The sequence below is a fragment of the Candidatus Blastococcus massiliensis AP3 genome (assembly GCF_000582785.1).
GTDB classification, from domain to species: domain Bacteria; phylum Actinomycetota; class Actinomycetes; order Mycobacteriales; family Geodermatophilaceae; genus Blastococcus; species Blastococcus massiliensis.
Window position 1 is genome coordinate 1359747 of sequence record NZ_HG931173.1, and the last position, 55497, is coordinate 1415243.

Consider the following 55497-nt stretch of genomic DNA (forward strand, 5'->3'; position numbering starts at 1 on the left):
TCCGAGGATCGCGCGGAGGCACCATGGGAGAGACTAGGCGCGTGCAGTTCGACGTGACGGTAGAAATCCCGAAGGGCCAGCGGAACAAGTACGAGCTGGACCATGCCACCGGACGCATCCGATTGGACCGGATGCTGTTCACCTCAACCCGCTATCCGGCGGACTACGGCTACATCGAGAACACCCTGGGCCAGGACGGCGACCCGCTCGACGCCCTGGTGCTGCTCGAGGAGCCGACCTTCCCCGGGTGCCTGATCACCTGCCGGGCCATCGGCATGTTCCGCATGACCGACGAGGCGGGCGGGGACGACAAGGTCCTCACCGTGCCGGCGACCGACCCGCGGATGTCGCACCTCATGGACATCACCGACGTGTCGGAGTTCGACCGCCTGGAGATCCAGCACTTCTTCGAGACCTACAAGGACCTCGAGCCCGGCAAGTCCGTCGAGGGCGCCGAGTGGGTCGGCCGCGAAGCGGCCGAGGAGGAGATCCGGGCGTCGCTCGAGCGCGCCAAGAATCAGGCGCCGCACCACTGACCAGACGTCCCCGGCCCTTCGGGTCCCCGAGCGCACCGACGGCGGCTCACCTCTCGCGAGGTGGGTCGCCGTCAGCGTTCTCGGGCCCTGGTCCGGGTGCCGGGAACGACGCAGCGGGCCCGTCCTGGAGGACGGACCCGCTGCGGTGAGGAGAGCCGCCTGTCGGAATCGAACCGACGACCTTCTCATTACGAGTGAGATGCTCTACCGACTGAGCTAAGGCGGCGGACGTGCCCGCACAGACTACGGCACCCCCGACGCCGTCCGGCGCCGGGGCGGGGCACTGCGCGGGGCGTCAGGCGGGCAGTCGCAGCGCCACCGTGAGCGCCTCCAGGGCGAACTGCGGCTTGACGTTCTGCTCCAGCGCGGTGCGGCAGTCGAGGATCGCGTCGATCCGCCGCAGCGCCCCTTCGGCGCCGATCCGGCGGGCCAGCTCGAGGGCGTCGGCACGGCGGTCGGGGTGGTTGAGCGGCAGGTCCGCGGTCGGGGATCCACCGCTGCTCATGGCGGCGAGGACCATCGCGTCGCGGTACAGACCCGCGAGGTCGACCAGCGCGCGGTCCAGGGCGTCGCGTCCGATGCGGGTGGCGCGCGACTTCTGCCGCCGCTCCAGCTCCTTGAGCTGACCCGCGCTCCCCCGCGCTGCCGCGACGACGCCCGGCCCGCGGGCGCCCACGCCCAGGCTGTTCTTCAGCGCCTCGGTCTCGGCCCCGTCGAGGACCTCGGTCGCGGCCTCCGTCTCCTCCTTCGCGGAGCCGACGAGGTCGTCGGCGGCCTCCATGCAGGCGCCGAGGGACACCAGCCGCAGGGGGACGTCGAGGACGGCCTTGCGGGCCAGCCGGGCCTCCTCGTCCCGGGCCAGCCGGCGGGCGCGACCCACGTGGCCGCCCGAGGCGGCGGCCGACCACGCGGCCAGGGCCGGGTCGACGCCGTCACCGACCAGCACCTCGGCGATCGCCGCCGCCGGTGGGGTGCGCAGCGCGACCACCCGGCACCGGGACCGGATGGTCACCGGGACGTCGTCGGGGTGCAGGCTCGGCGCGCAGAGCATGACCACCGTCCGGGGCGGCGGCTCCTCGATCATCTTGAGCACGGCGTTGGCGGCCGACTCGCTCATGCGGTCGGCGTCCTCCACGATGATCATCTGCCAGCGCCCCTGGGAGGGCGACCGGCCGGCGACGCGCACCAGCTCGCGGGCCTCGGCGACGCCGATGGAGAGCCCGTCCGGGACGATCACGGTGACGTCGGCGTGGGTGCCGGCCAGCACCGTCCGGCACGCGTGGCACGTGCCGTCGCCGCCGTCCGGGCACTGCAGGGCAGCGGCGAAGGCGCGGGCGGCGACCGACCGGCCGGAGCCCGGGGGCCCGGTGAACAGCCAGGCGTGGGTCATCGCCGTCGGGTCGGTGATGGCGGTCCGGAGCTCCTCGACCACCGCCCGCTGGCCGATGACCCGTGTCCAGACGCCCTCGGTGGCCGCGACCGCGGTGCTCACGGGTGCAGCTGGGGGGTCGCGCCGGTCTGGGCGTGCGGATGCCGCGCCATCGGCGCCGGCGTCTCGGGCTGCCCCTCGACGACCCGGCCGTCCTGCGGGAGCGTCTGCAGCGGCAGGCCGGACAGCAGCTCGGCCACGCGGACGCGGATCGCGGCGGCCAGGTCCTCCGGGCTGCCCGTCGCGTCCAGCACCAGGTAGCGGTCGGGATCGGCCTCCGCGAGCGCCCGGAACGTCTGCCGTACCCGCTGGTGGAAGTCCAGGGACTCCGACTCCATCCGGTCGGCCACCGCGCGGCCGCGGGCGCGGGCGAGCCCGAGCTCGGGCGGCAGGTCGAGCAGCACCGTCAGGTCCGGCTGCAGCCCGCCGGTGGCCCACCGGGACAGCATCCGCACGTCGTCGAGCGGGATCGTCCGGCCCGCGCCCTGGTAGGCCAGGGAGCTGTCCACGAAGCGGTCGGTGATGACGACCGCGCCCGCCTCGAGCGCGGGCCGGAGGACGTCCTCCACGTGCTGGGCGCGGTCGGCGGCGTACAGCAGCGCCTCCGAGCGCGGGGCGATCCCCGTCTGCGAGCGGTCGAGCAGGATCGAGCGGATGCTGGCGCCCGAGGGCGTCGCGCCGGGCTCGAAGGTGGCCTGGGCGACGAGGCCCTCTCTGGTGAGCCACTCCTGCAGCCTCTTGACCTGGGTGGACTTGCCGGCACCCTCGCCGCCCTCGAAGGCGATGAGCACCCCGCCCCCGGCCAGGCGACGCCGGGCCGTGGTGTCCCGGCGCAGCGCGGTGACGACGTCGGCCAGCAGGGGCACGGGCCGGCCGTCGTCCATCTGCCGGTAGGCCAGCACGCCGACGCCGACGGCGATCAGCCCGGCGGCGAACAGGGCCAGCCGCTCACCGGTGACCGACACGTCGAACAGCCCCAGGTCCACCGTCCGCCGCTCGAAGAGACCGACGGCGAAGGGCGTGAAGGCGAGGCTGAGGATGAGCGCCGCCCGGACCAGCGAGTTCACCAGCGCGAACGTGCGTCCGCGGACCGCGTCCTCGACCTCGGTGCCCAGCAGCGTGAACCCGGCGAGGTAGGCGATCCCGGCGAAGAAGCCCATGGCGACGACGAGCGCCAGCGCCATCCACAGCGCGACGCTCCAGACCAGCAGCAGCACCATGGCCCCGGCGCCGACGATGGCGATGCCGAACAGCCGCTGGCGGGACAGGTCGCGCGCCACGCTGGGGCCCACGGCGATGCCGATGCCGAGACCGACGAAGACCGCGCCGAACAGCAGTCCGTACGCGGCCGAGCCGGCATCGAGCGAGCGGGCGAAGGCCTGGCCGGTGGCGATGACCACGCCCGCGGCCATGAACGCGCCGCTGATGCCGACGACCAGTCCCCGGACCAGCGGCGTGTGGCCGGCGAAGGTGAAGCCGCTGCGCAGCGAGCCCAGGAAGCTCTCGCCGCCCTCGACGGCCGGACTCGCGCTGCGGCGCCCGCTGATCGAGGGGAGGTTCCAGATGATCACCGCGGCGACCAGGTACGTCAGCGCGTTGAGGTAGAGGGCGAGGTCGATCTCGTCGACCTCGGGGACGGCCTCGCTCAGCGGGGCGCCGATGACGGCGAGCAGCGAGAAGGCCAGCGCCGCCAGCACGGGGGTGAACCCGTAGGTGGTCACCAGGGACAGCTGGTTGGCCGGCTCCAGTTGGTCGCGACGCACCATGTTGGGGACGGCGGCGTCCTTGGCCGGGATGAAGAACAGGCTGACGGCCTCGATGACGAACTGGGCGATGAACAGCCAGACGATCTCGTTGACCAGCGGGATCGAGGCGAACAGCAGGAAGCGCACGACGTGGGTGGCCACCATCGTCTTGCGGCGGTCGAAGCGGTCGGCGAAGGCACCGGCGACCGGGCCCAGCACGATCGCGGGCAGCAGCCGGAACAGCAGCACCGCACCGAGGGCGAAGTTCTGGGCGGCGAACTCGTCGAACTGCGCGGTGGCGGTCGCGGTGATGGCCAGCAGGCCGAGCCAGTCGCCGAAGCTCGACAGGCTCGTGCTGTACCAGAGCCGGCGGAAGTCCCGGATCCGCAGGACCGAGCGCAGCTTGGCGACGAGTCCGACCCCGTCGACCTGGGCGGGCTCGTCCGGCTCGACCGGTGGCGCCACGGCCTCGGGCGGCACGGGCGTCCCGGCCGGCGGCAGCCCGTCACCCTGCGCGCCCCCGCCCGGCACCGTGGCAGCGCCCTCCGCCGCACGGGGCGGAGGTGCGGTCCGCTCGTCCGGCGCCGCCGGCTCCTCGCGCGGCGACCCCGGAGGCGTCGGGTCGGAAGGAATCACGGCTCCCGTGGTCGGAGTGCCCGGGGACGCCAGCCGGCCCCGGCGGGCTCACGGTACCGGCGCACCCCGACGATCCCGAGACCTTTCCGCCCGTACGGGTGGGTCGCCGGGCTCCCGGCCCCCGCCTCGACGGCGGGGACCGGGGCCCGATCAGCTGGTCGCGACCGGCTCGGCGGCCGTCGTGGCGGTCGCCTTCTTCGCGGCGGCCTTCTTGGCCGGAGCCTTCTTGGCCGCGGTCTTCTTGGCGGCGGGCTTCTTCGCCGCCTTCTTCTTCTTCGCCGGACCGGCAGCGCGGCGGTCGGCGAGCAGCTCGGCGGCGCGCTCGATGGTGATCGTCTCGACGTCGTCGCCCTTGCGGAGGCTGGCGTTCGTCTCGCCGTCGGTCACGTAGGGCCCGAACCGGCCCTCGCGCACGGTGACCTGCCCCTCGGTCACCGGGTCGGGACCCAGCTCCCGGAGCGGGGCCTTCGCGGCGGCGCGACCGCGCTGCTTGGGCTGGGCGAAGATGGCCAGCGCCTCGTCCAGCGTGACCGAGAAGAGCTTCTCCTCGCTGTCGATCGACCGGGAGTCGGTGCCCTTCTTGAGGTACGGCCCGTAGCGGCCGTTGAGCGCCTGGATCTCCTCACCGTCCGGCGCGGCCCCCACGGTCCTGGGCAGCGTCAGCAGCTTCAGCGCGTCGTCGATGGTCACCGTCTCCGGTGACATGGACGCGAACAGGCTCGCCGTCCGCGGGGACTCCTTGCTGCCCTCGGGGACGACGGTGGTGACGTAGGGGCCGTACCGCCCGGCCTTCACGACCACCGGGAGGCCCGACTCCGGGTCGGTGCCGAGCTCCCGGTCGCCCGACGGCGCCTCGAGCAGCTCGCGCACCTTCTCCTCGGTGAGCTCGTCCGGCGCGATGTCCTCGGGGATGCTGACCCGCGCGCCGTCCTCCCCGCCTGCCTGCAGGTAGGGGCCGTAGCGACCGACCCGCGCGACCACCGGCTGCCCGTCGGGGCTGGTGGCCCGCAGCGGGATGGAGTTCACGCCGCGGGCGTCGATCTCCTCGAGCCGCTGCCCGACGATCTGCTTGAGCCCGCCGGACTCGGCGATCCCGCCGTCGTCCCGCCGCTCGCCACCGAAGTAGAACTCGGTCAGCCAGTCCACCCGCTGCAGGGTGCCGCCGGCGATCTCGTCGAGCTCCTGCTCGAGCGACGCGGTGAAGTCGTAGTCCACCAGCTGGGCGAAGTGCTGCTCCAGCAGGTTCACCACCGCGAAGGCGATGAACGAGGGGACCAGCGCGTTGCCCTTCTTCCACACGTACCCGCGGTCCTGGATCGTCTGCATGATCGACGCGAAGGTCGACGGCCGCCCGATGCCCAGCTCCTCGAGCCGGGCGACCAGGCTCGGCTCGGTGTAGCGGGACGGCGGCTGGGTGGTGTGCCCCTTGGCGTCGAGCGTCCGGGTGTCCAGCTGCTGGCCGCGCTCGAGGCGGGGCAGCCGGCGTTCGGCGTCGTCGGCGCCGGGCTCGTCGTCGCCGTCCTTGTTCGCCCCCTCGTCGCGGGACTCGACGTAGGCGCGCAGGAAGCCGGGGAAGGTGATCGTGCGCCCCGACGCGGTGAACTCGACCGCCTCGTCGGTGGCGCTGCGGCCGGCCAGGCGGATGCTCACCGTCTGCCCCACCGCGTCGGCCATCTGCGAGGCGACGGTGCGCTGCCAGATGAGCTCGTAGAGGCGGAACTCGTCGCGGCCCAGCTCGGAGGCGAGCTGGCCGGGCGTGCGGAAGCTGTCACCCGCGGGGCGGATGGCCTCGTGCGCCTCCTGGGCGCCCTTGGTCTTCTTGCTGTACCGCCGGGCCTCGGCCGGGACGTAGGCGTCGCCGTACAGCTCGCGCGCCTGCTGCCGGGCGGCGTTGATCGCCTCCTCGGACAGGTTCGTCGAGTCGGTACGCATGTAGGTGATGTGACCGTTCTCGTACAGCCGCTGGGCCACCCGCATCGACTGCGCCGAGGACCAGCCGAGCTTGCGCCCGGCTTCCATCTGCAGCGTGGAGGTGGTGAACGGCGCGTACGGACGACGGCGGTAGGGCTTTTCGTCGACGCGGCCCACCGACACCTGGCGGCCCTCGAGCCGCGCGGCCAGCCCGCGGGCCCCTGCCTCGTCCAGGTGGACGACGTCGCCGGTGACCCGGCCGGTCGCGGCGTCGAAGTCCTTGCCGGTGGCGACCCGGCTGTCGTCGACGCTGACCAGCTTGGCCCGCACGGTGGTGGGCTCGCCCGCGTCGGCTCCGGTGGCACCCCCGGAGACACTGCCGGGGACGGCGAAGGTGCCCTCCAGCGACCAGTAGTCGGCGGCGTGGAAGCTCATCCGTTCCCGCTCGCGCTCGACGACGATGCGGGTGGCGACCGACTGGACGCGGCCGGCCGAGAGCTTGGGCAGCACCTTCTTCCAGAGGACCGGGCTGACCTCGTAGCCGTAGAGCCGGTCGAGGATGCGGCGGGTCTCCTGGGCGTCGACGAGGGCGGTGTCGAGCTCGCGCGGGTTGGCCACGGCGCGGGCGATCGCCTCGGGGGTGATCTCGTGGAAGACCATCCGGCGGACGGGCACCTTCGGCTTGAGCGTGTCGATCAGGTGCCAGGCGATGGCCTCGCCCTCGCGGTCCTCATCTGTGGCGAGGTAGATCTCGCTGGCGTTCTTGACCAGCTGCTTGAGCCGGCTCACCTGCTGCTTGCGGTCGGGGCTGACCACGTAGAGCGGCTCGAAGGAGTTGTCGACGTCGACCCCGAGGCGGGCCCAGGCCGCGCCCTTGTGCTCGGCGGGCACGTCGGCGGCGTTGCGCGGCAGGTCGCGGATGTGCCCGACGCTGGCCTCGACGACGTAGCCGCTGCCGAGGTAGCCGGCGATCTTGTTCGCCTTGGTCGGCGACTCCACGATGACCAGCGGCTTGCCGCCGGGCGCAGCCGTTCCCCGACGCGGGGCCTTGGGGGCGCCGGCGGCCGGTTCGGTGCTCTCGCTTCCGGTGTGCGTGGTCTTCGTGGGCACGGTGCTCCTGTCGGTGGTGCCAGGTAATGCTGGGGTAATGCTGGGGTGATGCTGGCTGGGGCGATGCTGGGTGCGGCCCGCAGGGTCGGTGCTCGGCTCCGCGCCGGGGGCCGGCGCCTGGCGCACCGCCGCGAATGGCCCCCTCGGCGGGCCACGGTAAGCCACCCGACCGACACGGGGTCGGGGACGACCCTCCCTGGGCGCGCCGTCACCCTGTTCGAACGTGCATGCTCCGTGACTGTTCCCGGAGGCGCCAGGGCCGTCCCGCCATGGGGTCAGTCAGATCGGCGGGGCGACGCACGGTCCACCCGGGAACGCCACCGCGCCGCGACCCTCCCGCCGGGTGATCCGACGGGAGGGTCGCGGCGCGGACGGGTCAGGGAGCGGTCGTCGTCAGCGTTCCGGAGCTCTGCTGCCCGGACGCCTCGCCGCCGACCACGACCGAGCGCCGCTTGGAGATCACGACGGCGGCCACGATGACCGCCGTCGCCCCCAGGGCGATGGCGACCCGCACCAGGTCGTTGGCGTCCTCGCCCACCGAGAGGCTGACGACCGCCGGGGCGATGATCAGGGCGACGAGGTTCATCACCTTGATCAGCGGGTTGATGGCCGGGCCGGCGGTGTCCTTGAACGGGTCGCCGACCGTGTCGCCGATGACGGTGGCCGCGTGCGCCTCGCTGCCCTTCCCGCCGTAGCTGCCGTCCTCGACCATCTTCTTGGCGTTGTCCCACGCGCCGCCGGAGTTGGAGAGGAAGACAGCCATCAGCGTGCCCGCGGCGATCGCGCCGACGAGGTAGGCCGCGAGCGGGCCGAAGCCCAGGCCGAAGCCCACCGCGACCGGCGCCAGGACGGCGAGCAGACCCGGGGTGGCCAGCTCGCGCAGCGAATCCTTGGTGCAGATGTCGACGACGGCGCCGTAGTCGGGCTTCTCGCTGTAGTCCATGATCCCCGGCTTGGTGCGGAACTGCTCCCGCACCTCGAAGACCACCCGTCCGGCGGCGCGGGAGACGGCGCTGATCGCCAGCCCGGAGAAGAAGAACACGACCGCGGCACCGATGATCGCGCCGACGATGTTGTTCGGGTTCACCAGGCTGAACGCGTCGCCGAGCGTGTCGCCGGCGTCCTCGAGCGCCACGTCGATCTGCGCGTTGTACGAGCCGAAGAGCGCCGTCGCCGCCAGGACCGCGGTGGCGATGGCGATGCCCTTGGTGATGGCCTTGGTGGTGTTGCCCACGGCGTCGAGGTCGGTGAGCACCCGCGCGGCGTCGTCGTCGATGTCACCCGACATCTCGGCGATGCCCTGCGCGTTGTCGCTGACCGGACCGAAGGTGTCCATGGCGACGATGACGCCCGCGGTCGTGAGCAGACCGCAGCCGGCGAGCGCGACGGCGTAGAGCGCCGCACCGCCGCCGATGAGGAAGGCCCCGTAGACGGCACCGCCGATGAGCAGCGCTGCGTAGACCGCCGACTCCAGCCCCAGCGAGATGCCGGAGAGGATGACCGTGGCCGGACCGGTCAGCGAGCTGCGGCCGATGTCCTTGACGGGCTTGCGGCTGGTCTCGGTGAAGTAGCCGGTCAGCTGCTGGATGAGCGCGGCGAGCGCCACACCGATGAGGACCGAGACGAAGCCGAGGACCTGGGGGCTGACCTCCATGTCCACGCCGTCGGAGATCTCCGGCAGGTAGGTGAAGGACGCCGCGGCGACCAGCACGAGGGAGACGGCGGCGGAGGCGAAGAAGCCCCGGTTGATCGGCACCATCCCGCTGGAGTCGCCGGCGGCGGGCCGCGTGGCCAGCACCCCGACGACCGAGGCGATGATGCCGATGGCGGCGACGATCAGCGGGAAGACCATGCCGACGTTGCCGAAGAAGACCTGCCCGAGGATCAGCGCCGCGACCAGGGTGACGGCGTAGGACTCGAAGAGGTCAGCGGCCATGCCCGCGCAGTCGCCGACGTTGTCGCCCACGTTGTCGGCGATGGTCGCCGCGTTGCGGGGGTCGTCCTCGGGGATGCCCGCCTCCACCTTGCCGACCAGGTCGGCGCCGACGTCGGCGGCCTTGGTGAAGATGCCGCCACCCACGCGCATGAACATCGCCAGCAGGGCGCCACCGAAGCCGAAGCCCTCGAGGACGACCGGGGCCGTGTCCTGGAAGAGGAGCAGGACCAGCGCCGCACCGAACAGGCCGAGGCCGACGGTGATCATGCCGACGACCCCGCCGGTCCGGTACGCGAGGCGGAAGGCCGGCTGGTAGCCGCCGCCGGTGCGGGACGCGGCGGCCACACGGACGTTGCCGCGGGTCGCCAGGGTCATGCCGATGAAACCGACGGCGGCCGAGAAGAGCGCGCCGACCAGGAAGAACACCGCGCGCCCGGTGCGGGTCTCCCATCCGCCCTCCGCGACCGGCAGCACGAGCAGCAGGAGGAAGACGATGACGGCGAAGACGCCGAGCGTGCGGAACTGCCTGCGCAGATAAGCCGCCGCGCCTTCCTGGACCGCCTGCGCGATCTCGCGCATCTTCACCGTGCCCTGGTCAGCGGCCATCACGGCCTTGATCAGGTAGGCGGCGAAGCCGAGGGCGGCCAGGGAGATGACGAGGATGACGGCCACCAGTGCCGTATCCCCGCCGGACAGCGAATCCTCGTGCATGCGTTTCCTCCCAGCGTCGATTGCCGCCGGGGAGCGCCGGTGCTCCCCGGTCGGCGGAGGTACCGCTGCGGTGCGGACGGTGGCGCACCGTAACGCGCGGAAGTGTAAGGGAGATCACAGCTCGTGCATCCGTCTGGCACGATCTGTTACCTGCATCACACAGCTGCCATTCCGCAGGCCGCCCTGTCGCAGGAAGGTGTGACAGTGGAGGCGTGACCACGCTCCACCCCCCGCCCTCGGCTCCCGCCTCTGACAGGGCGTCGCGGAGCGCGGCCGGGGATGGCCCGCCGCCGGGCGCCGAGCTGCTCGCCTCGCTGCTCGCCGCCACCCCGGAGGAGGAGCGGCCGGTCACCCACGTGCACGCGGTCCCCGTCCGCGAGCGCCGCACCCTTCCGTGGCCGGAGTGGGTCGGGGACGAGCTCCGGGGCCGGCTGGAGGAACGCGGCGTGGCCGCCCCCTACCGCCACCAGGTCGAGGCCGCCGAGCTCGCGCACGCCGGCCGGCACGTCGTCGTCGCCACGGGCACGGCGTCGGGCAAGTCGCTGGCCTACCAGCTGCCCGCGCTGAGCCGGCTGGCCGAGGACCCCCGCGCCTGCGTGCTGTACCTGGCCCCGACGAAGGCCCTCGCCCGCGACCAGCTGGGCTCGGTGGCGGCGCTGGCCGACCCGTCGGTGCGCCCCGCCGCCTACGACGGCGACACCCCGGGTGAGGAGCGCGACTGGGTGCGCCGGCACTCGCGGTGGATCGTCACGAACCCGGACATGCTGCACCGCGGGATCCTGCCGGCCCACCAGAAGTGGTCGAGCACCCTGCGACGGGTGGCCTACGTGGTCATCGACGAGTGCCACGCCTACCGCGGCGTCTTCGGCTCCCACGTGGGGCACGTCCTGCGCAGGCTGCGTCGGATCTGCCGCCGCTACGGCGCGGACCCGGTGTTCGTGCTGGCCTCGGCCACGGTCGCCGACCCGGCGGGGGCCGCCTCGCGGCTGGTGGGCGAGCCGGTCGTCGCGGTGACCGAGGACGGTTCTCCCCGGCCGGGCGCCACGTTCGCCCTGTGGGAGCCGCCGCTCACCGAGCACACCGGCGAGCACGGCGCTCCGCTGCGGCGGTCCGCCGCGGCCGACGCCGCCGGGTTGCTGGCCGACCTCGTGGAGCGGGGAGCCCGCACGCTGGCGTTCGTGCGCTCGCGGCGGAGCGCGGAGTCCGTCGCCGACCAGGCCCGCCGGTTGCTGCGCGACCGCGGCCGGGACGACCTCGTCGGCCGCGTCGACTCCTACCGCGGCGGTTACCTGCCCGAGGAGCGGCGGGAGCTGGAGCGGGCGCTCTCGGCCGGCGACCTGCTGGGTGTGGCCACCACCAACGCCCTGGAACTCGGCATCGACATCGCCGGCCTCGACGCCGTCGTGCTCGCGGGCTACCCCGGCACCCTCGCGTCGCTGTGGCAGCAGGCCGGACGGGCGGGGCGGGCGCAGAAGGAGTCCCTGGTGGTGTTCGTCGCCCGCGACGACCCGCTGGACCACTACCTCGCCCACCATCCACGGGCGGTGTTCGGCCGGCCGATCGAGGCGACCGTCACCGACCCGTCCAACCCCTACGTCCTGGCCCCGCAGCTGTGCTGCGCGGCGGCGGAGCTCCCCCTGCGACCGGAGGACCTGGCCGAGTTCGGCGGGGCGGCGGCCGAGGCCGCGGTCGAGCAACTGGTCGCCGACGGGCAGCTGCGCCGGCGACCGACCGGCTGGTACTGGGCCGGCCGAGGGCGCCCCGACGTCGACATCCGGGGCAGCGGTGCCGAACCGGTGGCCATCATCGAGGGCGCGACCGGCCGGCTGCTGGGCACCGTCGACGGTGGCGCCGCGCACGCCACCGTGCACGAGGGGGCCCTGTACGTGCACCGGGGTGACACCTTCGTCGTCGACGAGTACGACGTGGACGACGCCTGCGCGGCCGTGCACGCCGAGAGCCCGGAGTGGACCACCGTCGCCCGGGACGTGACCGACCTGGCGGTCGTCTCGGTGGAGCGCAGCCGCCCGCTGGGTGCGGTCACCGCGCACACCGGCGTCGTCGACGTGACCAACCAGGTGGTGGCCTACCAGCGCCGCCGGCTGGGGACCGGTGAGGTGCTGGCCGAGTTCCCGCTCGACCTGCCGGCCCGCCAACTGCGCACCCGCGCGGTCTGGCTGACGCTCGGCGACCGGGCGGTGGAGCGCGCCGAGGTCGGCGAGACCGAGCTGCCCGGCTCCCTGCACGCCGCCGAGCACGCGGCGATCGGCATCCTGCCGCTGCTGGCCACCTGCGACCGGTGGGATCTCGGCGGCCTGTCGACCGCCCTCCACCCGGACACCGGCACCGCGGCGATCTTCGTGTACGACGGGCACCCCGGCGGCGCCGGCTTCAGCGAGCGCGGGTTCACCGTGCTGCGCGAGTGGCTGCAGGCGACCCGGGCAACCGTGGCCAGTTGCGAGTGCGACAGCGGCTGCCCCTCGTGCGTGCAGTCCCCCAAGTGCGGGAACGGCAACGACCCGCTGGACAAGGCCGGGGCGGTGCGCGTGCTCGACGTCGTGCTCGACGAGCTCGCCGGGGCGGGCGAGCCGGTCGGGGTGGACGAGCCGGTCGGGGTGGGCGAGGACCGGGTGGACGGCCCCGCCGACGAACCCGACCTCGTCTTCTGACCCGGCCGCACCCGGGTCCGGCAGCACCGGGCCGGCGCGGGCGCGCGCGGTCGCGACCCCGGGACCGACCGGGCCGAGGTCCACGCGCACGCTGACCACCACGTCCACGACGCCGCCCTCATCCGTGGTGCAGCGCTCCAGGCGTGCCCCGTTCGCCGTGGCCACCTCGCCGGCGACGGCGCAGGCGGCCGGATCGGCCAGGACGGCTCGCCCGGCGGCGGCCAGGGCCGCGAGGTCGGCCGCGCCGCCCGCCCGGTGCCGGGCGACCGCGGCCGAGCCCACGAGCACCCCGGCCAGTCCGACCAACGCCAGGACGCCGCCCAGGGCCAGCACCCACACGGTCGCCGACCCGCGCTCCCGCTCCGCACTCACGGGAGCTCCCCCGGCGCCCCCGGCTCGCGCTGCGCCACGGCCTCCGCCGACAGGCGGGTGCGTAGCGGCAGCGGGCCCAGGGGTGCCACCTCGACGGTGACCGTGACGTGGACACGCGGCCCCGCATCCCGCACCGACGTCGCCGCTCCCTCCGGAGCGACCCGGCCGGCCAGCTCCGCCACCACCTCCGAGCTCTCGCCGCGGGCGGCGGCGCGGGCTCCCTCCCGGGCGGCGTCGACGCAGCGGAGCTGAGCACCGACCACGGTCACCACGGCGACGGCGCCCGCCAGGACGAGCAGCAGGACCGGGAGGACCACCGCGGTCTCCGCGGTGACCATCCCCGATTCGCCGTCGGCACCGGACCGGGGACCGCGCGTGCGGATGCGGGCCACGTCAGGCCAGCGTCGCGAGGGCCCGGTCGACGAGGTCGGTGAGGCCGTCGACGACCGAGTCACCGGTGACCACCCGGAAGAGGACGGCCGCGAACGCGCAGGCCGCCACCGTGCCGACTGCGTACTCGGCGGTGCTCATGCCCGCTTCCGGCTCGGCGCGCAGGCGCGCCAGCCGCCGCCGGAGTGCGCCGCGCACGGGCGCCGGGGCGGTGCCGGCCGGCGGGAGCTGCTCGTCGGGGAGGGGGTGGGGGCTGGTGGACACGGGTGCCTCCTGGCGTTCGGGGCCCGCGGTCCGGGCCGTCGTCCCGAGCCTCCGGGGCCGGAGCCATGAACCCCGGGGCGCAGCGACATCTGTGGAGGGCACCCCGCGCTGTGGACGGGCCGGTCAGCCGAAGACGTCGCCGGCGATCCCGAGCACGAGCGGCACCACGCCCAGGCACAGGAATGCGGGCAGGAAGCACAGCCCCAGTGGGGCGAGCACCCACACGCCGGCACGGTGGACGGCGGCCTGGGTCGCCGCCCGTTCGGCGGCCCGGCTCTCACCGGCGAGGGTCCGCAGTGCACCGACGACGGTGGCCCCGGACTCCCCCGCCCGCTCGAACACCCGGCCCAGTGGCGCCAGGGGTTCCGGCGCGTCGGCCCAGGCCCGCCGCGGATCGGCGCCGAGCCGCGACAGAGCGGCGACCGATCGCAGGTGATCGCCCAGGGGTCCCTGGACCGCGCCGCCCACCGCCTCGAGCGCCCCGTCCACCGGCAGCCCCGCGGTGAGGCACACCGCGAGCAGGTCGCAGGCGGCCGGCAGGTCGCGGTGCAGTGCGGTGCGGGTGGTCGCGGCCTCGTCCGGCAGACCACGTCCCAGCGCCCGCTCGGCGACGACGGCGACGACGCCCCCGGCCGCCAGCCCGACGGGCCCACCCAGCACCAGCGCGACGGCCAGTCCTGCCGCACCCGCGAGGACCCACCGGCGCCGCCGCTCGCCCGGGCCAGTCCGCTCCGGAGCCGGCGGCCGGACGCCGTCCTCCGCCCGCCGCAGCGCCGCCCACCGCCGGGCCCCGGTCCCACCAGCGGCCGGCCACAGCACCAGCGCCGCAGCCAGCACTCCCAGCGTCGCCCCGAGCCCGTGCGCGGTCACGACCGGCTGCCGGCGGCGATCACCGCAACGCCCGCTGCACCAGGTGGTGCGACCAGGCCAGACCGGTCGCCTCGAGGGCGGCTCCGGCGACGAGCAGCACCTGACCGGTGGCGGTGGTCGTGAGGACCGACCAGGGATCGGCGCCCACGCCGCTGCCCATGAGCAGGCCGAGCACCGGCAGACCGGCCAGCACCGTCGCGCTGGCGCGGGGGCCAGCGGTGGCCGCCCGGAGCTCCACGCGGTGCCGGGAACGGGCGCGCAGGTCGTCCTCGACCGCCGTGGCCACCGCGGCCAGCGAGCAGCCGGTGCGCTGACTGAGCCGGGTGGCCGCCGCGGTCCTGGCCAGGGCCGCATCGAGCTCGCCCGGCAGGTCGGGCGGAGCCACCTCCGGCGTGCGCACCGCCCGGAGCAGCGACCTCCCGACGGCCGTGTCCCCGCAGGCGCTCCCGGCGGCGGCTGCCGCCGCGTCCAGCGACCGTCCGCTGCGCAGCTCGGCCGCCAGCGCGGCGAGTCCGTCGGCCAGCCCACGCAGACCGGCGTCCACGCGGGCGGCGGCCCGCCGCGTGGCCAGGGCCCTGCCACCTGCCCAGGCGCCCGCCCCGGCCAGCACCGCGACCAGCGGCGTGCTGACGATCGCGCCGGCCGCCCCGGCGAGCACGGCCGCCATCACCGGTGGCCGGACCGGATGGAGGAGCACCGGACGGGCGCCGGATCCTGGCCGGGGTCCGAGGCGGTCCGCCGTCCGGCGTCCCGGCCACAGGAGGAGGGATGCCACGCCCAGCAGCAGTGCCCCGGTCACCCCGCCTCCCCGGCCCCGGCGAGCAGGGCGTGCAGCCGGTCCGCCGCGGGGCACGGCCCACCGTCTGCCCGCCACCCGGGTTCCACGACGACCAGGTCGCCGGCCCGGCGCAGCACGCCCAGCTCGTCGACGCGGCGGCCTCCCGGGGTGCGGCGCAGGTGCACCACGACGTGCAGAGCAGCCGCCGCGAGGCTGTGCACCGCGGAGCGGTCCAGTCCGGCGGCCACCCCCAGGGCCTCCAGCCGCGCGGGCACCTCCGCCGGGCGGTTGGCGTGCAGCGTGCCGCACCCACCGTCGTGCCCGGTGTTCAACGCGGCGAGCAGCTCGCTCACCTCGGCGCCCCGCACCTCCCCCACCACCAGGCGGTCCGGCCGCATCCGCAGGGCCTGGCGCACCAGGTCGCGGAGGGTGACCTCACCGACGCCCTCCACGTTCGGCGGTCGGGTGAGCAGGGCGACGACGTGCGGATGCGCGGGGGCGAGCTCGGCGGCGTCCTCGCAGGTGAGCACGCGCTCGGCCGGCCCGACCTCACCGAGCAACGCGGAGAGCACCGTCGTCTTCCCGGACCCCGTGCCGCCCGTGACGAGGAAGGCCAGCCGCCGGCGGACCAGTGCGCGCAGCAGTCCGGCACTCTCCCGTGGGAGCGCACCCAGCGCCTCGAGGTCGGCCAGGCTGTGCGAGCACCGCCGCAGCACGCGCAGCGAGAGGCAGGTGCTCGCCGCGACCGGGGCGAGCACGGCGTGCAGCCGGGTGCCGTCGGGCAGGCCCACGTCCACCCACGGCACGGCGTCGTCGAGCCGGCGTCCGGCGGCGGCGGCCAGCCGCACGGCGAGCCTGCGGACGGCGGCGTCGTCGGGGAAGCCGACCTCGGAGAGTTCCAGCCCCGACCCACGATCGATCCAGACGCGATCGGGCGCGGCCACGAGCACGTCGGTGACGTCGGGCAGGCGCAGCAGCGGCTCCAGCGGGCCGGCACCGGCCAGTTCGTCGACGGCGTCCCGGACGGCCCGCAGCACGTCGTCGTCCCCGAGCAGGCCGCGGCTCTCCTGGCGGACGACGGTGGCGACCTCGGCCTGCGTCGGCATGCCCGGTTCCAGCGCCAGCCGAGCACGGACGCGATCGAGCAGGCCGGTGCTCACGCCGCGACCTCCGGCAGGCTGCCGAGGACGCGCCGGGCCAGGACGCCGAGCGGGCTGCGCTGCGCGACGGCCGGCGGCTCGCCGCGCTCGCCCCTGGCGACGGCGCTGCGGTCGTGCGGCAGCTCGGCCAGCACCGGGCGACCGACGACCTCGCCCACCTCGGCGGGCGAGAGCCCTCCAGGGACGGGGCGCACCACCAGCTGCGCCGTGGACCAGGGCGAACCCGGGGCGCAGACCAGCAGCCGGGTGGCGGTGACCGCGCGCAGCCGGGCCGGCACCACGAGGAGCGCGAGGTCGGCGTCGGCCAGGACGGTGTGCGTCGTCGGGCAGATGCCGCCGGACCCGGGGCGGGGCAGGTCCACCACCACCGGGCAGCCCTCCGACCGGACCGCCTCCACGATGGCCCGGACCGCCTCCTCCGGGACCGCGGGCGCCGCGGACCGCGCCGTCGCCAGCACGTGCACCCCTGCCACCTCGGGCAGGCAGGCGCGCAGCGCCTCCCCGGAGACCCGGCCCCGGAGTCCGGTCAGCTCGGGCCAGCGCAGACCCTCCTCGCGCTCGGCGCCCAGCAGCAGGTCCAGGCCCGCACCCCAGCCGTCGGCGTCGACCAGCACCGCCCCCGGGGCCGCCGCGACCGCGAGACCGGCGGCGACCGTGCTCGCCCCCGCGCCTCCGCAGCCACCACCGACCGCCACCAGCCAGCCGCGCGGAACCGGGACGCGCACGGCCGCGGCGGCCCGGGAGAGGAGCCAGCCCTCGTCGTCCGGGAGCAGCGCGACGCGCTCGGCGCCCACCTCGACCGCCGCCGCCCACTCCGGCGCCGGGAGCTCCTCGCGGGCGACCACGACGACTCCGGGTCGCCGCGGCAGAGCGCGCACCGCCGCGGCGCCGAGCACGTCCGCTCCCAGCAGGACCAGCGCCGCGTCCCGGTGCGCCCGGCGCAGCGGCGGGCCGCCGACGGCGATCTCCGGCTCGGTGCCCGCGGCGGCCAGCACGCGGAGCAGGTCGTCGAGCAACTCCTCGTCCCGGCTCACCACGAGCGGGCGGCCGGACGTGGTGGAGGGCAGCGAGGAAGGGGCGGACACGCGCCCAGCCCACCCGGGAGTGGGCAGACAGTGCCAGACCGGCAGACGAACTGTGGATGACTCGTTCGGGTGTGGACGGCGCGCGGGTCCTGTCACCCCCGTCCGGCCCTACTAACCTCATGCCTCGTGACCCGCGCAGCGGCGTTCTTCGACCTGGACAAGACGATCATCGCCAAATCCAGCACCCTGGCCTTCGGCCGCCCGTTCTTCCAGGGCGGGCTGATCAACCGACGCACCGTGCTGAAGACGGCCTACGCGCAGTTCGTCTTCTCCCTCGCCGGCGCCGACGCCCAGCAGATGGAGCGGCTGCGCGCCCAGATCACCGCCATGTGCACCGGCTGGGACGTCGCGACGGTTCACGAGATCGTCCGCGAGACGCTGCACGAGATCGTCGACCCGCTGGTCTACGCCGAGGCCGCCGACCTCATCGAGGAACACCGTGCGGCGGGCCGGGAGATCGTCATCGTCTCCAGCAGCGGCGCGGAGATGGTCGAGCCGATCGGCGAGATGCTGGGGGCCGACCGCGTCGTCGCCACCCGGATGGTCACCGAGGACGGCCGCTACACCGGCGAGATCGAGTACTACGCCTACGCGGAGAACAAGGCCGCCGCGATGGCCGAGGTCGCCGCCGAGGGTGGCTACGACCTCGCCGACTGCTACGCCTACAGCGACTCGGTGACCGACCTGCCCATGCTCCAGGCGGTGGGCCACCCCACCGCCGTCAACCCCGACCGGGGTCTGCGCAAGGCCGCGCTGCGGCACGGCTGGCCGGTGCTGCAGTTCGAGCGGCCCGTCAGCATGCGGTCGCGGTTCTCCGTGCCGCCCGCCCCGGTGGTCACGGGCGCGGCCGCGATGGGTGTCGGAGCGGCCGTGGTCGGCCTGGCCTGGTACGCCCGGCACCGCACCGCGCGCTCGGCCCTCCCGCCCGGTGGCGCTCCCGGTCCGCTCTCGGGACGACGGCGGCGGCGCGGCGCCTGACCCGCCCGTCCGGCGGGGCACCGGCCCCGTCGGCCCCCCGTCGGCCATCCTGCGGTCGTGTTCACCGCCGTCCTCGCCTGGCTCACGGTCCTGGCCGTGTGCGTGGCGGCGGTGCTGGTCGGCCAGTCGGTGCGCACAGCGCCGCGGCGCCGGCCGCGCGGCCCCACCGAGCGGCTGGGCCTGTTCCTCTCCTTGTCCGGCCCGTGGCTGGCCCTGCTCGGCGCCGCCGGTTACGGCGCGCACACCGGCGCCTGGCTGCCGGCCGCGGCCGCCGGTGCGATCGCCGTGACGACCGTCGCGGTCACCGGGCTGGTGCTCGGGGCACCGTCCGGGAGTTCACCCCGGACCCGCCGGGGCTGAGGGGGACGAGGTGCGTCGTCAGCCGCGCAGCAGGCTCTCGCAGATGGCCAGACCCTCCAGCGCGCCGTGCTCGGTGGCGCGGCAGCAGTGCACCAGCCAGCCGCCGACACCCTCGGGCCGGCCGGACGCGTACCCGGCCAGTGCCTCGTCGTAGGCCGGCCGGCCCAGTTCCGCGAAACCCACCTCCGGCACCGACACCGCCTTGGGGTCCAGCCCGCGGGCGATGCCGGTGAGTCGGCCGGCCGCCCGCGCGACGAGTCCGTCGGCCGTCCCGAACGGGGCGAGCGCGGCCAGCTCGCCGTGCACCAGGGCGGCGACGAGCACCGCGGGAGCCGTGGTCGCCCCGGTCACGAGGGAGAACAGGCCCGACAGCCGCGGTCCCGCGTGCGCGCCCGGCCGGCCCAGGTCGGCAGGGCCCACCCGGTCGGCCGCGGCCAGCACGTGCAGGCGGGCGAGCACCTGGCCGGGGGCCTTCTGCCACGTCTCGACCATCGCGCCCAGGCCGGCGGAGACCCGCAGCGCACCCTGCACCACCGGATCGTCGACGGCGCCGGCCCGCAGCTCGGCCAGGGGCACGTCCACTCCCTCGAGCGCGGCCGACGCCCGCGCGCCCCGCAACGCCGACTCCGTGCTCACGCCCGCCGACTCCCGGCGCAGCACCTTGTGGCTCAGCAGGCGGTCGACGGCCGCGCGAGCCGAGTCGGCCGCCTCGTGGACGCCCGGCAGCTCGAGCAGCGGCGCCAGCGGGTCGGGCGCCCCCGGACGGGCAGCGGGACGGGCGGCGCCAGGACGGACGGGAATGCTCACGACGACGACGGTACGAGGCGCGCGCCGGTGACCGACGGCCCCCTGGCTACGCTCCCTCCCACCATGGCCCGCCCGCTGACCCTCCTCCTCGTCCGGCACGGCCAGACGGTGTGGAACGCGGCGGGCCTCATGCAGGGGCAGACCCCGCACGTGCCGCTCACCCCGCTGGGGCGCTCGCAGGCGGAGGCGGCGGCGGAGATGCTGACCCGGCTCTCCCCCGGTGCGCTCGTCAGCAGCGACCTGCTGCGCGCCGTCCAGACGGCGGAGTACTGCGCCCGGGCGACCGGCCTCCCCATCGTCCGGACACCCGCGCTGCGCGAGCAGGGCTACGGGATCCTGGAGGGCCGGCCGTCACGCGAACTCTGGGACGTCGTCGACTGGGCCGATGCGCACTGGTCGGCCGAGGGCGGCGAGAGCCTCGCGGAGCTGCACGGCCGGGTCGAGGCCTACCTGCAGGACCTCTGCGCCGATCCGCCGGCCGACGTGATCGCCCTGGTCACCCACGGCGACACGATCCGCGCCATCCAGGCGGTGGTCGCCGGCCTGGGCCCCGACGCCATGCCGGCGGTCACCCCGGCCAACGGGAGCGTGACCCGGCTGGAGTACTGCCCGTGACCGTCCGGCCGGTCCGATGAGGCTCACCGGGCCGCTGGAGTCCGCGGCGCTGCTCACCGCCGTGCCCGTGCCGGCGCGCGCCGCGTCCTCCACCCGGGGCGTGCTGCCGTGGGCGCCGCTCGTCGGCCTGGTCCTCGGCGGGCTCGCCGCGGCGGCCGCCGTCGCCGGTGCGCGCGCGATCTCGCCCCTCACCGGGGCGGTGCTGGCTGTCGTGGTCCTCGCACTGCTGACCCGCGGGCTCCACCTGGACGGGCTGGCCGACACCGCCGACGGGCTCGGTCCGTTGCGCGGCCGGGAGCGGGCGCTGCAGGTCATGCACCAGAGCGACGTCGGCCCGTTCGGCGTCGTCACCCTGGTGCTGACGCTGCTCCTGCAGGTCGCCTGCCTGACCTCGCTGCTCGCCCACGACGCCGGCTGGCTGGCACTCGGGACGGCGGTCGTCACCGCCAGGCTGGTCATGTCCCGCACCGGCCTGCCGGGCGTGGCCGTGGCCGAGGGCTCGTCCCTGGGGGCGAGCGTCGCCGGCACGGTCTCGAGGAGCTGGCTGACCGGGGCCACCGTCGTGACCCTGATGCTGGCCGGCGGCGGCGCGGCGCTGCTCCGCGGGCCGGAGCACGCGGCCGCGACGGTGGGATCCGTGGTCGCCGGCTGGGTGGCGGCCGAGGTGCTGCACCGGCGAGCGGTTCAGCGGCTCGGGGGCACCACCGGGGACGTCATGGGTGCCACCGGCGAGGTCGCGACGACGACCGGTCTGCTGGTCGCCGCCGCCCTCTGGTGATCAGCGGCGCCGCAGCAGACCACCGACCAGCTGGCCGAGGCCACCGCCGGCCGCCGGCGTCCCCGCCCGGCCGCGTCCCATGCCGCGCCCGCCGACTCCGCGGCCCGTGGACCTGCCCATCCCGCGCCCGGGTCGCGCTGTCCCGCGTCCACCTCGCGCCGCTCCCCGTGCCGCGCCTTCCGCCGTTCCCATCAGTCGTCCGAGGATGCTCATGGACCAGTGGGTTCCCCGGACGGCGGAGCCGACCCTGTTCTCGGTCCGGAGGTTGCCTTCAGCCCGGCGCGGCCTGACGACCTGTCATCACCCACCGCCACCTCCGTCACCGCTGCCGCCTCCCCCGCCGTCCCCGCCCCATGCGACGGCCTCGCTCCCGGCGACCCAGACGGGCGCTGCGTAGGTGTAGCTCCCGAAGCCCACCACGTACGGGTCCGGCCGGAGGTCACGGCCCTTGGGCGGACGAGGTGGAGCGGGCGGGTGGAAGAGGACGGCCCGGAGCGACGGATCGCTCATGGCGCCCAGTCCGCACAGCGCCACCGGCAGCGCCCTGGTTCCTTCGGCGACGCGGTCGATCGGCGGTTCGGCCCGGAGGTGCCGCAGCGTGCGTCGCCCCTGGCCGGTGAGGGCCAAGCTCGTCCACGAGCGGTGCCGGGAGGCGCTGGGTACTGAGCGGCGCAGCAGGCCGTCGCGCTCCAGGCGGTGCCGGACGTCGGCGAACCGTGGGTCGCTCCGCAGCCGCCAGCGCAACGTGTTCGGCGTGCGGTGCCCCCGGTGCTTGATGCCGTCCATGGCGGCAGCTTCCAGCCAGTGACGGTGCCGCCCGTCCGCCACCGACAGCTGACCGGTGGAACGGTCGACGGCGATCCGTCCGCTCTCGGCGAGAGCGACGACCGCGGCGTCCACCGCCCTGCAGGGTCCACCGGCGAGGTACGCGATCTCGTAGACGTCGTAGTCGACGGCGAGGGTGCGGGGTCCGGTCATGACGTCGATCCCTTCTGACAGCCGGTCGATCGGTCGATGCCAGAACGGTGGCATCGGGTCTTCCCGGGCGACAGAGGCCTTGCACGATTGCACGGCCGCCGTAGCGTTCCGCCATGGCCGTGGAGTCACCCTCCGCCCGTGCGCGCCGCCTCGCGCGCGAACTGCGGCACCTGCGGGTGGCCGGCTCGCTCCACGGCAAGGACGTCGCGGCACGTCTCGGCTGGTCCCCGTCGAAGGTGTCCCGGATCGAGAGCGGCCGCAGCGGCATCTCGGCCGACGACCTCGACGGGCTGCTCGCGCTGTACGACGTCCCCGAGGAGACCGCCTCCTTCCTCCGCGCCCTGGCGCCCTCGGCCCGGTACCGGGGCTGGTGGGACGCGTACGCCGACGCGCTGTCGGCCGGCTACGCCAATCTGATCCGCCTCGAAGCCGGCTCACGGGCGCTCCGGTGCTACGCCGCCCTCGTGCCGCACGCGCTGCTGCAGAGCCCCGACTTCGTCCGGCAGGTGATCCTGTCGACCTGGGAGACCCCGTCAGAGGGCGAGGTCGACCGGCGCGTGCGGGTGTGCCGCCGCCGGCAGGGCGTCCTCGAGGAGGGCTCGCCGGGCGGGACCCTGGAGTTCCGGGCCGTGCTCGACGAGTCCGTCCTCCGGCGGACCGCCGCCGCACCCGGACAGGCCGATGGCGTCGCGATCCTGCGGGGACAGCTCGAGTGGCTGGCCGACGCCGCGAGCAGGCCCTCGGTGACGATCCAGGTGCTCCCGTTCGCCGCCGGTCTGCCCCCCGTGACGGCCGGGTCGTTCTCCGTGCTCGAGTCGCGGGCCACCGGGGCGCCGGACGTCGTCTACTTCGAGAACAAGACGCGCGTCTTCTTCCTCGACTCCGAGGCGGAGGTGCACCGCTACGGCCGGGCGTTCGACCTGCTCAGCAGCATGGCGCTGGACCCGTCGGCATCCCTCGAGCTCATCAGGAGGACGGCTGCCCGGCTCTGAGCGTCACTGCGCGCCGAGGGCGTCGGCCATCCGGTGGTGGGGAACCGCCTCGGCGTGCCGGCTCTGCCGCTCCAGCGTGCGGGCCAGGGCCCGGCGCGCCCACCCGTTGGCCGGGGCCAGCTGCACCAGCCGGGCGAGCGCCCCCTCGGCGCGGGCCAGCTGCGCCGAGCCGTAGTAGGCCCGCGCCAGCGCCTCCAGAGCGGCCTGGTTCGCGGGCTCCGCCTCGACCACGGGCTCCAGGATCCGGGCGGCCTCGACGGGCTGCCCCATCGCGAGGAACAGGTCCGCGCGCAGGAACTCCGAGTGCAGATCGATCTCGAACGGCTGGCTCACGCGGTGGACAACGCCGCGGGCCGACGACCCCTTCCCCGCCTCCAGCGTGTACCAGCGGGGAGCTGCATCCGCGACGCCCCGGGGGCGTGAAGAGAGGGCATCCCTCCCTCGACCGAGGAGCTCCCGTGCAGCTTCGACACTCCCCCTCCCGCCGGACGAACGGCGTCACCGGCGCCCGCCCTGCCCAGGCCACGGACGACCACGGACGCGCCTACGACCCACGGGTCTTCGCCGTCCAGCGGACAGGCGCCCTCGCCGTCGCCGCGGTCATCACGGTCTTCGGTCTGCTCGGCTTCGCCGGCGGCCTCGACTTCTTCTCGACCGACGGCGAACCGATCCTCGGCATGTCGTCCAACGGCCTGCTCTCGACGATCTCGCTGCTCACCGCCGCGGTGCTCGTCGTCGCTGCGCTGCGCAGCCCGCGGACCGCTTCGACCGTCATGATCGTCGTCGGCATCCTGTTCCTCGTCGCTGGTCTGGCCAGCCTGGCGGTCCTGCGGACCGAGGCGAACCTGCTGGCCTTCGAGATCGAGAACGTCGTCTTCTCCGAGCTGGCCGGGCTCGTCCTGCTGCTGCTCGGCGCCTACGGCCGGGTGAGCGGGAACCTGCCCGCCGACAGCCCCTACGCCCGGCCGCGGGCCGACGACGACAGCCCCGAATCGGTCCCGTCGACCCCGGCCGAGTTCGCCGCCGAACGAGCCATGCGGGAGGCCGAGATCGCGGTGGTCAACCACGTCGCGACCACCGACCAGCGACGCCGCGTGGAGGCGATGGCGCAGGTGCACAGCCGCGGTGACCGGCGCCGTGTGTGGATGCAGTTCGACTGAGCTCAGTCGGGCTCCGGGAACCGGGCCCCCGGGGCCAGCTCGGTCCCGGGGGCCACGGTCGCGCGCCGCCCGACCAGCGTGATGTCCCCGTCGCCCCCCACGGTGGCGCCGTCGCCCACGTCGACGCCGTCGTCGAGGACCGACCTGGTCACGGTGGCACCGGCCCGGATCCGCGCGCCGGGGAGCAGGACCGAGTCCACGACCGTCGCGCCCTTCTCGACGACGACGCCGGGAGACAGCACGGAGCCGCGCACCTCACCGCCCACGCGTGTGCCCCCGGACACGAGGCTGTTCTCGACCACCGCGCCGCGCAGGAGGCGGGCCGCGCTGTGCCGGCCGCCCCGGGTCCGGATCGCCCACGACGGGTCGTCGAGGTCCAGTGGCGGCTCTTCCTGGATGAACTCGCGATGCGCCTCCCAGTACGCGGGAACCGTCCCGACGTCGCGCCAGTAGCTCTCCAGCGGGAAGGCGCGGGCCAGGCCGTCGGCGGTCTGGGCGGGCAGCAGCTGCGTGCCCAGGTCCTCGAGCCCGTCCTCCCCCGCGTCCCGGGCCAGGGCCTCGAGCCGGTCGAGGGTCTCCGCGGGTGAGAAGACGAAGACCTCGTTCGTCGCGGTCGTCGTCGCCGGCTCGTCGGGCTTGTACTCGTAGCCGGTCACCCGGCCGCCCTCGCCGACCTCGACGATGCCGTAGCGCGAGGCGTCGTCGGCGTCCACCTCGGTGGTCACCATCGTCACCTCGACCCCCGAGCCGAGGTGGGCCTCGGCGACCTCGCGGTAGTCCAGCTTGTAGACGGCGTCCGAGCTGGCGACGACGAGCGCGTCGGGGGCGAACGCACGGATCTGGTCGGCCTGGCGCCACAGGGAGTCGGCCGTGCCGGTGTTCCAGCCGCCGCGGTCGGTGCCCTGGAACGGCGGCAGGGTGAGCAGCCCGCCGATCGTCCGGTCGAGGTCCCACGGCCGGCCGTTGGCCAGGTGCGTCGACAGCGACGTGGGGTGGAACTGGATGGAGACCCAGACGTCGGCGATCCCCGAGTACAGGCAGTTGGACAGCGGGAAGTCGATCAGCCGGTACACCCCCGCGAACGGGACGGCGGGTTTCGCCCGCTGGTCGGTCAGCAGCTCCAGGCGGCCACCGGCACCGCCGGCCAGGACGAGGACGAGGATGCGGGGCAGCGCCATGGCCCGCCTCTACCCGTCACCTCGGAGGGCCGACACGCGGGCAGCGGGAATCGCCGGCCGCGCACCGGCCTTGCTCCCGGTCGTGCCCGTCTCCCGCCGTCTGCCGCCGACCGCTGCCTTCTGGTCGGTCGCCGTGCTGCTGGTGCTGATGCTGGCCGCGTCGGGCGTCCCCTCCCCGCTCTACCGCGTGTACCAGGAGGAGTTCGGCTTCAGCTCCGGCGTCCTCACGACGATCTTCGGCATCTACGCCTTCGCCCTCCTGGCCTCGCTCCTGGTGGTGGGCGGACTCTCCGACCACGTCGGCCGGCGCCCGGTGCTCATCGGCGCCTTCCTGCTCGAGGCCGCCGCCATGGTCGCGTTCCTGGTCGCGGACGGCGTCGGCTGGCTGCTCGCGGCCCGCGTCGTCCAGGGCCTGGCCACCGGTGCGCTGACCAGCACGCTCGGGGCGTCGCTGCTGGACCTGCAGAAGCACGAGCGTCCCCTCGGCGCGTTCATCAACAGCGCCTCACCCGGGCTCGGGCTCTCGATCGGCGCGGCGGGCGCAGGGCTGCTGGTGCAGTTCGTCCCGTCCCCCACCGACTGGGTGTTCGGCGTCCTCACCGGAGTGTTCGTGCTGGCGGCCGCCGGGACGTTCCTGCTGCCGGAGAGCTCGCCACGGGTACCCGGCGCGCTGGCGTCGCTGCGCCCGCGGGTCCACGTGCCGCCGCGGCACCGCAAGGTCTTCCTCGTCGCGCTGCCCATCCTGCTGGCGTGCTGGTCGCTGGGTGGGTTCTACGCGTCCCTCGGGCCGTCGCTGGTCGCCGACGTCTTCGGCATCGACAACCACGTCGTCGGCGGGCTGCTGATCCTCGCCCTCAACGGCACGGGCATCCTCGGCTCGATCGCGCTGCGCACGTCGCCGCCCGAGCGGGCGCTGCTGGTCGGCTCGCTGGTGTTCGTCGGGGGTGTCTCGGGCACCCTGGGAGCGCTGTTCAGCGGTTCGACGGCGGTGCTGTTCGCCTCGGCGGTGGTCACCGGATTCGGGTTCGGTGCCGCGTTCCTGGGTGCCGTCGCCACGATCACGCACGGGGTGGCCGCGGGTTCCCGGGCCGGGCTGCTGGCCGCCGTCTTCGTGGTCGGCTACCTGGCGTTCAGCATCCCGGCCATCGCGGCCGGCATCGCCGCCGGCGAGGTCGGGCTGGCCCGCACGGCCGAGACCTACGGCGTCGTGGTCCTCCTGCTGGGCCTCGCGGCCGCGGTCGGGCTGCTCCGGGCGCGGCGGGCGGCCGGTTCGCTGATCCCCGACCCCCTGCCCGAGCACCCGGACCGCCTGGCTCCCGCTCAGCTCCCCGGGTAGGGGCTCGCCTTCAGGATCCTGGCCAGGTGCGCGGCGTTCTCGGCCAGGGTGGCCGTGGTCGAGGCGACCGCCTCCGGCGTCTCCTCGAGGTCCAGGTAGTCGGTGCCGCCCATCGCCTGGTCGTTCCAGTAGGTGCCGCCCTGCGACGGGATCGTGAAGCCGATGTCGTCGAGGCCCTGGAACAGGTCGGCGATGATCTTGTGTGCGCCGTCCTCGTTGCCGACGACGGCGGCCACGGCCACCTTCCCGGCGACCAGCGGGCGTCCGGTCTCGTCGGTCTCCGACAGCTCGCCGTCGAGCCGCTCGAGCACGCGCTGCGCGACGCTGCTCATGTGCCCGACCCAGGTGGGCGTGGAGACGATCAGGATGTCGGCGGCCATCATCTGCTCGCGGATGGCCGGCCACTCGTCCCGGTCGCCCATGTCCACCTCGACACCGGGCTTCACGTCGTGGTCCACGACGCGGACGACGTCGCCGGTCACGCCGTGCTTCGCGAGTTCCTCCAGCACCTGACGGGCCATGAGCTCACTGCTGGACGGGGCGGGCGAGGGCTTGAGGCTGCAGACGAGGGCGAGGGCACGGAGCGGAACGGCGTCGGTCATGCGCCCTCAGGTGCCCAGCCACCCGCCCCTCCGACACCTCGGCGGTGGCCGGCGAGGTCCTCGCTCACGCGGGCAGGTCGCCGCTGGGTCCCTCGGCCTCCGCCAGCAGCCGGTCGCGGTGCTCCTCGGGCAGGAGGTCGACGTAGACGGTGCCGTCGAGGTGGTCGACCTCGTGCTGCAGGCAGCGCGCGGCCATGCCGGTCGCCTCGATCGTCACCGGGTCGCCGTGGACGTCGACGCCGTCGACCCGCGCCCGGAAGGCGCGCGGCAGCTCGGCGTAGGGACCGGGCACCGAGAGGCAGCCCTCCTCGGTGACCTCCTCGGCCGGCTCGTCGTCGTGCGGCTCCAGCAGCGTCAGCGTCGGGTTGATCGCGTAGCCGACCACGTCCTCCCCGGCCGCGTCCGGGCAGTCGATGACGAAGATCCGCGCGTCGACGCCGATCTGGTTGGCCGCCAGCCCCACCCCGTCGGCGGCCTGCATCGAGGCGAACATGTCGAGGACCAGGTGGCGGAGGGCGCGGTCGAACTCGGTCACCGGGGCGCAGGACCGGTGCAGGACCGGGTTGCTGCCGTACGTGACGATCGGCCGGGCGACGCCGTCGTAACGGCCGGGCAGGCGCATGACGACCGATCCTAGGGACGCTCGTCCGGAGCCCGCGGCCGCTCCCGACATGACCTGCGGTGAGGAGCGCGGTGGGCACGTCCGCTCACGGCTGGTCACGACGCGGCGCCGCGGCGCCCGGCCGCCCGCGGGACCACCGGCAGTGACCCCCTCGCAACGGCTGCGGACAGCGGGTCGCGGACGTACGGTCCTGGGCATCGGCGCGGCCGGCCCCTCGCGGGCCGGTGGATCCGAGAGGTCGAGACAGCGGCTGAGCGGTCCTGCCGGCGAGCCCGGTACGCCTCCGGTCCGAGAGAGCTGCCCCATGTCCTCCCCGACGCTGTCCCGCCACCGAGTCCGCGCCCACCACGCGGGCCCGTCCCCGACCGCCTCCGCCGCGCCGCTGCCCGCCGCACCGTCCGACGCCGAACGGGCGGCCGCACTGGAGGCCGAGGTCGGGCAGCTGCGCGCGGCCATGGCCAGCCGCGCCGCCATCGAGCAGGCCAAGGGCATCCTGATGCTGCTGACGTCCTGCACCGAGCAGGTGGCCTTCGACCTGCTGGTGCACATCTCCGGCCACACCCACCGCAAGGTGCGGGCCGTGGCGGAGGCGATCACCGCCTCGGCGACGGGTACCGCGGCGCTGCCACCGGACGTCCGGGGCATCCTGCGCGACGCCTGCCCGCCGGGGGGCCGACGGTCCTGAGCTTCTTCCCCCGGGGGTCTGCCGGGGAGGGCGGCCGCCGTCCAGCAGAATGCGGGGGCCGCACGTGCCGTCGCCCTCCTGCTGACGGACGGTGGCGAGCCCGAGGAGGGAGCGCCCGCGTGTTCTACGTCATCGCCCGCCTGGTCGTCCGCCCGCTGTTGTGGATGCTCTTCCGGCCGCGGGTCACCGGACGGGAGAACGTGCCGCTCACCGGGCCGGTCATCCTGGCCAGCAACCACCTGTCGTTCATCGACAGCATCGTGATCCCCACGGTCGCGCCGCGCCGCGTCACCGTCCTGGCCAAGGCCGAGTACTTCACCAGCGGCGGCGTGTCCGGCTGGTTCACCCGCACGCTGTTCGGCGCCCTGGGGGCCCTGCCGGTCGAGCGGGAGACGCACCGCGCCGCGCAGGCCGCGCTCGACACCGCCCTCGGCGTGCTGCACGCGGGCGGGGCGTTCGGCATCTACCCGGAGGGGACGCGGTCCCGCGACGGCCGGCTCGCCCGGGGCAAGACCGGCGTCGCGTGGCTCGCGCTGACCGCTGACTGCCCCGTCGTCCCGGTGGCCGTGCACGGCACCGACCGCGTCCAGCCGATCGGGGCCCGCTGGCCCCGGCCGCGGCGGGTCTCGGTGACGTTCGGGGAGCCGCTCACCTTCCCCGACCACCGCGGTCAGGCCGGCAAGGGCCGCGCCCGCCGCGAGGTGACCGACGCCGTCATGGAGCAGATCGCCGCGCTGTCGGGGCAGGAGAAGGCCGGGTGGGGAGCGTCGCCTGACGCGGCTGCGTGAGCCGGCCGGCTGCCTGCCCGGTCAGGCGGCGAGACGGGCCCGCAGGTCGTCCGGCCACGCAGTCGGGGCGCCGTCGGTGAGACACACGTACGTCGTCCGCACCGTGCAGCACAGCCGGTCGCCGACCCGGATCTCGAAGCGCACGGTCAGGCTCGTGCGGCCCAGCTTCTCCAGGTCGGCGTCGACGGTGACGGTCTCGCCGTGCCGCGCCGACGAGCGCCACTCCAGCGTGCTGGCGACGACGACGTACTGGAAGCCCTCGGCACCGAACCGGCGCCAGTCGATCCCCTGCTCGGTCCACCACGGGGTCAGCGCCTCGTCGGCCCACACCAGGTAGTGGGCGTTGAAGACGATGCCCTGCATGTCGCACTCGACGAACCGGACCGGGGCACTCCACACCTGGGACACGAGGCGCCACGCTAACCGGGCGGGTGGTTACCGTCGTCGCGTGGACCCCCTCGCCGCCGTCCCCGTCCCGGCCGCTCCGACCGCCGACCAGGCCGTCGTCGCCGGCTACCGCACCCCCGGCGGGCTGGTGCTGGACAAGGTCATCGACCGCCTGGACCCGCACTGCCGCGAGTTCATCGCGCACTCCCCCTTCGCCACCCTGGCCACCGCCGATCCGGAGGGCTGGCCGGAGATCTCCCCCCGTGGAGGTGACAGGGGCTTCGTGCACGTGCTCGACGAGCACCGGCTGGCGCTGCCCGACCGGCCCGGCAACAACCGGGTCGACAGCCTGCGCAACCTGGCGGTCAACCCGCGGGCCGCGCTGATGTTCTTCGTCCCCGGCGTGGACCAGACGCTGCGCGTCTACGGGACGACGTCGTTGGTGCGCCCGGACGAGCTCGACGTCGACCTCACCGAGTTCGGCCGGGAACCGCTGTCGGTCCTCGTGATGCAGGTCCGCACGGCCTACTTCCAGTGCCCCAAGTCGGTGATGCGCTCGCGGCTGTGGGATCCGGCGCAGCAGGTGGACCGGACGGCGCTGACCCCGTTCGGCCGGGTCATCAAGGACCACTGCGCGCTGGACGCCGACCTGCCGGACGACGCGGTCATCTGGGCGGACCTGGCCCAGGAGCTGTGACGGGACCACGTCGAATCGTCGGTGGCCGGGCTTAACGTCCGGTCATGGCATTCGACATCCAGGTCGTCGTCGACTCCTCGGCCCCGCACGAGCTCGCCGACTGGTGGGCCGAAGCGCTGGGCTGGCAGGTGGAGCCACAGGACGAGGCGTTCATCTCGCGGATGGTGCAGGAGGGCGCGGCCACGGAGGCCGACACCATGCGGCACCGCGATGCTCTGGTCTGGCGGCTGGGTGCGGCGATCAGCTCGCCCGAGCCCGGCCGGCCGCGGGTGCTCTTCCAGCGGGTCCCGGAGTCCAAGACGGTCAAGAACCGGCTGCACCTCGACGTCCACGTGGGTCCGGAGCGCCGGGAGGCGGAGATCGCCCGGTTGCTCTCCCTCGGGGCGGCCGAGCTCTGGCGGGAGTCACAGGGGCCGATGCAGTGGGCCACCCTGGCCGACCCCGAGGGCAACGAGTTCTGCGTCGCCTGACGCGCTACCGGGCGGGCAGGTCGCGCGCGAGCCTGCGGTCGGCGATGGCCCGTTCGGCGCGCATCCTGGCGCGGACGCGGCGGGATCTCCGGTCGTGCCCCATGTAGCGCGCGTCCTCCACGAGCTGGAAGGCGGCGAGCACGCTGGCCTGTACCTCGCGCGCTCGGGGGACGGCGGGGCGCACCGGCTCGGCCGACGTCATGGCAACCCCTCCTCGACGGAACCAGGACGACCCGCGCGTCGCCCTCACACCGTCCCGGGCCAGTTCCCAAACAACTTCGGCTCTAATCCCCTTCTGTGACCGGATGGTGTCGATGTGTCACACGGAACAGGTGAGGCACGCGGGGCAGATGCGGCCGTCCGGCCCGTAGCGTGCCGCCCATGGCAGCGCAGCGCGGGCTCCGTCGAGCCGCCCGGTCGGTCGTGGAGCTCCTGCGGAGGCCGGGCTCCCGGGCGCCCGAAGGCGCCCGGGAGCCCCGACGTCGAGTACCGGCCACGAGACGACGACGCGGCCGACCCGGGCGAGATCGTCTGGGCCTGGGTTCCCTACGACGAGGGCGACGGACGCGGCAAGGACCGACCGGTTCTGGTCATCGGCCGGCGGGGCGGCGACCTGCTGGCGCTGATGCTGAGCAGCAAGGACCACGACCGCGACGCCGCCGACGAGGCGCGGCACGGCCGGGTGTGGACCGACATCGGCACCGGCGACTGGGATGCGCGGCGCCGCCCGAGCGAGGTCCGCCTGGACCGGCTGCTGGTGCTCGACCCCAGCACGGTGCGGCGCGAGGGCGCCGCCCTGGACCGGGGACGGTTCGACCGCGTCGTCGCGGACGCCGGCCGCGTCCAGGGCTGGTGACGGCCGGAGACGGCTAGGGGTCAGTCGGCGACGGACTCGTCGCGCGCGGGCTGCTGTTCGCGCGGGCGCAGGGTGTAGACGCCGGCCGAGTCGGTGAGCGTCTGCAGGTCGTAGCGGTGCACGACCTTGGGTCCGCCGTGCAGGTGGACGTGCGTGATGGTCGGCAGCGGGTCGCCGTGGCGGGCCGCGCGGATCTCCACGCGCCCGTCGAGCGGACCGCCGACGAACAGCAGCACCGCGTCGTCGGCAGCCTCGTCGGTACCGGTTCCAGCGTCCTCGGACAGTTCGGCGCTCCCTCGCTCGTTCCGCGACCAGCCAGAGTAGGCGCGCCGGGCGGTCCAGGGGAGCACTGCGTCAGCCGCCGGTGATCCGCCGCAACTCGGCGACGTGCGCGTCGAACGCCGTCCGGCCGGCGGGGGTGAGCGACAGGCTGGTGCGCAGCCGGGACGCGCGGGTTGCCTTGCGCACCTGCACGTAGCCGGCCTCCTCGAGCTGCTTGACGTGCTTGGAGAGGACCGAATCGCTCACGCCGACCTGCTCGCGGACCGCCGCGAAGTCCATCGAGTCGACGACGGCCAGCAGGCCGCACACCTGCAGGCGCGGCGGCATGTGGACGACGGCGTCGAACCGCGGCTGGACGGCGGTCACAGCTCGCCGCGGAGCTCGGCGACGTAGAGGCGCGTCCACCACCGGCTCACGATCGCGATCGCCACACCGCAGGCGGCGGACACCCCTACCAGGAGGTGGGTCAGGAACGCCGCGTCGACGATGGCGTCGCACACCGCGACGACGCCCCAGCTGACGCAGCACCAGAACCACACGCGGAAGGCGCGCTGGGTCGGCCCCGGGCGGTGCCCGCTCACCCAGAGACCGGTCAGCCGCCGGTAGACGGTGACCAGCCCCCAGAGGCCGAGACCGCAGAGCAGCCAGGCCCCGCCGATCAGCCACCAGTTGTCCGTCGCGTAGCTCCCGAAGAAGACGAAGACGAGGACGCCGAGCAGCACGTCGTACCACCAGGGCTGGACGACGCGTTCGGCCAGCGCGACACGGCCGGCCCGCAGCGCGGCGAGCTCAGCGGCGGCGGTGCCCTCCTCCACGGAACGGCTGTCGCTTTCCATGTCGGAAAGTCTGCTCCGTCACTTTCCGATCCGTCAAGTAACAGCCCGGCCGGCGCGTCTGCGATCCTGAGGGCCGTTTCCCGCGTCCGAGGAGTTCCGCTGAGCACCGACCCGAACCCGTTCGCCGGCACCCTGCTGGGCGACACCATCGCCACCGTCGTGCCGCGCGACGCGGCGGCCGAGCGGGCCGCCCGGGAACGCCTCTACCGGATGACGAAGCCGCCGGGCTCGCTCGGCGTGCTCGAGGACGTCGCCGCGCAGCTCGCGGGCATCGCCGGCCAGTGCCCCGCTCCCCTGCCGGAGCAGGCCACCGTCGCGGTCTTCGCCGGCGACCACGGTGTCCACGCCCAGGGCGTCACGCCGTGGCCGCAGGAGGTCACCGCGCAGATGGTGGCGAACTTCCTGGCCGGTGGCGCCGTGGTGAACGCCTTCGCCGCCGGGCTGGGTGCCCGGGTCGTCGTCGTGGACGTCGGTGTCGCGGCGACGCTGGACCCGGCCCCGGCACTGCTGGACCGCAAGGTGCGGCGCGGCACCGCCGACCTCGCCGTCGGGCCGGCCATGACCGTCGACGAGGCCCGCCGTGCGGTCGAGGCGGGCATCGAGGTGGCGACGACGCTGGCCGCGGACAGCGGGTGCCTGATCACCGGCGACATGGGCATCGCGAACACCACCGCCTCGGCGGCGCTCGTCTGCGCCTTCACCGGTGCGACACCCGCGACGGCGACCGGCCGGGGCACCGGCATCGACGACCCCACGCTGGCCCGCAAGGTCGAGGTCGTGAGCCGCGCGGTCTCCCGCGTGCCCACGCGGCCGACGACGCCGGATGCCGCACTCGCGGTCCTTGCCGAACTGGGCGGGCTCGAGCACGCCGGCCTGGCCGGTTTCGTGCTGGGCGCGGCGGCCGCACGCGTGCCGGTCCTGCTGGACGGTGCGATCGCCGGCTCGGCGGCGCTGGTCGCTGCGGCCCTGTGCCCGACCGCGATGGAGTACGCACTGGCCGGCCACACCTCGGTCGAGCCGGGGCACGCCGTCGCGCTGCAGTCGCTCGGTCTCCGGCCGCTGCTGGGGCTGGACCTGCGGCTCGGGGAGGGCACCGGCGCCCTCCTGGCCCTGCCGCTGGTGACGTCGGCCGCGCGGGCGCTGCGCGACGTCGCCACCTTCGACTCGGCCGGCGTCACCGAGAAGAACTGATGGCCTCCCCCGTCCACCCGGCCATGGCTGACCCGCCCCGCCCCGACGGCGTCGTTTACCCCGTCGGGCTGCGCCTGCTGGGGCGCCGGGTGGTCGTCGTGGGCGGCGGGCAGGTCGCGCACCGCCGCGTGGCCGGGCTGCTGGAGGCGCAGGCGCAGGTCACCGTGGTCAGCCCCGAGGTGACCCCGGCCCTCGAGGCGCTCGTCGCGCCCGGATCGCTCACCTGGGTGCAGCGACGGTACGAGGCCGGCGACCTCGACGGCGCCTGGTACGCGGTCGCGGCGACGGACGACCCCGACGTCAACGCGGCCGTGGCGGCCGAGGCGGAGGACGCCCGGATCTTCTGCGCCCGGGCCGACGACCGGGCCGCGTCCAGCGTCTGGACACCGGCCACCGGACGGCACGGCGACCTCGTCGTCGGCGTCCACGGGGGCGGGGACCCTCAGCGGGCGGTCGCCGTGCGCGACGCGGTCGTGGCCGGGCTGACCGACGGCACGGTCGCCGACCGCACCTCGCGGGAGGTCACGTCCGGCCGCGCCGGCGGTGTGGTGCTCGTGGGCGGCGGCCCCGGCGACCCGGCGCTCATCACGGTGCGCGGGCGGCAGGCGGTGGCGCAGGCCGACGTCGTCGTGGCCGACCACCTGGCGCCGCTGTCCCTGCTGGCCTCGCTGCCCGCGGACGTGGAGGTCATCGACGCCTCGAAGCTGCCGCGCGGGCGGTCGATGGCCCAGGAGCAGATCAACGACCTGCTGGTCTCCCGCGCCCTGGCCGGCAAGCGGGTGGTGCGGCTCAAGGGCGGGGACCCGTTCGTGTTCGGCCGCGGCATGGAGGAGGTCGAGGCGTGCGTGGCCGCCGGCGTGCCGGTGGAGGTCGTCCCCGGCGTCACCAGCGCCATCGGCGTTCCGGCGCTGGCCGGCATCCCGGTCACCCACCGCGGGATGACCCACGAGTTCGTCGTCGTCTCCGGCCATCTCCCGCCCGGCCATCCGAACTCGCTGGTCGACTGGTCGGCCATCGCGCGCCTGCGCGGCACGGTCGTGGTCCTGATGGGTGTCGACACCGCCCATGCCATCGCCGCGACCCTGGTCGAGCACGGTCGCGCCCCCTCGACGCCGGTCGCGGTGATCAGCGACGGCTCGCTCCCCACGCAGCGCACCGTGCGGACGACGCTCGCCGACCTCCCCGCCACCCTCGCGACGGCCGACATCCGCCCGCCGTCGGTCTGGGTGGTCGGCCCCGTGGTCTCGCTGGCAGCCGGGGACGATCCGCACCGCTGAGCCCGCACCATCCCCGCCGCTCAGAAGGGCGGCGGGGAGGCGTCGACCGGTGGTCGCAGGGCGCGTTCCGGCGGCTCAGCGCACGACGGTCGCGAACACCACCGTGTTGTCCGTGCTGGTGCCGGCCTCGTCGTCGAACTCGCCACCGCAGGTGACCAGTGCGACGTCGGCCTCCGCGGGGTGGCTGTTCAGCGTCTCGGCCAGCGCGGAGGTGGCCTTGTCCAGTCCGGCCACCGGGGACCCGAGCACCTTCAGCCGCAGCACCGCGCCCGAGCCGTCCCGCAGCGTGATCTCGTCACCGGGGTCGAGCGTGTGCAGGCGGTCGAAGACAGCCCCGCCGTCGGCCTGCTGGTGCCCGAGGATGACCGCCATCTGACCGGAGCCGGGCTGGGGGCCGTCGGACCACCAGGAGGTCGTCCGCATCGACTCCGGGACGCCGTACCCGTCCACCTTCTTGCCGGTGAACGGGTTCTCGTACTGCACGGTCCCGCGCTTCTCCACGGGGGCGTCCACGCCGATCGCCGGGATGCTCAGCCGGGCCGGCTGGATCGCCCCCGCGGCCACGACCTCACCGGCCGGGCCCGCAGGGGCGACCGGGTCGGACCCGGAGTCCAGCGGCGACTCCGCCGCCGGGGCCGGCCGCGGAGCGGTGTCCGCGTCCGGCCGTCCGGCGACGACGAACAGCAAGCCGATCCCGGCCGCCAGCACCAGCAGGAAGGCGCCGACGGCGCGGAGATCAATCCCGCGAAGCGACCGCACGCCGCCGCATCCCGTACCCGGCCGCTCCGGCGCCGGCCAGGAGCACCAGTCCACCGGCGAAGGCGCTCATGGGCACCGTCGCGTCAGCGGCCTCGGCCGTGGCGGCACCGGTCGGCGCGTAGCCGAGGTAGGCGACCGGCTTGGGCGCGTGCTCGGGAGCCGCAGCCGGCGGCTGGTGGGACGGGCCGGCGGCCGGCGGAGTGGGCTTCGGCTCCGCCTCGGCCGGCGGCTCCTCCTCTTCCTCCGGCAGACAGGCCGCGAAGACCGCGTCGAGCTGCGCGAGCCCCGTCTCGCCCAGGAGCTCCAGCAAGGCAGCCTCGCCCGCAGCCGGGTCCTGGTTCTCCAAGGCGGCCTGGAGGCCCGTCAGCAGACCCGTCACCAGGTCCGGCACCTCTTCGGGCGCCTCGGCGAGACCGCCGGCGATCTCCACGAGGGCGGCCTGGAAGCCGGGGATGCACTCAGGCGGAAGACCCAGCTCCTCGAAGAGCGCCAGCACCTCCGGCGGAAGCCCCGGGCCTTCCTCCTCGGTGCCGGCACCCTCCTCGCCGGTCTCGTCGAGGGCGTCCACGCCCGGGACCTCGACTCCCGCCGACGGGGTGGGCGTGTCACCTTCCGCGGCAGCAACCCCAGGGACGAGAACGAGCGCGGCGGCGAGGGACGCCGCAGCGAGGCCGCGACGCGGACGAGACGACAGGTGCAAGGACAAGGTGGGACTCCCCGTGAAGACGATCAGTGGCGTAAGGCGCCATCACTGTCCGAAGGACTTTGGTCCCACGCCACCCGTGACCTGCGCTTTTGCTGCGTCGGCTGGTGGGTCGTGACGTCACGCAAGCGGATCGAGACGGACCGTTCCCACTCGGCTCGCCTACGGGCGGACGCCTCAGATGTTGGCGCCGTCGGCGGGGGGCCCGTCCGGCAGCGGGGCCGCGAAGCCCGACCCCGACGACTCCGGCGTCTCCATGCCCACCGTGTAGGCGGTCATCGACAGCGAGCCGTAGGCGTAGCCGTCGATCAGCACGTCCGCCGGCAGGGCGTCGGCCCCGGCCACCCCCGCCAGGTAGAGCAGCGGCAGGAAGTGGTCCGGCGTCGGGACGGCGAGGTCGAAGTCGCGGTGCCCGTCGAGCCGGAGGACGTCGGTCGGGTCGGTGACCATGAACTCCTTGGCCTGCTCGTCGAACCGCTGCGCCCAGTCGAACCCGGCATCGGGCATCGCCCGGCTCACGCCGCCCAGGTTGTGGACGACGTTCCCGCTGCCGATCACCAGCACCCCGCGCTCCCGCAACGGCGCCAGGGCGGCACCGAGCTGCAGGTGGTAGTCGAAGGGCTTGAGCGCGTTGATCGACAGCTGCACCACCGGGATGTCGGCGTCGGGGAACGCGTGCATCAGCACCGACCAGGTGCCGTGGTCGATCCCCCAGCTGTCGACGTCGGCGCCGACCCAGGTCGGGTGCACGACATCGGCGATCTCGTCGTAGAGGTCCGGCAGGCCGGGCGGCTCGTAGCGGACGTCGAACAGCTCGCGCGGGAACCCGTAGAAGTCGTGGATGGTGCGCGGGCGCGGCATCGCCGTCACCGCCGTCGCCTGCACGTACCAGTGCGCGGAGACGACCAGGATCGCGCGCGGACGTGGCACCGACCGGCCGAACGCCTGCCAGGCCTCGGTGTACCGGTTCCTCTCCAGCGCGTTCATCGGGTTGCCGTGGCCGAAGAACGCCGCAGGCATGACCGCCATGGCCCCTCCCCGCTCGACTCCGGGCCCAGCATGCTCCGCACGGCCGCCGTCCGCGAGTACGGAGGTCGCGTCAGGAGCCGGCCCGGCGGAGGACGATCGCGGCGCCGAACAGCTGGATACCTCGGGACGACCGTGGATCGACGCCCGTCAGGTCGGTGATCCGCTCCAGCCGGTTGTCGACGGTGTTGGCGTGCACGCCGAGCACCTGCGCCGCGCTCCGCCGGTTGAGATCGGCGTCGAGAAACGCGACGAGAGTGGGCAGCAGGTCGGGATGCGCGGCCAGTGGGGTGAGGACGGCGGCCAGCTCCGGGGCACTGTCCGCCGGCTGCGTGAGGTGGTACTCCAGGAGCACGTCGGAGAGCTGGTGCACGCCGGGACGCCCGGCCACGACGGCGATCCGGTCGGCCCGGGCGGCCGCGGCCGGCACGTCCGCGGGCGACCCGGCCCGCGCCGCACCCACGACGGCGGTGCCGACGGCCCGCCGGGCCAGCTCCTCGACCGGGAAGGAGTCCGGCAGCAGGACGAACCCGCCGAGGTCGTCGCGCAGGCTCAGCGCCCGGGCATCGGCGCGCGTCACCGCCTGCGCCAGCACCCAGCGCACCGCGGCCCGGGCCGCCGACGCGTCGCCGTCGTCCGCGGCGCGGACCCGCAGCACGAGGTACGCGCTCTCCAGCGCGAGGCCGTACCGGGCTGCGACGTCCTCGGGTCCCTCCCCGCGCAGCAGCGCCCAGGTGAGCTCCCGGACCGCGACGTTCTGGTCGGCGGCCGCGCCGGCCAGGTACGCCTCGGTGACCTGGGTGACGGCCAGGCCCACCGCACGCAGCTGCTCGCGGGCCAGCCGCAGCACGGCCGCCTCCTCCCCCGGCACGGCCACCTCCGCGAGCGCGTCCACGACCACCTCCGCGCCCACGTGGTACGTCTGCACCAGCGCGGACAGCGGCACTCCCTCCTCCGCGCGCTGCACCGCCCGCTGACGGGTCACACCGGTGTCCCGGCCCGGCAGGCCCTGCACGTGCTGGAGGAACGCCCGGATGGCGGCACGGGCGGTGGCGGCGACCTCCACGTCCTGGACGGCGGTGGGCAGCCCGTCGAATCCGGGCACCTCGGCGCGGATGCGGTCGACGACCTGGCGGGCCAGCTGCGGCACCCGCGGCACCAGCCGGGCGGCGAGCGCCGCTGCCGCGGCACCGACCGGTGGTTGTGACATCTCACAACGATAGGCCGACAGACCTGGCCCACCGGCCTGTTGCCCGGCCCCGCCCGAGCCGCCACGGTGGACGGCATGACGCGCTCACTGATCGACTACGCCGACGACGTCTGGCGCGGCGCCGCCGACGACAACATCGCGCAGAGCAGCGGAGCCGGGACGGGCGTGCTCGACGTGACCGAGGGCGTCGGCTTCCAGCCGGGGTTCGGCAACGTCGTCACCTTCCGCGCCGGCGGCGAGCTGATCCTGTTCGACAGCGGCAACCCGCTGGGCGCCCAGGCCCTGCACGAGGCGGTGCGCGCGTGGAGCCCCGCCCCGGTCAGCACGGTGGTCTTCTCGCACGGGCACATCGACCACGTCTTCGGCGTCGGGCCGTTCGACGCCGAGGACACCCCGCGGCCGACGGTCATCGCCCAGGAACTCATCGGTGAGCGGTTCGACCGCTACATCCTCACCAACGGCTACAACGCCGTCATCAACCAGCGGCAGTTCCAGGCACCCGGCATGACCTGGCCGACCGAGTACCGCCGGCCCGACGTCACCTACCGCGACGCCATGACGCTGACCCGCGGCGGCCTGACGATGGAGCTCTTCCACGTCCAGGGCGAGACCGACGACGCGACGGTGGCGTGGCTGCCCGAGCAGCGCATCCTCTGCCCCGGGGACATGTTCATCTGGGTGACGCCGAACTGCGGGAACCCGCAGAAGGTGCAGCGCTACCCCCGCGAGTGGGCGATCGCGATGCGCCGGATGGCCGCCCTGGGCGCGGAGATCATGCTGCCCTCGCACGGCGCCCCGATCTTCGGCGCCGAGCGGATCCGGCAGGCGCTCACCGAGACCGCCGAGTGGCTGGAGAGCCTCGTCGAGCAGACCCTCGCCGGCATGAACGCCGGCGCCCGCCTGGACGAGCTGGTGCACGAGGTCTCCGCTCCGGCGCACCTGGCCGACCGGCCCTACCTGCGGGCCCGCTACGACGAGCCGGAGTTCATCGTCCGCAACCTCTGGCGGCGCTACGCCGGCTGGTACGACGGCAACCCGGCGCACCTCAAGCCGGCCCCCGACGCGCAGTTCGCCGCCGCCGTCGCCGAGCTGGCCGGAGGGGCGACGGCGCTGGCCGACGTCGCCCGCCGCTACGCCGGCAGCGGGGAGCTGCGCCTGGCCGCGCACTTCGCCGAGCTGGCCGTGCAGGCCGACGCCGACGACGCGACCGCCCACGCCGCCCGCGCCGAGGTCTACGACGCCCGCGCGCGGGCCGAGGAGTCGCTGATGGCGCGGGGCATCTTCACCTGGGCGGCGTCGGAGTCCCGCCGGGTGACCGAGGGCGCCGCTCCCCAGGCGGGCCCGTCCGCGCGCCTCCTCGCGCCGACGCAGGACTAGTGGGGCGCTGGCCGGGCCGCGTCTACCGGGAGGGTGACGAGCCCGACCCCCGGTTCACGTTCGCCAACGAACGCACGTTCCTGGCGTGGCTGCGCACCTCCCTGGCCCTCGTCGTCGCGGGTGTCGCCGTCGACGTCCTGGCCGAGTCCGGGGACGCCGACGCCGGCGGCTACCGGCCGCTGGCCGCCGCCCTGATCGTCCTGGGCATGGCCGCCAGCGCGGTCGCCTTCACCCGGTGGATGGCCAACGAGCGGGCGATGCGACGGCAGGAGCCGCTGCCCGGGCTGGGGATGGGCACGGTCCTGGCCGGGGGCATCGCGGTCATCGCCCTCGGCCTGGCGCTCCTGCTGCTGGTCTGATGAGCCGTCCCACCGGCCGTACCCGTCCCCGGCTCCTGGGCCGGCGCCCGGTCCCCACGTCCCGGCCCGCGCCGTGGGACCCGGGGCTCCAGCTCGAGCGGACGACGCTGGCCTGGCGGCGGACGGTGCTCTCCGGTTACGGGGCGGCCCTGCTCATCGGTCGCCTGCTGCTGGACCGGTCGCCGGTCGCGGCCGTCGGCCTCGCCGCCTGCGCCACGGTCCTCGTGACCGTGATCGGTGCGCGCGCCGCGCTGCGGCACCGCACGGCCGACACGCGGCTGCGCACGAACGAGGACCTCCCCGACGCCCGGCTGTACGGGGCGGTGACCGTGCTGATCCTCCTGGTCGGCGTGATGGCGCTGGCCACCGTCGTCCTGGGCCCCTGACTTCCCGTCCCGCGACCTGGTAGGACGACGGGATGAGCAGTGACGACGAGGTCCGCGAGCGGGTCCGCACCTGGCTGGCCGCGCACTGGGACCCCGCGATCGACCGGAGCGAGTGGCTGGCCGCCGTCGTGGAAGCCGGGTACGCGACGCCCCGGTGGCCCCGCGCGGCGTTCGGCTCGGAGCTGCCCGAGCCGCAGGCCAGCATCGTGGAGGCCGAGTTCGCCCGGGTGGGCGCCCCGGGCAGTGGCCAGGACCGGACGAACCTGTGGGCCAACACGCTGCTCACCTACGGCAGCGCCGAGCTGCGCGAGCGGCTGCTGCGGCCGCTGCTGGAGAACCGGGTGCGGATGTGCCTGCTCTACAGCGAGCCGGGCGCCGGGTCGGACCTGGCCGGTGTGCGCACCAGCGCCGTGCCCGACGGCGCCGACTACGTGGTGGACGGGCAGAAGGTGTGGACGTCGAACGCCGCGGGCGCGGACTTCGGGATGCTGCTGGCCCGCACCGATCCGGCCGTGGCCAAGCACCGGGGGCTCAGCTTCTTCTTCCTGCCGATGGACCAGCCCGGCGTCGAGGTCCGGCCGCTGCGCCAGATCACCGGCGAGGCGCACTTCAACGAGGTCTTCCTGACCGGGGCCCGGGTGCCGGCCGCCAACATGCTGGGCGAGCCGGGCCAGGGCTGGCGGGTGCTGCTGACCGCGCTGGCCTACGAGCGGGTCGCGCTCGGGGAGACCAACCTCGGCGCGATGACGCGGGCGAACGGGCGCGGCGCCACCGACCTGGTCGACCTGGCCCGCCGCCACGGCCGGGACGACGACGTCCTGATCCGCCGCGACCTCGCCCGGCTGACGGCGCTGCGCTCGGTCAACCGCTGGAACAACCAGCGCGCACAGGCGGAGCGCGAGCAGGGCAGCTCCTCGTCGCTGGACTCGCTCGGCAAGCTGATGATGTCGCGCATCGTGCACGAGACCGGTCGCGTGCAGTCGGCGATCGTCGGACCCGAGGCGCTGCTCGAGGGCCCGGTCCACCCGGACGGGGACGACGCCAACTTCGCCTCGATGAACGCCTACTTCACCTCGATCGGCGGCGGCACCGACCAGATCCAGCGGAACATCATCGGCGAGCGCCTGCTCGGCCTGCCCCGGGAGCCCGAGGTGGACCGGGACGTGCCCTTCCAGGACGTGCGGCACTCCCCCTGACCACCCTCCCCGGGGGCCTTTCGGCGCCGAAAGTCCCCGGGGACCGCCGGGGCTCTCACCAGCGGCGAGCCGCCTCCTCGAGCAGCGCGCGCCGCTCGGCCGGCGGACGGCGGGGGCACGAGGTGCACAGCGGTCCCGACGGCAGCCGGTAGACCAGGCAGCACGACGCCCGGCGGGTGAACCGGGCCCCGCCGACGTCCTCGTACCGGGGCACCGGCAACGGGGAGCCGATCGCCTCGGCCAGGGGTGCCGCGTGCGCCGTCGCGGCGGCGATGTCCCCCGCGGCGCGGCCCAGCGCGAGGAGCTGGTTGGCCAGCGAGTCGGTGGCGATCGCCCAGAGCGGGCGCTCCCGCACCCCACCCGCCTCGGCGACCGCCGCGACGACAGCCTCCAGCGACTCCCGCAGGTCCCCCGCCGGGTCCGGCACCGAGGCGCTACGGGCCACGGCCGCCACCGGCGCCGCACCGGGCAGCAGGGCCACCGTCAGGTCCGCCAGCCTCGCGGACAGCGGGATGCCGGTCACCAGCCCGGCCAGCGGCGGGGTCACCAGCACGGTCGAGGCCGAGTACCACCACACGGTCGCGACCACCCGGCGGTCTACCGGTCGGCCCCGCGGGGTGCGGGCGTCGAGCACCTCCGCCGTCCACGACGGGTCGGCCAGCCGGGTGGCGGGCACCCGCACCGCGGCCGGCGGGACCAGCAACCCGAGCGCCGCGGCACCGCGCAGCCGGGCGGCTGCGGCGTCCTGCTCCGGCGTTCGCACGGGGTCAGTCTGACCGGCCGCCGCACGGAACCGGCCGCCCGCCGTTCCGGGGCAGACGAGGGCACCCGACAGGCCATACGGTGATCTGAGCCACGCTGCGTCGCCGGTTCCCGTCGACGCCGGACACGGAGGTAGCGCATGAGCGGGACGACCGAGACCGGCGGCCAGACCTTCTCCCCGCCCGAGGTGATCGCCGCGGGTGCCAACGTGGGGCCCGAGGTCTACGAGGAGGCCGCGGCCGACCGGCTGGCCTTCTGGGCGAAGCAGGCCGGGCGGCTCTCCTGGGACCGGCAGTGGGACGAGGTGCTCGACTGGAGCAACCCGCCCTTCGCCAAGTGGTTCGTGGGCGGGAAGCTCAACGTCGCCTACAACTGCGTCGACCGGCACGTCGAGGCCGGTCACGGCGACCAGGTCGCCTACCACTGGGAGGGCGAGCCGGGCGACACCCGCACGATCACCTACGCCCAGCTGAAGGACGAGGTCAGCCAGGCCGCCAACGCGCTGACCGAGCTCGGCGTGAACGCCGGCGACCGGGTCGCCATCTACATGCCGATGATCCCGGAGACGGTGATCTCGATGCTGGCGTGCGCCCGCATCGGCGCCGTCCACATGGTCGTGTTCGGCGGGTTCTCCGCGGACGCCCTGGCCAGCCGGCTCGACGACGCCGGCGCCGTCCTGGTCATCACCGCCGACGGCGGCTACCGCCGGGGAGCGGCGAGCGCGCTGAAGCCCGCGGTGGACGACGCGGTGAGCCGCTCCCCCGGCGTCCGCAACGTCGTCGTCGTGAAGCGGACCGGCGAGGACGTGGAGTGGGCCGAGGGCCGCGACCTCTGGTGGGACGACGTCGTCGGGCGGCAGTCCACCGAGCACACCTGCGAGTTCTTCGACGCCGAGCACCCGCTCTACATCATGTACACGTCGGGGACCACGGCGAAGCCGAAGGGCATCCTGCACACGAGCGGCGGCTACCTGACGCAGGTCAGCTTCACGCACTGGGCGAGCTTCGACCTCAAGCCCGACACCGACGTCTTCTGGACCGCGGCCGACGTCGGCTGGGTCACCGGGCACAGCTACATCGTCTACGGCCCGCTCTCCAACCGGGCGACGTCGGTCATGTACGAGGGGACGCCGGAGACGCCGCACCGCGGGCGCTGGTGGGAGATCGTCCAGAAGTACGGCGTGACCATCCTCTACACCGCGCCCACGGTCATCCGGACGTTCATGAAGTGGGGCGAGGACGTCCCGGCCGGCTTCGACCTCTCCACCCTCCGCGTACTCGGCTCGGTCGGTGAGCCGATCAACCCCGAGGCGTGGCTCTGGTATCACCGGCACATCGGCGGTGGCCGCTGCCCGATCGTCGACACCTGGTGGCAGACCGAGACCGGCGGTCACATGATCAACCCGCTCCCGGGCGTGACGTCGCTGGTCCCGGGCTCCGCGCAGGTCCCGTTCCCGGGCATCTCCGCGAAGGTGGTCGACGACGAGGGCAACGAGCTCTCCGACGACTCCACCGGGCTGCTCGTGCTCACCGAGCCGTGGCCGTCGATGCTGCGCACCATCTGGGGCGACGACGACAGGTACGTCGACACGTACTGGTCGCGGTTCGGGAAGAACGTCTACTTCGCCGGCGACGGCGCGAAGAAGGACGCCGACGGCAACATCTGGCTGCTCGGCCGGGTGGACGACGTCATGAACGTCTCCGGCCACCGCATCTCCACGACGGAGGTCGAGTCCTCGCTCGTCGGCCACCCGACGGTCGCCGAGGCCGCCGTCGTCGGGGCCAGCGACCCGACGACCGGCCAGGGGATCGTGGCCTTCGTGATCCTGCGCGGGGACGCGGTGGACTCCGGCGACGAGCTCGTGCAGACACTGAAGACGCACGTCGCGAAGGACATCGGCCCGATCGCGAAGCCGCGGCAGATCATGGTCGTCCAGGAGCTGCCCAAGACCCGCTCCGGGAAGATCATGCGCCGGCTGCTGCGCGACATCGCGGAGAACCGCGAGCTGGGCGACGTCACGACGCTGACCGACTCGTCGGTGATGAACCTGATCAAGGAGAAGCTGCCCGCGGCACCCTCCGAGGACTGAAGAAAGGACCCCGTCCGCGGGGCCAACATGGCCATTTCGGCCCCTCGGACCGGTCTCTCTGACCCCGTCGGAGGACGTGCAGGGGCGCCGTGGAACGTCGTGCGGCACGATTCTCCTGACCAGCACCACCGTCGAAGAAGGAGCTCCCCGTGGCGCACAGCGTCTCCAGCGCATCCGGCGCGTCCCCGGCCGTCCGTCCGGCGGCGATCGAGGAGCCCTCGGTCGGCACGCTCGTCCAGAGTGCGATGGCCGACGTCTCCACCCTGATCCGCGCCGAGGTCGAGCTGGCCAAGACCGAGATCAGCGGATCGGCGAAGAAGGCCGGCATCAGCGTCGCCCTGTTCGCCGCGGCCGGCGTCCTGGTCGCCTTCGCCTCGATCTACCTGTTCATCACCGTGGCCGAGGTGCTCGACATCTGGCTCTGGCGCTGGGTGGCCTTCGGCATCGTGACCCTCTTCCTGTTCCTGGTCGCCGGAGCCGCGGCGCTGATCGGCAAGCGGATGCTCAAGAAGGTCGAGAAGCCCGAGCGCACCCTCGAGACCCTGTCCGACCTGCCCGACGTGCTGCACCGCGAGGCGCCGGGTCAGCGGCACCGCACCGTCCCCGAGGTGAGCAACGGCCAGGTCCGCCGGCCGGGGACCGGGCACTACAGCGTCTGAGCGCCCGCTCCTGGATCACGGAGCTCCCCGGTGACGCCCGCATCCCCCGGGCAGCCGGACGCCACGAGCGTCCTGCTGCCCGGACCGTGGACCCACCGGGACGTCTCCGCCAACGGCGTCCGGCTGCACGCGGCCGAGGCCGGTGAGGGCCCCCTGGTCCTGCTGCTGCACGGCTTCCCCCAGTTCTGGTGGACCTGGCGCGCGCAGCTGACCGCCCTGGCCGACGCGGGGTTCCGCGCCGTCGCCCCCGACCTGCGGGGCTACGGAGCCAGCGACAAGCCGCCCCGCGGCTACGACCTGCCCACCCTCTCGGCCGACGTGGCCGCGCTGGTCCGGGCGCTGGGCGAGCGGGACGCCGTCGTCGTCGGGCACGACTGGGGCGGCCTGCTCGGCTGGACGATGGCCGCCCTGCACCCCCGGACCGTGCGCCGCCTCGTCGTCCTGTCGATGGCCCACCCGCGTCGGCTGCGGGCCTCGATGACCGATCCGCGCCAGCGGCGCGCGTCGCGCTACGCGCTGGGGTTCCAGGTGCCGCGGGTGCCGGAGAAGCGGCTCACCCGCGCGGACGACGACCCCGTCGCCGACCTCATGCGGCGCTGGGCGGGGCCGGAGTGGGCGCGCAGCGCCGACTTCGCCCAGGCGGTGGCGCGGTACCGCGACGCGGCACGCATCCCGCAGGCGGCGTACGGGGCGATGGAGTACCACCGCTGGGCGGGCCGTTCCCAGCTGCGACCCGATGGGCTCCGCTACGCCCGGCGGATGGCGGCGCCGATCACCGCGCCGACCCTGCAGCTGCACGGCGGGGCCGACCCCTGCGTGCTGCCCGACAGCGCCCGCGGCTCGGGCCGGTACGTGGCCGGGGCCTACGAGTGGCGCGAACTCCCCGGCCTCGGCCACTTCCTCCCCGAAGAGGCCCCCGCCGACATCACCCGCGCCATCGTGGAGTGGGTTGCGTAGCGCAGCGGAGCGGCCCGCTCCGTGACGTGCTGGAACGGCCCCCTCGCAGGGGCCCGGCCTGAGCTTGCGAAGGTCGGGGGGCGAGGGGGTCCTTCTACTCGCAGGGTCCGGTGTCCACCGCGGCGCGGGCGCCCTCGCCGGCCACCGCGGCGCCGGTGACCTGCGGTCCGGTGAGCGCGTAACCGGTGTTCGGGTCGTCGATGGCCGACGCGAAGATCACCCCGAGGACGCTCCCGTCGGGAGCGAACAGCGGCCCGCCGGAGTTGCCGGCCCGCACGGTGCCGAACAGCGCGTAGACGTCGCGGACGACGGTGCGCGAGTTGCGGAAGTCCGGGCCGCTGATGTCGCCACGGTCGCGGATCCGGGCCGCCCCGACGTAGAGGTCCCCGCCGCCGGGGTAACCCATGATGATCGAGTCGTCGCCGGCCCCGGCGGGCTGAGGCGTGAACGAGAGCGGCACCTGCGGCAGGCCGGGGACGGCCAGCACGGCGACGTCGATCGCTTCGTCGACGAACACCGTCCGCGCGTCGTACTCCTCGCCCTCGGCCTCGACGGTCGGCTCGGTGACACCGGCGAGCACGTGGGCGTTGGTCATCACCCGCTCCCGCGCGTAGACGAACCCCGAACCGTCGATCTGCCGCGAGCACGACGGCGCGATGCCCCGGATCTTCACCACCGAGCCCTGGACGGACGCCACGACGCCGCTGCCCGCCAGCGCCGGGTCCGGAGGGGGCACGTCGCGCACCTGCGTCGGGGTGAGCGGGTCGAGGACGTCGGGGAGGCCGCGCCGGTCGATGGCCTGCCGGAGGTTGTCGTAGACCGACCGCACGCCGGAGGGGACGCTGTTGTCGACGGCCTGGACCAGCGCCGACTGCCGTACCTGCCCGGCCACCTCCGGGAACGGCGAGGTGGCCAGCGGCGAGGCCACCATCCACGCCACGAGCAGCACCGCGACGGCCGAGACGACGGCGCCCGCGACCGAGTCCAGCATCTTGGCCGGTTCCCAGGTGACCTTGCGGCGCACGGCCCGCCCGACGGCACCGGCCAGGATCTGCCCGAGGAGGGCCCCCGCCAGGACGACGACGAGCGCGACGAAGACCCGCGTGACGCTGGACCCCTCGATGCTGTCGGCCACCGGACCGGACAGCTGCGCACCCACGACGGCGCCCGCGAGGAAGCCGGCGATCGAGGTGGCCGAGACCAGCAGCCCCTGCCGGAAGCCGGACAGCGCGAAGACGAGCGCGAGCCCGATCAGCACCACATCGACGAGGGACACCGTCAGGGCTCCTGGCTCACGGTCATCGTGCCCACCTGGCCCTGTTGCGTGTGGAAGGTGCAGGTGAAGGGGTGGTCCCCCGGCACCGTGACCTCGAAGTCGATGGTCAGCTCCTGCCCCGGCGCGAGGAAGTCGATACCCGCGCCGATGGGCTCGGGCCCCTCGCCCTCGTCGAACTCCAGGTTGTGGGTCATCTCCCTGGCCGCGTTCACCAGCGTCAGCCGCACCTTCCCCGGGGCCACGGTGAACCGGTCGGGGGTGAAGACGAAGTCGTCCTGGGTCTGCAGGGTGACCTCCTGGACGCCGTCGTCGGCGATGGTCACCTCGCCGAGCCCGGCGGTCGGTGCCGCCGTCGGGTTCCCGCTGCTGCTCCCGCCGTCGGAGCCGCACCCGGCGAGCAGGAGGGTCGCCGCGACGGCGACCACGACGGCAACGGCCTTCGTGCGCATCATCGGGGTGGAACCGTACGCGTGACGGCACCGTCCGGGGCCGGATCGGCGAGGGTCGGCGCGGCGGCGTCGCCGGCCGGGTCGTCGTCGCCGGAGCCGGGCAGGGTGTACGGGCTCAGCCTCGGGGCGCCCATCGACCGGACGTCGCTGGTGTCCCACGGCCGCGTCAGCCCGGCCGCCTCGAGGATCGCGTCGACCAGACCGGCGGTGAAGCCCCAGATCTCCATGTCCGCGACCGCGAAGGCGGGGCCGATGTACCCGGACGGATGACGCAGCCGGTAGCGGTTCGCCGGGTCGACGAGCTCGGTCAGCGGCACCCGGGCCACCCGCGCCACCTCGTGCGGATCGCCGACGGTGACGTCGCGCGGGTCGTCCCACCAGCCCACGACCGGCACGACGAGCCGGTTGGACGGCGGCAGGTACAGCTCCTGAAGCGTGGCGAGGACGTGGACGCCCTCGGGGTCGATCCCGGCCTCCTCGTGGGCCTCCCGCAGCGCCGTGCCGATCGGGAAGTCGTCGCCGGTCTCCGCACCCCCACCGGGGAACGCCGGCTGGCCGGCGTGGCTGCGCAGGTGCGCCGACTTCTCGATGAACAGCAGGTCCGGACCGGTCGGGCCCTCCCCGAAGAGGATGAGCACGGCCGCGCGGCGGGCCGTCGCCGAAGGCTCGGGCATCCGGCGGGCCAGCGGCAGGTCGTGGGCGCCGTCGAGCAGCCGCCGCAGGTAGTCGGGCAGCCCGTCGAGGACCCCGGCCGGCGCGGTCACAGCTGTACCCCTAGGTGCTGCGCGGTCAGGGCCCGCAGTTCGTCGACCGAGGTGAACGGCTTGCGCTGGACGTGCGCGACGCCCCCGGCGGCGTCGAGGAAGTAGGTGATCGGCAGCGCGTTGAGGCCGAGCTCGATCATGAGGTCGCCCTCGCCGTCGAAGGCGTTGGGGAAGAAGACCTCCGCGTCGTGGGCGAAGGACTCGGCCTGCGGGAGCCCGTCCTGGCTGATCACGCCCACGACGCGGACGGCATCGCCGGCGCCCTGGGCGAAGTCCTGGAGGATCGGCAGCTCCTTGCGGCACGGGATGCACCAGCTGCCCCAGAGGTTGACCACGGTCGGCACCCCGGGCGCCCGGCCGAGGTCGAGGCTGCCGCCGCCCGGGCAGTCCAGGTCGAGGTCCGGGAGCAGCTCCCCGCCGGCCGCCGGCCGGTCCGGCTGGTCCGGGCAGGCGGTCAGGGTGCTCTCGGTGCGCGGTGGCTCGTCGGGGTTGCGGGCGTCGGACGTGCATGCGGTCAGGGCCAGCAGTGCCGCGGCCAGGACGGCGACCCGGCGCATCACTCGGTGTCCGAGGCGGCCGGGGTCTTCACCAGCTTCAGGGCCACCTCGGGGTCGACCGGGCCGATGCCGAACGACGGGCACCACGTCGCCAGCCCGCAGGCGCCGCACGCCGCCTTCTTGGCGTGGCAGACCCGGCGGCCGTGGAAGATCACGCGGTGGGAGAAGTCGGTCCACTCCTTCTTCGGGATGAGCTCCCCGATCTCGGCCTCGACCTTCACCGGGTCGTCCTCCTCGGTCCAGCCGAAGCGGCGGACGAGCCGGCCGAAGTGGGTGTCGACGGTCAGCCCCGGGACGCCGAACGCGTTGCCGAGGACGACGTTGGCGGTCTTGCGGCCCACGCCCGGGAGCGTCACGAGGTCGGCCATGCGGCCCGGCACCTCGCCGTCGAACCGCTCGACCAGCGCCTGCGACAGCCCCAGCACGGAGTTCGCCTTGGCGCGGAAGAACCCGGTGGGCTTGAGGATGGTCTCCAGCTCCTCCCGGTCGGCGCCGGCGAGCGCGACGGCGTCGGGGTAGCGGGCGAACAGCGTCGGGGTGACCTTGTTGACCATCTTGTCGGTGGTCTGCGCGGACAGGACCGTGGCGACCAGCAGCTCGAAGGCGTCGGTGAAGTCCAGCTCGCAGTGCGCGTCCGGATGGATCAGCGCCAGCTCGCGGGCCATCCGGCGGGCGCGCCGGGTACGCGACAGCGACGTCTCGGCGGGATCGAAGGGTGCGGCCCCCGTGCGGGCGGCCAGGGTGGGCCGGCGAGGGGGTGCCGGACGTGCGTAGGCCGGCGACGGAGCGGAGGCGGACACGCGGTCGAGGGTAGGCGGCCCTGCTGACGGTCACCGTCCGTGGGACGATGACCGGCGGACAAGGCGGTCCTGAGGACGACGGCACCAGGAGGTGGGCGGAATGGTCTCGCTGAGCGTCATCCTCTTCCCGCCGCTGGTGATCGCGTTCCTGCTGGTCATGGAGCGCGTGGAGGAGCCGCTGCGCCGTCCGCCGTCCTCCCGCGAGGTCGGCGAGTTCCTCGACACCGCGAACCGGGGCGAGGTCGACACCCTCGCCCGCTCGGGGATCCGGCGGGCGATGTTCCGCTGGCGCAGACGTCGCCGCGGGCTCGGAACCACCACGAATCCGCCGATGGTCTGACGGGCTGTGAGCCAGCCCACTCGCTCCGACGGGGGACGCCGCCGCCCACCGAACGGGTGACCGGTAGCACAGCCGCCTAGACTCCCAGCGGACACGGGACGCCTGGCGCCCGTCGAACAGCAGTGGGAAAGGACGTGCAGTGGACGAGGTGCTGGCCCAGTCGGGGCTCTTCCAGGGTCTCTCGGAAGACGCGGTGGCCCCCGTGATCAGTCGCCTCGACGTCGTCACGCTCCCCCGCGGCCGCGTCGTCTTCAACGAGGGCGAGCCCGGCGACAGCCTCTACATCGTGATGAGCGGCAAGATCAAGCTCTCCCGCCGGGCCCCCGACGGCCGCGAGAACGTGCTCGCCGTCATGGGTCCCTCGGACCAGTTCGGCGAGCTGTCGGTCTTCGACCCCGGTCCGCGGACGGCGACTGCCACCGCGGTCACCGACGTGCGGCTGGCCCACATGCCGCAGACGGTGCTCCGCCCGTGGATCGAGGCCCACCCGGAGATCGGCGAGCAGCTGCTGCGCGTCCTGGCCCGCCGCCTGCGCCGCACCAACGACTCGGTCGCCGACCTCATCTTCACCGACGTGCCCGGCCGCGTGGCCAAGGCGCTGCTGCAGATGGCCGACCGCTTCGGCAGCCGCGAGACCGACGGCCTGCGCGTCAAGCACGACCTCACGCAGGAGGAGCTGGCGCAGCTCGTCGGCGCCTCCCGCGAGACCGTGAACAAGGCGCTGGCCGACTTCGTGCACCGCGGCTGGATCCAGCTGCAGGGCAAGTCCGTCGTCGTCCTCGACGAGGAGCGCCTCCGCCGAAGGGCCCGATAACACCGTCGCCCTCCGGGCGACACCGCGACCAGGAGCCGTCCCCCGCAAGCGTTGAGCCGCGTCATCGCGCCTGCGCGGACCCCTCCGGGGCCCACTCGGCGCGATCAGGCCTTGAGGGGCGCGACCAGTGGGACGCGGGTGCCGTCGGGGAGCACGGCCCAGCGGCCTTCGTCGTCCTGCTCGAAGCCCGGCATGATCGGCTCCATCGTGTCCGGCGGCGACCCCGCGAGCGCGGCGGCGACATCGGTGAACCGCCCCAGCTGGGACAGCGTGTGCGACGTCGGCGGCAGCATCGGCCGGGTGCTCTCGCGGTGCTGCTGCAGCGCGGCGGCCGGCGACAGCCAGGCCGCCTCGTCCGCCTCGCCGGAGACGTCCCGCGCCTCCTGGCCGGCCGGCAGCGCGGCCACGAAGAACTTCGTGTCGTACCGCCGGGACTCCATCGGCGGGGTGATCCAGTGCGCGAACGGCCGCAGCAGGTCCGAGCGCAGCACCAGCCCGCGGTCGGCGAGCAGCTCGGTCAGGGACAGCTCGTGGCTCAGCAACGCCTGCCGCTGCTGTTCCCAGTCGTCCCCGCTGACGTCCGGGACGACGGTTCCCTCCGCCGGGCCGGCCAGCAGGACGCCGGCCTCCTCGAACGTCTCGCGGACCGCGGCGCACACCAGCTCGCGCGCGAGCCGCTCGTCGCAGCCGAAGGCGCTCGCCCACTCGGCCGGCGAGGGACCCGCCCAGCCGATCTGGGTGTCGCCGTCCCGCTCGTCGACCCCGCCGCCGGGATAGGCGGTCATGCCCCCGGCGAACGGCATGCCCGTGGTGCGCCGGAGCAGGTACACCTCGAGGCCCGCGGAGCCGTCGCGGACCAGCAGCACCGTCGCGGCCTGGCGCGGCTCCGGTGGGGTCACGCCGACAGCTCCACGGTGAGCTCCACCTCGACCGGCGCCCCCAGGGGCAGCTCGGCCACCCCGATCGCACTGCGCGCGTGCTGGCCGGCGTCGCCGAAGATCTTGGCGAGGAACTCGCTGGCCCCGTTGACCACCCGCGGCTGGCCGGTGAACCCCTCGGCGCTGGCGACGTAACCCACGACGCGGACGACCCGGGCCACCGAGTCCAGCCCGACGAGCTCGTCGATCGCGGCGAGGGCGTTGAGCGCGCACACCTTGGCGTCGGCCGCCGCCGCCTCGACGTCCACCGAGCCGCCGACCTTGCCGGTGCGGCGCAGGCCGCCGTCGACGAAGGGCAGCTGACCGGAGGTGAAGACCAGCGAGCCACTGCGGACGGCGGGGACGTAAGAGGCCACCGGCGCCGCCACCGGGGGCAGCCGGATGCCGAGTTCGGCCAGGCGGGCGTGCCAGCCGGACGACTCCGTCACGCCGGTCGCTTGAGGTACGCCACCAGCTGGTCCGAGCCGCCGGGGCCGGGAAGGACGGTCACCAGTTCCCACCCGTCGACGCCCCAGGAGTCGAGGATCGCCTTGGTGTTGTGGATGAGCAGCGGGATCGTGGCGTACTCCCACCGCTGGCGTGCCGGTTCGGTCATGTGCCCGACGCTAGCGCCTCAGGTCAGGTGGTGGAGCGGCCGCCCTTCAGGGACCCGGGCCGAGCGTGCGAGGCCTGGGGGAAGGGTGGTCCTCCGACGAACACTGAAGGGCAGGAGGGTCCTCCGGCTCCTAGGCTGGAGTGGTGAGCCCCGATCCGCCGTCCCCACGCCTGCACGTCGTCACGGGCAAGGGCGGGACGGGCAAGACCACCGTGGCCGCCGCCCTCGCGCTCGCGCTGGCCGCCGACGGGCGCTCGGTGCTCCTGGTCGAGACCGAGGGCCGGCAGGGCATCGCCCAGCTCTTCGACACCGCACCGCTGCCCTACGAGGAGCGGCGGGTGGCGGTGGCCCGCGGCGGCGGCGAGGTCAAGGCCCTGGCCATCGACGTCGAGGAGGCCCTGCTGGACTACCTCGACATGTTCTACAACCTGCGCCGCGCCGGCCGGGCGCTGCGCAAGATGGGCGCCATCGACTTCGCCACCGCCATCGCGCCGGGGCTCCGCGACGTGCTCATCACCGGCAAGATCAAGGAGGCCGTGAGCCGCCGCAAGGACGGCCGCCACGTCTACGACGCCGTCGTCGTCGACGCCCCCCCGACCGGCCGGATCACCCGCTTCCTGGGCGTCACCGCCGAGATGGGGCAACTGGCCCGCTCGGGGCCCATCAAGACGCAGAGCGACGGCGTCATGGCGGTGCTGCGCTCGCCGCAGACCACGGTCCACCTGGTCACGATCCTCGAGGACATGCCCGTCCAGGAGACCGCCGACGCGATCGACGAGCTGACGAAGGCCGAGCTCCCGGTGGGCTCGATCGTGGTCAACATGGCCACCGAGCCGGTGCTGCCGGAGCCCCAGCTCGGCCGCGCCGCCCGGGGCGAGCTGACCGCCGACGAACTGACCCCGGCACTGGCCGCCGCGCACCTGAACGGCGGGGCCGAGCTCGCCGCCGCCCTCGTCGCCGAGGTCACCGAGCACGCGCGACGGTGGGCCGGCCAGGACGCGCTGCGCGCGGAGGTCGAGGCCCTGGGCCGCCCGACCGTGGAGCTGCCCCTGCTCGCCGGCCCGATGGACCTCGGCACGCTGTTCGAGCTGGCCGCCCTGCTCGAGGCGCACCTGCGCGACGCCGCCGCGCCGGCCGACGCGGGCGTCGCCGGAGGGATGGCGTGAGCGCCCGCCCCATGGACCTCCAGGCGCTGATCACCGACCCCGAGACCCGGATCGTGGTCTGCTGCGGCGCCGGCGGCGTCGGCAAGACGACCACCTCGGCGGCGCTGGCGCTCGCCGCGGCCGAGGCGGGGCGCACCGTCGTCGTCCTCACCATCGACCCTGCCCGCCGGCTGGCCCAGTCGCTGGGCCTGACCGAGCTGGACAACGAGCCGCGGCGGGTCGACGTCCCCGGGGCTCCCGGCGAACTGCACGCGATGATGCTGGACATGAAGCGGACGTTCGACGACATCGTCGCCGCTCACTCGACGCCCGATCGCGCCCAGCAGATCTTCGACAACCCCTTCTACCAGACCCTGAGCTCGTCGTTCTCCGGGACGCAGGAGTACATGGCGATGGAGAAGCTGGGGCAGCTGCGGGCCAGCGACCAGTGGGACCTGATCATCGTGGACACCCCGCCGTCGCGGTCCGCACTGGACTTCCTCGACGCCCCGAACCGCATGGGCCGGTTCCTCGACGGGACGATGATCCGGCTGCTCATGGCGCCCAGCCGGGCCGGCTTCAAGTTCGCCAGCGCCGGCTTCCTGCTGTTCAGCCGGATCGTCTCGAAGATCCTCGGCGGGCAGTTGCTGCGCGACATCTCCGCCTTCGTCGCGGCGCTGGACACCATGTTCGGCGGCTTCCGCGAACGCGCGACGGCCACCTACGAGCTGCTCCGCCGTCCCGGCACCTGGTTCGTCGTCGTCGCCTCCCCGGAGCCCGACGCCCTGCGCGAGGCCTCCTACTTCGTCGACCGGCTGTCGGCCGAGGGCATGCCGCTGGCCGGGCTCGTGGTGAACCG

The 55497-nt window shown here is 74.5% G+C and carries 61 protein-coding genes, 1 tRNA gene and 1 pseudogene (1 of these 63 cut by a window edge); 27 read left to right on the plus strand and 36 right to left on the minus strand.

Annotation, left to right across the window (positions count from 1 at the left end; all coding sequences use genetic code 11):
• The first annotated feature begins 41 nt into the window (after positions 1–41).
• A complete protein-coding gene (locus tag BN344_RS06740) occupies positions 42–536 on the plus strand; it encodes an inorganic diphosphatase (RefSeq protein WP_040337457.1) in 495 nt (164 codons plus the stop codon).
• A gap of 153 nt (positions 537–689) precedes the next feature.
• Here the strand turns inward: BN344_RS06740 and BN344_RS06745 are convergent.
• The 5 genes from BN344_RS06745 to BN344_RS06765 form a co-directional block, all read right to left on the minus strand.
• A tRNA-Thr gene (locus tag BN344_RS06745) sits at positions 690–762 on the minus strand.
• A gap of 69 nt (positions 763–831) precedes the next feature.
• On the minus strand, positions 832–2028 hold the full coding sequence (locus tag BN344_RS06750; RefSeq protein ID WP_040337458.1) for a DNA polymerase III subunit delta': 1197 nt from the start codon (positions 2026–2028) through the stop codon (positions 832–834).
• Positions 2025–4346: a dTMP kinase gene (gene tmk / locus BN344_RS06755; RefSeq protein ID WP_231486547.1), complete on the minus strand. Its 2322-nt coding sequence runs from the start codon at positions 4344–4346 to the stop codon at positions 2025–2027. The genes BN344_RS06750 and tmk overlap by 4 nt, the downstream gene beginning before the upstream one ends.
• Positions 4347–4496: 150 nt before the next feature.
• Positions 4497–7367 carry a type I DNA topoisomerase gene (topA, locus tag BN344_RS06760; RefSeq protein ID WP_040337460.1) on the minus strand — a complete coding sequence of 957 codons (2871 nt, stop codon included), beginning with the start codon at positions 7365–7367 and terminating at the stop codon, positions 4497–4499.
• Positions 7368–7743: 376 nt separating this feature from the next.
• Entirely contained in the window at positions 7744–10014 is a 2271-nt protein-coding gene (locus BN344_RS06765) for a sodium-translocating pyrophosphatase (protein WP_051515601.1), read from the minus strand.
• Between the two features lie 212 nt (positions 10015–10226).
• On the opposite strand from BN344_RS06765, the gene BN344_RS06770 reads away from it, so the two are divergent.
• A complete protein-coding gene (locus tag BN344_RS06770) occupies positions 10227–12683 on the plus strand; it encodes a DEAD/DEAH box helicase (protein WP_081788396.1) in 2457 nt (818 codons plus the stop codon).
• Between the two features lie 39 nt (positions 12684–12722).
• Here BN344_RS06770 and BN344_RS21170 read toward each other — a convergent pair.
• The 7 genes and pseudogenes from BN344_RS21170 to ssd all read right to left on the minus strand — a co-directional run.
• Positions 12723–13055: pseudogene (locus BN344_RS21170) on the minus strand (Rv3654c family TadE-like protein); the annotation flags it as partial.
• On the minus strand, positions 13052–13447 hold the full coding sequence (locus BN344_RS06775; protein WP_231486549.1) for a TadE family type IV pilus minor pilin: 396 nt from the start codon (positions 13445–13447) through the stop codon (positions 13052–13054). The gene BN344_RS06775 and the pseudogene BN344_RS21170, both read right to left, overlap by 4 nt.
• A 1-nt stretch (position 13448) precedes the next feature.
• Positions 13449–13709, minus strand: coding sequence for a DUF4244 domain-containing protein (locus BN344_RS20640; protein ID WP_081788397.1), 261 nt, complete (start codon positions 13707–13709; stop codon positions 13449–13451).
• A 123-nt stretch (positions 13710–13832) separates the two neighbouring features.
• A complete protein-coding gene (locus tag BN344_RS06785) occupies positions 13833–14579 on the minus strand; it encodes a type II secretion system F family protein (protein ID WP_040337462.1) in 747 nt (248 codons plus the stop codon).
• Between the two features lie 19 nt (positions 14580–14598).
• Positions 14599–15276, minus strand: a complete 678-nt coding sequence (locus BN344_RS06790; protein WP_231486552.1) for a type II secretion system F family protein — start codon at positions 15274–15276, stop codon at positions 14599–14601.
• A 98-nt stretch (positions 15277–15374) separates the two neighbouring features.
• Entirely contained in the window at positions 15375–16517 is a 1143-nt protein-coding gene (locus BN344_RS20170) for a TadA family conjugal transfer-associated ATPase (RefSeq protein ID WP_040337464.1), read from the minus strand.
• Positions 16514–17602 (minus strand): septum site-determining protein Ssd, encoded by a 1089-nt coding sequence (gene ssd / locus BN344_RS20175; RefSeq protein WP_051515602.1) that lies wholly within the window; start codon positions 17600–17602, stop codon positions 16514–16516. The genes BN344_RS20170 and ssd overlap by 4 nt, the downstream gene beginning before the upstream one ends.
• Positions 17603–17728: 126 nt before the next feature.
• Here ssd and BN344_RS06805 point away from each other — a divergent pair, with 126 nt between their 5' ends.
• The gene (locus tag BN344_RS06805) at positions 17729–18580 is read left to right on the plus strand and encodes an HAD family hydrolase (protein WP_040337465.1); all 852 of its coding nucleotides are present in this window, start codon (positions 17729–17731) and stop codon (positions 18578–18580) included.
• 57 nt (positions 18581–18637) lie between these two features.
• Entirely contained in the window at positions 18638–18940 is a 303-nt protein-coding gene (locus tag BN344_RS06810; RefSeq protein ID WP_040337466.1) for a hypothetical protein, read from the plus strand.
• A gap of 18 nt (positions 18941–18958) precedes the next feature.
• On the opposite strand, the gene BN344_RS06815 is transcribed toward BN344_RS06810, so the two are convergent.
• Positions 18959–19747 carry a Fic family protein gene (locus BN344_RS06815; RefSeq protein ID WP_051515603.1) on the minus strand — a complete coding sequence of 263 codons (789 nt, stop codon included), beginning with the start codon at positions 19745–19747 and terminating at the stop codon, positions 18959–18961.
• A 63-nt stretch (positions 19748–19810) separates the two neighbouring features.
• Here BN344_RS06815 and BN344_RS06820 point away from each other — a divergent pair, with 63 nt between their 5' ends.
• Both BN344_RS06820 and BN344_RS06825 read left to right on the plus strand, forming a co-directional pair.
• On the plus strand, positions 19811–20362 hold the full coding sequence (locus BN344_RS06820; protein ID WP_040338076.1) for a histidine phosphatase family protein: 552 nt from the start codon (positions 19811–19813) through the stop codon (positions 20360–20362).
• A 16-nt stretch (positions 20363–20378) separates the two neighbouring features.
• On the plus strand, positions 20379–21140 hold the full coding sequence (locus tag BN344_RS06825; protein ID WP_040337467.1) for an adenosylcobinamide-GDP ribazoletransferase: 762 nt from the start codon (positions 20379–20381) through the stop codon (positions 21138–21140).
• Positions 21141–21440: 300 nt separating this feature from the next.
• On the opposite strand, the gene BN344_RS06835 is transcribed toward BN344_RS06825, so the two are convergent.
• Entirely contained in the window at positions 21441–22118 is a 678-nt protein-coding gene (locus tag BN344_RS06835) for a TIGR04222 domain-containing membrane protein (protein ID WP_166518194.1), read from the minus strand.
• A gap of 113 nt (positions 22119–22231) precedes the next feature.
• On the opposite strand from BN344_RS06835, the gene BN344_RS06840 reads away from it, so the two are divergent.
• Complete coding sequence (locus tag BN344_RS06840; RefSeq protein WP_040337470.1) at positions 22232–23110, plus strand: helix-turn-helix domain-containing protein; 879 nt, start codon at positions 22232–22234, stop codon at positions 23108–23110.
• A gap of 3 nt (positions 23111–23113) precedes the next feature.
• On the opposite strand, the gene BN344_RS06845 is transcribed toward BN344_RS06840, so the two are convergent.
• The gene (locus BN344_RS06845; protein WP_197022245.1) at positions 23114–23443 is read right to left on the minus strand and encodes a tetratricopeptide repeat protein; all 330 of its coding nucleotides are present in this window, start codon (positions 23441–23443) and stop codon (positions 23114–23116) included.
• Positions 23444–23568: 125 nt separating this feature from the next.
• Here BN344_RS06845 and BN344_RS06850 point away from each other — a divergent pair, with 125 nt between their 5' ends.
• A complete protein-coding gene (locus tag BN344_RS06850; RefSeq protein ID WP_081788398.1) occupies positions 23569–24270 on the plus strand; it encodes a DUF4383 domain-containing protein in 702 nt (233 codons plus the stop codon).
• 2 nt (positions 24271–24272) lie between these two features.
• Here BN344_RS06850 and BN344_RS06855 read toward each other — a convergent pair whose 3' ends face one another.
• Positions 24273–25448, minus strand: coding sequence for a glucose-1-phosphate adenylyltransferase family protein (locus BN344_RS06855; protein ID WP_040337471.1), 1176 nt, complete (start codon positions 25446–25448; stop codon positions 24273–24275).
• 82 nt (positions 25449–25530) lie between these two features.
• On the opposite strand from BN344_RS06855, the gene BN344_RS06860 reads away from it, so the two are divergent.
• Complete coding sequence (locus BN344_RS06860; RefSeq protein ID WP_231486555.1) at positions 25531–26784, plus strand: MFS transporter; 1254 nt, start codon at positions 25531–25533, stop codon at positions 26782–26784.
• Here BN344_RS06860 and BN344_RS06865 read toward each other — a convergent pair.
• A complete protein-coding gene (locus tag BN344_RS06865; RefSeq protein WP_040337472.1) occupies positions 26769–27386 on the minus strand; it encodes a flavodoxin family protein in 618 nt (205 codons plus the stop codon). The two genes, BN344_RS06860 and BN344_RS06865, sit on opposite strands and share 16 nt — an antisense overlap.
• Before the next feature lie 64 nt (positions 27387–27450).
• Positions 27451–28008, minus strand: coding sequence for a peptide deformylase (def, locus tag BN344_RS06870; RefSeq protein WP_040337473.1), 558 nt, complete (start codon positions 28006–28008; stop codon positions 27451–27453).
• A gap of 304 nt (positions 28009–28312) precedes the next feature.
• Between def and BN344_RS19835 the strand changes: the two genes are divergently transcribed.
• Entirely contained in the window at positions 28313–28693 is a 381-nt protein-coding gene (locus BN344_RS19835) for an ANTAR domain-containing protein (protein ID WP_051515604.1), read from the plus strand.
• Between the two features lie 119 nt (positions 28694–28812).
• Positions 28813–29481, plus strand: coding sequence for a lysophospholipid acyltransferase family protein (locus BN344_RS06880; protein ID WP_040337474.1), 669 nt, complete (start codon positions 28813–28815; stop codon positions 29479–29481).
• Between the two features lie 21 nt (positions 29482–29502).
• Here the strand turns inward: BN344_RS06880 and BN344_RS06885 are convergent, their stop codons facing one another.
• Complete coding sequence (locus BN344_RS06885; RefSeq protein WP_040337475.1) at positions 29503–29889, minus strand: acyl-CoA thioesterase; 387 nt, start codon at positions 29887–29889, stop codon at positions 29503–29505.
• A gap of 40 nt (positions 29890–29929) precedes the next feature.
• Here BN344_RS06885 and BN344_RS06890 point away from each other — a divergent pair, with 40 nt between their 5' ends.
• Positions 29930–30565 carry an MSMEG_1061 family FMN-dependent PPOX-type flavoprotein gene (locus BN344_RS06890; protein ID WP_040337476.1) on the plus strand — a complete coding sequence of 212 codons (636 nt, stop codon included), beginning with the start codon at positions 29930–29932 and terminating at the stop codon, positions 30563–30565.
• Positions 30566–30609: 44 nt separating this feature from the next.
• A complete protein-coding gene (locus BN344_RS06895; protein WP_040337477.1) occupies positions 30610–31035 on the plus strand; it encodes a VOC family protein in 426 nt (141 codons plus the stop codon).
• Positions 31036–31039: 4 nt separating this feature from the next.
• Here the strand turns inward: BN344_RS06895 and BN344_RS06900 are convergent, their stop codons facing one another.
• Positions 31040–31237 (minus strand): hypothetical protein, encoded by a 198-nt coding sequence (locus BN344_RS06900; RefSeq protein WP_040337478.1) that lies wholly within the window; start codon positions 31235–31237, stop codon positions 31040–31042.
• Positions 31238–31351: 114 nt separating this feature from the next.
• Here BN344_RS06900 and BN344_RS19460 point away from each other — a divergent pair, with 114 nt between their 5' ends.
• Positions 31352–31891, plus strand: a complete 540-nt coding sequence (locus BN344_RS19460) for a type II toxin-antitoxin system PemK/MazF family toxin (protein WP_081788401.1) — start codon at positions 31352–31354, stop codon at positions 31889–31891.
• 20 nt (positions 31892–31911) lie between these two features.
• Here the strand turns inward: BN344_RS19460 and BN344_RS06910 are convergent, their stop codons facing one another.
• From BN344_RS06910 to BN344_RS20180, 3 genes are read right to left on the minus strand one after another with little or no spacing between them, the layout of a single operon-like run.
• Positions 31912–32241, minus strand: a complete 330-nt coding sequence (locus tag BN344_RS06910) for a hypothetical protein (RefSeq protein WP_231486558.1) — start codon at positions 32239–32241, stop codon at positions 31912–31914.
• 4 nt (positions 32242–32245) lie between these two features.
• Complete coding sequence (locus BN344_RS06915; protein ID WP_040337479.1) at positions 32246–32539, minus strand: winged helix-turn-helix domain-containing protein; 294 nt, start codon at positions 32537–32539, stop codon at positions 32246–32248.
• Entirely contained in the window at positions 32536–33009 is a 474-nt protein-coding gene (locus tag BN344_RS20180; RefSeq protein ID WP_166518170.1) for a hypothetical protein, read from the minus strand. The genes BN344_RS06915 and BN344_RS20180 overlap by 4 nt, the downstream gene beginning before the upstream one ends.
• Positions 33010–33156: 147 nt before the next feature.
• On the opposite strand from BN344_RS20180, the gene cobT reads away from it, so the two are divergent.
• On the plus strand, positions 33157–34200 hold the full coding sequence (gene cobT / locus BN344_RS06925; RefSeq protein WP_269319891.1) for a nicotinate-nucleotide--dimethylbenzimidazole phosphoribosyltransferase: 1044 nt from the start codon (positions 33157–33159) through the stop codon (positions 34198–34200).
• Entirely contained in the window at positions 34200–35477 is a 1278-nt protein-coding gene (gene cobA / locus BN344_RS06930; RefSeq protein ID WP_081788402.1) for a uroporphyrinogen-III C-methyltransferase, read from the plus strand. The genes cobT and cobA overlap by 1 nt, the downstream gene beginning before the upstream one ends.
• A gap of 75 nt (positions 35478–35552) precedes the next feature.
• Here cobA and BN344_RS06935 read toward each other — a convergent pair whose 3' ends face one another.
• The 4 genes from BN344_RS06935 to BN344_RS06950 form a co-directional block, all read right to left on the minus strand.
• A complete protein-coding gene (locus tag BN344_RS06935) occupies positions 35553–36236 on the minus strand; it encodes a class F sortase (RefSeq protein WP_040337480.1) in 684 nt (227 codons plus the stop codon).
• Complete coding sequence (locus BN344_RS06940) at positions 36214–36804, minus strand: hypothetical protein (protein WP_040337481.1); 591 nt, start codon at positions 36802–36804, stop codon at positions 36214–36216. Before BN344_RS06940 ends, BN344_RS06935 begins: the two co-directional genes overlap by 23 nt.
• A 312-nt stretch (positions 36805–37116) precedes the next feature.
• Complete coding sequence (gene ygiD / locus BN344_RS06945; protein ID WP_081788404.1) at positions 37117–37968, minus strand: 4,5-DOPA-extradiol-dioxygenase; 852 nt, start codon at positions 37966–37968, stop codon at positions 37117–37119.
• Between the two features lie 70 nt (positions 37969–38038).
• Positions 38039–39175 (minus strand): PucR family transcriptional regulator, encoded by a 1137-nt coding sequence (locus BN344_RS06950; RefSeq protein ID WP_040337482.1) that lies wholly within the window; start codon positions 39173–39175, stop codon positions 38039–38041.
• Positions 39176–39250: 75 nt separating this feature from the next.
• Here BN344_RS06950 and BN344_RS06955 point away from each other — a divergent pair, with 75 nt between their 5' ends.
• The 4 genes from BN344_RS06955 to BN344_RS06970 are packed head-to-tail and all read left to right on the plus strand — an operon-like array spanning position 39251 to position 42493.
• Complete coding sequence (locus BN344_RS06955) at positions 39251–40552, plus strand: alkyl sulfatase dimerization domain-containing protein (RefSeq protein ID WP_051515718.1); 1302 nt, start codon at positions 39251–39253, stop codon at positions 40550–40552.
• Positions 40552–40911 carry a YidH family protein gene (locus BN344_RS06960; RefSeq protein WP_040337483.1) on the plus strand — a complete coding sequence of 120 codons (360 nt, stop codon included), beginning with the start codon at positions 40552–40554 and terminating at the stop codon, positions 40909–40911. Before BN344_RS06955 ends, BN344_RS06960 begins: the two co-directional genes overlap by 1 nt.
• On the plus strand, positions 40911–41297 hold the full coding sequence (locus BN344_RS18940) for a DUF202 domain-containing protein (RefSeq protein WP_051515605.1): 387 nt from the start codon (positions 40911–40913) through the stop codon (positions 41295–41297). Before BN344_RS06960 ends, BN344_RS18940 begins: the two co-directional genes overlap by 1 nt.
• Positions 41298–41329: 32 nt before the next feature.
• Positions 41330–42493, plus strand: a complete 1164-nt coding sequence (locus BN344_RS06970; protein ID WP_040337484.1) for an acyl-CoA dehydrogenase family protein — start codon at positions 41330–41332, stop codon at positions 42491–42493.
• A gap of 55 nt (positions 42494–42548) precedes the next feature.
• On the opposite strand, the gene BN344_RS06975 is transcribed toward BN344_RS06970, so the two are convergent.
• Complete coding sequence (locus BN344_RS06975; RefSeq protein ID WP_040337485.1) at positions 42549–43256, minus strand: (2Fe-2S)-binding protein; 708 nt, start codon at positions 43254–43256, stop codon at positions 42549–42551.
• A gap of 138 nt (positions 43257–43394) precedes the next feature.
• Between BN344_RS06975 and acs the strand changes: the two genes are divergently transcribed.
• From acs to BN344_RS06990, 3 genes are all read left to right on the plus strand, one after another.
• A complete protein-coding gene (gene acs, locus BN344_RS06980; protein WP_040337486.1) occupies positions 43395–45344 on the plus strand; it encodes an acetate--CoA ligase in 1950 nt (649 codons plus the stop codon).
• Positions 45345–45493: 149 nt separating this feature from the next.
• Positions 45494–46003: a phage holin family protein gene (locus tag BN344_RS06985; RefSeq protein WP_040337487.1), complete on the plus strand. Its 510-nt coding sequence runs from the start codon at positions 45494–45496 to the stop codon at positions 46001–46003.
• 30 nt (positions 46004–46033) lie between these two features.
• Entirely contained in the window at positions 46034–46960 is a 927-nt protein-coding gene (locus BN344_RS06990) for an alpha/beta fold hydrolase (protein WP_040337488.1), read from the plus strand.
• Positions 46961–47054: 94 nt separating this feature from the next.
• On the opposite strand, the gene BN344_RS06995 is transcribed toward BN344_RS06990, so the two are convergent.
• Genes BN344_RS06995 through nth form a run of 5 tightly spaced genes read right to left on the minus strand, consistent with a single transcriptional unit; the run spans position 47055 to position 50806 of the window.
• Positions 47055–48236, minus strand: a complete 1182-nt coding sequence (locus BN344_RS06995) for a MarP family serine protease (protein ID WP_040337489.1) — start codon at positions 48234–48236, stop codon at positions 47055–47057.
• A 2-nt stretch (positions 48237–48238) separates the two neighbouring features.
• A complete protein-coding gene (locus BN344_RS07000) occupies positions 48239–48688 on the minus strand; it encodes a cupredoxin domain-containing protein (RefSeq protein ID WP_231486565.1) in 450 nt (149 codons plus the stop codon).
• Positions 48685–49449 carry an NUDIX hydrolase gene (locus BN344_RS07005; RefSeq protein ID WP_040337491.1) on the minus strand — a complete coding sequence of 255 codons (765 nt, stop codon included), beginning with the start codon at positions 49447–49449 and terminating at the stop codon, positions 48685–48687. Before BN344_RS07005 ends, BN344_RS07000 begins: the two co-directional genes overlap by 4 nt.
• Positions 49446–50006 carry a TlpA family protein disulfide reductase gene (locus tag BN344_RS07010; protein ID WP_040337492.1) on the minus strand — a complete coding sequence of 187 codons (561 nt, stop codon included), beginning with the start codon at positions 50004–50006 and terminating at the stop codon, positions 49446–49448. The genes BN344_RS07005 and BN344_RS07010 overlap by 4 nt, the downstream gene beginning before the upstream one ends.
• Complete coding sequence (nth, locus tag BN344_RS07015) at positions 50006–50806, minus strand: endonuclease III (RefSeq protein ID WP_081788405.1); 801 nt, start codon at positions 50804–50806, stop codon at positions 50006–50008. The genes BN344_RS07010 and nth overlap by 1 nt, the downstream gene beginning before the upstream one ends.
• Positions 50807–50906: 100 nt before the next feature.
• On the opposite strand from nth, the gene BN344_RS07020 reads away from it, so the two are divergent.
• Both BN344_RS07020 and BN344_RS07025 read left to right on the plus strand, forming a co-directional pair.
• Positions 50907–51146 (plus strand): hypothetical protein, encoded by a 240-nt coding sequence (locus BN344_RS07020; protein WP_040337494.1) that lies wholly within the window; start codon positions 50907–50909, stop codon positions 51144–51146.
• Between the two features lie 139 nt (positions 51147–51285).
• Positions 51286–51960, plus strand: coding sequence for a Crp/Fnr family transcriptional regulator (locus BN344_RS07025; protein WP_040337495.1), 675 nt, complete (start codon positions 51286–51288; stop codon positions 51958–51960).
• A 104-nt stretch (positions 51961–52064) separates the two neighbouring features.
• On the opposite strand, the gene BN344_RS07030 is transcribed toward BN344_RS07025, so the two are convergent.
• Genes BN344_RS07030 through BN344_RS20185 form a run of 3 tightly spaced genes read right to left on the minus strand, consistent with a single transcriptional unit; the run spans position 52065 to position 53493 of the window.
• On the minus strand, positions 52065–52859 hold the full coding sequence (locus BN344_RS07030) for an NUDIX hydrolase (protein ID WP_040337496.1): 795 nt from the start codon (positions 52857–52859) through the stop codon (positions 52065–52067).
• Positions 52856–53326, minus strand: coding sequence for a RidA family protein (locus BN344_RS07035; RefSeq protein ID WP_040337497.1), 471 nt, complete (start codon positions 53324–53326; stop codon positions 52856–52858). The genes BN344_RS07030 and BN344_RS07035 overlap by 4 nt, the downstream gene beginning before the upstream one ends.
• Entirely contained in the window at positions 53323–53493 is a 171-nt protein-coding gene (locus BN344_RS20185; RefSeq protein WP_166518195.1) for a DUF4177 domain-containing protein, read from the minus strand. The genes BN344_RS07035 and BN344_RS20185 overlap by 4 nt, the downstream gene beginning before the upstream one ends.
• A 143-nt stretch (positions 53494–53636) precedes the next feature.
• On the opposite strand from BN344_RS20185, the gene BN344_RS07040 reads away from it, so the two are divergent.
• A complete protein-coding gene (locus tag BN344_RS07040; protein ID WP_051515721.1) occupies positions 53637–54659 on the plus strand; it encodes an ArsA-related P-loop ATPase in 1023 nt (340 codons plus the stop codon).
• On the plus strand, positions 54656–55497 hold the 5' portion of the coding sequence (locus BN344_RS07045) for an ArsA family ATPase (RefSeq protein ID WP_231486567.1). Its footprint extends 334 nt past the window's final position; only the first 842 of its 1176 coding nucleotides appear in the window; the start codon lies at positions 54656–54658; the stop codon falls past the right edge of the window. Before BN344_RS07040 ends, BN344_RS07045 begins: the two co-directional genes overlap by 4 nt.

Coding starts and splice junctions, on each gene's coding strand:
- BN344_RS06895 (WP_040337477.1), top strand. CDS start 30,610: ATGGCATTCGACATCCAGGTCGTCGTCGACTCCTCGGCCCCGCACGAG.
- cobA (WP_081788402.1), top strand. CDS start 34,200: ATGGCCTCCCCCGTCCACCCGGCCATGGCTGACCCGCCCCGCCCCGAC.
- BN344_RS06855 (WP_040337471.1), bottom strand. CDS start 25,448: ATGGCGCTGCCCCGCATCCTCGTCCTCGTCCTGGCCGGCGGTGCCGGT.
- BN344_RS06955 (WP_051515718.1), top strand. CDS start 39,251: ATGACGCGCTCACTGATCGACTACGCCGACGACGTCTGGCGCGGCGCC.
- BN344_RS06840 (WP_040337470.1), top strand. CDS start 22,232: ATGGCCGTGGAGTCACCCTCCGCCCGTGCGCGCCGCCTCGCGCGCGAA.
- BN344_RS18940 (WP_051515605.1), top strand. CDS start 40,911: ATGAGCCGTCCCACCGGCCGTACCCGTCCCCGGCTCCTGGGCCGGCGC.
- BN344_RS07010 (WP_040337492.1), bottom strand. CDS start 50,006: ATGCGCCGGGTCGCCGTCCTGGCCGCGGCACTGCTGGCCCTGACCGCA.
- BN344_RS06825 (WP_040337467.1), top strand. CDS start 20,379: ATGAGGCTCACCGGGCCGCTGGAGTCCGCGGCGCTGCTCACCGCCGTG.
- BN344_RS07000 (WP_231486565.1), bottom strand. CDS start 48,688: ATGATGCGCACGAAGGCCGTTGCCGTCGTGGTCGCCGTCGCGGCGACC.
- BN344_RS06865 (WP_040337472.1), bottom strand. CDS start 27,386: ATGACCGACGCCGTTCCGCTCCGTGCCCTCGCCCTCGTCTGCAGCCTC.
- BN344_RS06765 (WP_051515601.1), bottom strand. CDS start 10,014: ATGCACGAGGATTCGCTGTCCGGCGGGGATACGGCACTGGTGGCCGTC.
- acs (WP_040337486.1), top strand. CDS start 43,395: ATGAGCGGGACGACCGAGACCGGCGGCCAGACCTTCTCCCCGCCCGAG.
- BN344_RS06900 (WP_040337478.1), bottom strand. CDS start 31,237: ATGACGTCGGCCGAGCCGGTGCGCCCCGCCGTCCCCCGAGCGCGCGAG.
- ygiD (WP_081788404.1), bottom strand. CDS start 37,968: ATGGCGGTCATGCCTGCGGCGTTCTTCGGCCACGGCAACCCGATGAAC.
- BN344_RS06835 (WP_166518194.1), bottom strand. CDS start 22,118: ATGACCGGACCCCGCACCCTCGCCGTCGACTACGACGTCTACGAGATC.
- BN344_RS20185 (WP_166518195.1), bottom strand. CDS start 53,493: ATGACCGAACCGGCACGCCAGCGGTGGGAGTACGCCACGATCCCGCTG.
- def (WP_040337473.1), bottom strand. CDS start 28,008: ATGCGCCTGCCCGGCCGTTACGACGGCGTCGCCCGGCCGATCGTCACG.
- BN344_RS07020 (WP_040337494.1), top strand. CDS start 50,907: ATGGTCTCGCTGAGCGTCATCCTCTTCCCGCCGCTGGTGATCGCGTTC.
- BN344_RS06820 (WP_040338076.1), top strand. CDS start 19,811: ATGGCCCGCCCGCTGACCCTCCTCCTCGTCCGGCACGGCCAGACGGTG.
- BN344_RS06950 (WP_040337482.1), bottom strand. CDS start 39,175: ATGTCACAACCACCGGTCGGTGCCGCGGCAGCGGCGCTCGCCGCCCGG.
- BN344_RS20180 (WP_166518170.1), bottom strand. CDS start 33,009: ATGGAAAGCGACAGCCGTTCCGTGGAGGAGGGCACCGCCGCCGCTGAG.
- BN344_RS06970 (WP_040337484.1), top strand. CDS start 41,330: ATGAGCAGTGACGACGAGGTCCGCGAGCGGGTCCGCACCTGGCTGGCC.
- BN344_RS19835 (WP_051515604.1), top strand. CDS start 28,313: ATGTCCTCCCCGACGCTGTCCCGCCACCGAGTCCGCGCCCACCACGCG.